The 57,671-nt window shown below is 35.1% G+C and carries 49 protein-coding genes, 1 tRNA gene and 1 pseudogene (2 of these 51 running past the window's edge); 26 read left to right on the forward strand and 25 right to left on the reverse strand.

The genetic code is table 11. The features are described from left to right. A protein-coding gene (locus tag H5V42_RS11290) for a DUF2723 domain-containing protein (protein ID WP_185783273.1) crosses the window boundary here: on the forward strand, positions 1 to 1,443 show its end. 1,890 nt of this gene lie to the left of the window's left edge; 1,443 of the gene's 3,333 nt are visible here — the last part of the coding sequence; the start codon falls outside the window, past its left edge; its stop codon occupies positions 1,441 to 1,443. Positions 1,444 to 1,448: 5 nt separating this feature from the next. On the opposite strand, the gene H5V42_RS11295 is transcribed toward H5V42_RS11290, so the two are convergent. From H5V42_RS11295 to H5V42_RS11305, 3 genes are all read right to left on the reverse strand, one after another. After that, entirely contained in the window at positions 1,449 to 1,745 is a 297-nt protein-coding gene (locus H5V42_RS11295; RefSeq protein WP_185783274.1) for a thioredoxin family protein, read from the reverse strand. Between the two features lie 332 nt (positions 1,746 to 2,077). After that, on the reverse strand, positions 2,078 to 3,310 hold the full coding sequence (locus H5V42_RS11300) for a metallophosphoesterase (RefSeq protein ID WP_185783275.1): 1,233 nt from the start codon (positions 3,308 to 3,310) through the stop codon (positions 2,078 to 2,080). A 55-nt stretch (positions 3,311 to 3,365) separates the two neighbouring features. Next, entirely contained in the window at positions 3,366 to 4,085 is a 720-nt protein-coding gene (locus H5V42_RS11305) for a copper homeostasis protein CutC (RefSeq protein WP_185783276.1), read from the reverse strand. Between the two features lie 97 nt (positions 4,086 to 4,182). On the opposite strand from H5V42_RS11305, the gene H5V42_RS11310 reads away from it, so the two are divergent. Both H5V42_RS11310 and polA read left to right on the forward strand, forming a co-directional pair. After that, the gene (locus H5V42_RS11310) at positions 4,183 to 5,172 is read left to right on the forward strand and encodes an isoaspartyl peptidase/L-asparaginase family protein (protein WP_185783277.1); all 990 of its coding nucleotides are present in this window, start codon (positions 4,183 to 4,185) and stop codon (positions 5,170 to 5,172) included. Positions 5,173 to 5,268: 96 nt separating this feature from the next. Then, a complete protein-coding gene (gene polA, locus H5V42_RS11315) occupies positions 5,269 to 8,103 on the forward strand; it encodes a DNA polymerase I (RefSeq protein WP_185783278.1) in 2,835 nt (944 codons plus the stop codon). Positions 8,104 to 8,153: 50 nt separating this feature from the next. Here polA and H5V42_RS11320 read toward each other — a convergent pair whose 3' ends face one another. The 3 genes from H5V42_RS11320 to H5V42_RS11330 all read right to left on the reverse strand — a co-directional run bounded on the left by H5V42_RS11320 (position 8,154) and on the right by H5V42_RS11330 (position 12,432). Beyond that, positions 8,154 to 8,708 (reverse strand): hypothetical protein, encoded by a 555-nt coding sequence (locus H5V42_RS11320; protein ID WP_185783279.1) that lies wholly within the window; start codon positions 8,706 to 8,708, stop codon positions 8,154 to 8,156. 161 nt (positions 8,709 to 8,869) lie between these two features. After that, positions 8,870 to 11,314, reverse strand: a complete 2,445-nt coding sequence (locus tag H5V42_RS11325; RefSeq protein ID WP_185783280.1) for a TonB-dependent receptor — start codon at positions 11,312 to 11,314, stop codon at positions 8,870 to 8,872. Beyond that, on the reverse strand, positions 11,299 to 12,432 hold the full coding sequence (locus H5V42_RS11330) for a DUF4249 domain-containing protein (RefSeq protein ID WP_185783281.1): 1,134 nt from the start codon (positions 12,430 to 12,432) through the stop codon (positions 11,299 to 11,301). The genes H5V42_RS11325 and H5V42_RS11330 overlap by 16 nt, the downstream gene beginning before the upstream one ends. A gap of 146 nt (positions 12,433 to 12,578) precedes the next feature. Here H5V42_RS11330 and H5V42_RS11335 point away from each other — a divergent pair, with 146 nt between their 5' ends. Further along, positions 12,579 to 13,562 (forward strand): alpha/beta hydrolase, encoded by a 984-nt coding sequence (locus H5V42_RS11335; protein ID WP_185783282.1) that lies wholly within the window; start codon positions 12,579 to 12,581, stop codon positions 13,560 to 13,562. Positions 13,563 to 13,565: 3 nt separating this feature from the next. Here H5V42_RS11335 and H5V42_RS11340 read toward each other — a convergent pair whose 3' ends face one another. After that, complete coding sequence (locus H5V42_RS11340; RefSeq protein ID WP_185783283.1) at positions 13,566 to 14,009, reverse strand: MarR family winged helix-turn-helix transcriptional regulator; 444 nt, start codon at positions 14,007 to 14,009, stop codon at positions 13,566 to 13,568. Between the two features lie 135 nt (positions 14,010 to 14,144). On the opposite strand from H5V42_RS11340, the gene hppD reads away from it, so the two are divergent. The 5 genes from hppD (at position 14,145) to hisC (ending at position 19,789) form a co-directional block, all read left to right on the forward strand. Then, positions 14,145 to 15,275, forward strand: a complete 1,131-nt coding sequence (hppD, locus tag H5V42_RS11345; protein WP_185783284.1) for a 4-hydroxyphenylpyruvate dioxygenase — start codon at positions 14,145 to 14,147, stop codon at positions 15,273 to 15,275. A gap of 80 nt (positions 15,276 to 15,355) precedes the next feature. Next, entirely contained in the window at positions 15,356 to 16,513 is a 1,158-nt protein-coding gene (locus H5V42_RS11350; RefSeq protein ID WP_185783285.1) for a homogentisate 1,2-dioxygenase, read from the forward strand. Between the two features lie 95 nt (positions 16,514 to 16,608). Further along, positions 16,609 to 17,814: a fumarylacetoacetase gene (gene fahA / locus H5V42_RS11355; RefSeq protein ID WP_185783286.1), complete on the forward strand. Its 1,206-nt coding sequence runs from the start codon at positions 16,609 to 16,611 to the stop codon at positions 17,812 to 17,814. Between the two features lie 8 nt (positions 17,815 to 17,822). Then, positions 17,823 to 18,698 carry a flavin reductase gene (locus tag H5V42_RS11360; RefSeq protein ID WP_185783287.1) on the forward strand — a complete coding sequence of 292 codons (876 nt, stop codon included), beginning with the start codon at positions 17,823 to 17,825 and terminating at the stop codon, positions 18,696 to 18,698. Further along, positions 18,698 to 19,789, forward strand: coding sequence for a histidinol-phosphate transaminase (gene hisC / locus H5V42_RS11365; protein ID WP_185783288.1), 1,092 nt, complete (start codon positions 18,698 to 18,700; stop codon positions 19,787 to 19,789). The genes H5V42_RS11360 and hisC overlap by 1 nt, the downstream gene beginning before the upstream one ends. A gap of 2 nt (positions 19,790 to 19,791) precedes the next feature. Here the strand turns inward: hisC and H5V42_RS11370 are convergent, their stop codons facing one another. Beyond that, complete coding sequence (locus tag H5V42_RS11370) at positions 19,792 to 20,268, reverse strand: DUF5004 domain-containing protein (protein ID WP_185783289.1); 477 nt, start codon at positions 20,266 to 20,268, stop codon at positions 19,792 to 19,794. A gap of 63 nt (positions 20,269 to 20,331) precedes the next feature. Beyond that, positions 20,332 to 23,019: a DUF5916 domain-containing protein gene (locus H5V42_RS11375; RefSeq protein ID WP_185783290.1), complete on the reverse strand. Its 2,688-nt coding sequence runs from the start codon at positions 23,017 to 23,019 to the stop codon at positions 20,332 to 20,334. A gap of 248 nt (positions 23,020 to 23,267) precedes the next feature. On the opposite strand from H5V42_RS11375, the gene rplM reads away from it, so the two are divergent. The 10 genes from rplM to H5V42_RS11425 all read left to right on the forward strand — a co-directional run bounded on the left by rplM (position 23,268) and on the right by H5V42_RS11425 (position 33,788). Further along, positions 23,268 to 23,723, forward strand: coding sequence for a 50S ribosomal protein L13 (gene rplM / locus H5V42_RS11380; protein ID WP_185783291.1), 456 nt, complete (start codon positions 23,268 to 23,270; stop codon positions 23,721 to 23,723). Further along, positions 23,723 to 24,109 carry a 30S ribosomal protein S9 gene (gene rpsI / locus H5V42_RS11385; RefSeq protein WP_185783292.1) on the forward strand — a complete coding sequence of 129 codons (387 nt, stop codon included), beginning with the start codon at positions 23,723 to 23,725 and terminating at the stop codon, positions 24,107 to 24,109. Before rplM ends, rpsI begins: the two co-directional genes overlap by 1 nt. A gap of 220 nt (positions 24,110 to 24,329) precedes the next feature. Beyond that, positions 24,330 to 25,382, forward strand: a complete 1,053-nt coding sequence (rpsB, locus tag H5V42_RS11390) for a 30S ribosomal protein S2 (protein ID WP_185783293.1) — start codon at positions 24,330 to 24,332, stop codon at positions 25,380 to 25,382. Positions 25,383 to 25,452: 70 nt separating this feature from the next. After that, positions 25,453 to 26,277 (forward strand): translation elongation factor Ts, encoded by an 825-nt coding sequence (tsf, locus tag H5V42_RS11395; protein WP_185783294.1) that lies wholly within the window; start codon positions 25,453 to 25,455, stop codon positions 26,275 to 26,277. Positions 26,278 to 26,420: 143 nt separating this feature from the next. Continuing rightward, complete coding sequence (gene pyrH, locus H5V42_RS11400) at positions 26,421 to 27,128, forward strand: UMP kinase (RefSeq protein ID WP_185783295.1); 708 nt, start codon at positions 26,421 to 26,423, stop codon at positions 27,126 to 27,128. A 40-nt stretch (positions 27,129 to 27,168) separates the two neighbouring features. Further along, a complete protein-coding gene (frr, locus tag H5V42_RS11405) occupies positions 27,169 to 27,723 on the forward strand; it encodes a ribosome recycling factor (RefSeq protein ID WP_185783296.1) in 555 nt (184 codons plus the stop codon). A gap of 70 nt (positions 27,724 to 27,793) precedes the next feature. Next, positions 27,794 to 30,187, forward strand: a complete 2,394-nt coding sequence (locus tag H5V42_RS11410; RefSeq protein WP_185783297.1) for an efflux RND transporter permease subunit — start codon at positions 27,794 to 27,796, stop codon at positions 30,185 to 30,187. Positions 30,188 to 30,256: 69 nt separating this feature from the next. After that, positions 30,257 to 31,690: an asparagine--tRNA ligase gene (gene asnS, locus H5V42_RS11415; RefSeq protein WP_185783298.1), complete on the forward strand. Its 1,434-nt coding sequence runs from the start codon at positions 30,257 to 30,259 to the stop codon at positions 31,688 to 31,690. A gap of 35 nt (positions 31,691 to 31,725) precedes the next feature. Then, complete coding sequence (gene rpoN, locus H5V42_RS11420) at positions 31,726 to 33,183, forward strand: RNA polymerase factor sigma-54 (protein WP_185783299.1); 1,458 nt, start codon at positions 31,726 to 31,728, stop codon at positions 33,181 to 33,183. Then, positions 33,183 to 33,788, forward strand: coding sequence for a hypothetical protein (locus H5V42_RS11425; RefSeq protein WP_185783300.1), 606 nt, complete (start codon positions 33,183 to 33,185; stop codon positions 33,786 to 33,788). Before rpoN ends, H5V42_RS11425 begins: the two co-directional genes overlap by 1 nt. Here the strand turns inward: H5V42_RS11425 and H5V42_RS11430 are convergent. The 10 genes from H5V42_RS11430 to H5V42_RS11475 form a co-directional block, all read right to left on the reverse strand. Beyond that, positions 33,783 to 34,463, reverse strand: a complete 681-nt coding sequence (locus H5V42_RS11430; protein WP_185783301.1) for a porin family protein — start codon at positions 34,461 to 34,463, stop codon at positions 33,783 to 33,785. The genes H5V42_RS11425 and H5V42_RS11430 overlap by 6 nt on opposite strands. 64 nt (positions 34,464 to 34,527) lie before the next feature. Beyond that, complete coding sequence (locus H5V42_RS11435; protein WP_185783302.1) at positions 34,528 to 34,986, reverse strand: ExbD/TolR family protein; 459 nt, start codon at positions 34,984 to 34,986, stop codon at positions 34,528 to 34,530. A gap of 6 nt (positions 34,987 to 34,992) precedes the next feature. After that, complete coding sequence (locus H5V42_RS11440; RefSeq protein WP_185783303.1) at positions 34,993 to 35,604, reverse strand: ExbD/TolR family protein; 612 nt, start codon at positions 35,602 to 35,604, stop codon at positions 34,993 to 34,995. 97 nt (positions 35,605 to 35,701) lie between these two features. Then, positions 35,702 to 36,184 carry an ExbD/TolR family protein gene (locus H5V42_RS11445; RefSeq protein WP_185783304.1) on the reverse strand — a complete coding sequence of 161 codons (483 nt, stop codon included), beginning with the start codon at positions 36,182 to 36,184 and terminating at the stop codon, positions 35,702 to 35,704. Between the two features lie 10 nt (positions 36,185 to 36,194). Next, positions 36,195 to 36,812 (reverse strand): ExbD/TolR family protein, encoded by a 618-nt coding sequence (locus tag H5V42_RS11450; protein WP_185783305.1) that lies wholly within the window; start codon positions 36,810 to 36,812, stop codon positions 36,195 to 36,197. 12 nt (positions 36,813 to 36,824) lie between these two features. Continuing rightward, on the reverse strand, positions 36,825 to 37,271 hold the full coding sequence (locus tag H5V42_RS11455) for a hypothetical protein (RefSeq protein ID WP_185783306.1): 447 nt from the start codon (positions 37,269 to 37,271) through the stop codon (positions 36,825 to 36,827). A gap of 27 nt (positions 37,272 to 37,298) precedes the next feature. Further along, the gene (locus tag H5V42_RS11460) at positions 37,299 to 38,027 is read right to left on the reverse strand and encodes a MotA/TolQ/ExbB proton channel family protein (RefSeq protein WP_185783307.1); all 729 of its coding nucleotides are present in this window, start codon (positions 38,025 to 38,027) and stop codon (positions 37,299 to 37,301) included. 77 nt (positions 38,028 to 38,104) lie between these two features. Continuing rightward, positions 38,105 to 38,192: transfer RNA gene (locus H5V42_RS11465), tRNA-Ser, on the reverse strand. A gap of 70 nt (positions 38,193 to 38,262) precedes the next feature. Further along, a complete protein-coding gene (locus tag H5V42_RS11470) occupies positions 38,263 to 39,294 on the reverse strand; it encodes an asparaginase (RefSeq protein WP_185783308.1) in 1,032 nt (343 codons plus the stop codon). After that, entirely contained in the window at positions 39,295 to 40,062 is a 768-nt protein-coding gene (locus H5V42_RS11475; protein ID WP_185783309.1) for a TatD family hydrolase, read from the reverse strand. It lies immediately after the preceding gene. A 37-nt stretch (positions 40,063 to 40,099) separates the two neighbouring features. On the opposite strand from H5V42_RS11475, the gene H5V42_RS11480 reads away from it, so the two are divergent. Further along, entirely contained in the window at positions 40,100 to 40,537 is a 438-nt protein-coding gene (locus H5V42_RS11480) for a retropepsin-like aspartic protease family protein (RefSeq protein ID WP_185783310.1), read from the forward strand. A 48-nt stretch (positions 40,538 to 40,585) separates the two neighbouring features. Here the strand turns inward: H5V42_RS11480 and odhB are convergent, their stop codons facing one another. The 6 genes from odhB to H5V42_RS11510 all read right to left on the reverse strand — a co-directional run bounded on the left by odhB (position 40,586) and on the right by H5V42_RS11510 (position 49,256). Further along, positions 40,586 to 41,806 (reverse strand): 2-oxoglutarate dehydrogenase complex dihydrolipoyllysine-residue succinyltransferase, encoded by a 1,221-nt coding sequence (gene odhB / locus H5V42_RS11485; RefSeq protein ID WP_185783311.1) that lies wholly within the window; start codon positions 41,804 to 41,806, stop codon positions 40,586 to 40,588. A 24-nt stretch (positions 41,807 to 41,830) separates the two neighbouring features. Then, the gene (locus H5V42_RS11490) at positions 41,831 to 42,793 is read right to left on the reverse strand and encodes a M23 family metallopeptidase (RefSeq protein ID WP_185783312.1); all 963 of its coding nucleotides are present in this window, start codon (positions 42,791 to 42,793) and stop codon (positions 41,831 to 41,833) included. Positions 42,794 to 42,796: 3 nt separating this feature from the next. Continuing rightward, a complete protein-coding gene (locus H5V42_RS11495) occupies positions 42,797 to 45,613 on the reverse strand; it encodes a 2-oxoglutarate dehydrogenase E1 component (protein ID WP_185783313.1) in 2,817 nt (938 codons plus the stop codon). Between the two features lie 95 nt (positions 45,614 to 45,708). Beyond that, entirely contained in the window at positions 45,709 to 46,986 is a 1,278-nt protein-coding gene (locus tag H5V42_RS11500; RefSeq protein ID WP_185783314.1) for a metal-dependent hydrolase family protein, read from the reverse strand. Positions 46,987 to 47,074: 88 nt separating this feature from the next. Next, a complete protein-coding gene (gene galE, locus H5V42_RS11505; protein WP_185783315.1) occupies positions 47,075 to 48,100 on the reverse strand; it encodes a UDP-glucose 4-epimerase GalE in 1,026 nt (341 codons plus the stop codon). A 4-nt stretch (positions 48,101 to 48,104) separates the two neighbouring features. Next, complete coding sequence (locus tag H5V42_RS11510) at positions 48,105 to 49,256, reverse strand: DegT/DnrJ/EryC1/StrS family aminotransferase (RefSeq protein WP_185783316.1); 1,152 nt, start codon at positions 49,254 to 49,256, stop codon at positions 48,105 to 48,107. Between the two features lie 90 nt (positions 49,257 to 49,346). Between H5V42_RS11510 and H5V42_RS11515 the strand changes: the two genes are divergently transcribed. The 6 genes and pseudogenes from H5V42_RS11515 to H5V42_RS11540 form a co-directional block, all read left to right on the forward strand. Further along, a complete protein-coding gene (locus tag H5V42_RS11515; RefSeq protein ID WP_185783317.1) occupies positions 49,347 to 50,579 on the forward strand; it encodes a 3-deoxy-D-manno-octulosonic acid transferase in 1,233 nt (410 codons plus the stop codon). A 39-nt stretch (positions 50,580 to 50,618) separates the two neighbouring features. Next, positions 50,619 to 51,998: pseudogene (locus tag H5V42_RS11520) on the forward strand (sugar porter family MFS transporter). Between the two features lie 101 nt (positions 51,999 to 52,099). Beyond that, entirely contained in the window at positions 52,100 to 52,249 is a 150-nt protein-coding gene (locus H5V42_RS11525) for a hypothetical protein (RefSeq protein ID WP_185783318.1), read from the forward strand. Positions 52,250 to 52,488: 239 nt separating this feature from the next. Next, the gene (locus tag H5V42_RS11530) at positions 52,489 to 56,706 is read left to right on the forward strand and encodes a choice-of-anchor L domain-containing protein (RefSeq protein ID WP_185783319.1); all 4,218 of its coding nucleotides are present in this window, start codon (positions 52,489 to 52,491) and stop codon (positions 56,704 to 56,706) included. 14 nt (positions 56,707 to 56,720) lie between these two features. After that, positions 56,721 to 57,650 carry a PorP/SprF family type IX secretion system membrane protein gene (locus H5V42_RS11535; RefSeq protein ID WP_185783320.1) on the forward strand — a complete coding sequence of 310 codons (930 nt, stop codon included), beginning with the start codon at positions 56,721 to 56,723 and terminating at the stop codon, positions 57,648 to 57,650. A gap of 1 nt (position 57,651) precedes the next feature. Then, on the forward strand, positions 57,652 to 57,671 hold the start of the coding sequence (locus H5V42_RS11540; RefSeq protein ID WP_185783321.1) for an OmpA family protein. It continues 1,912 nt past the right edge of the window; 20 of the gene's 1,932 nt are visible here — the first part of the coding sequence; it begins with the start codon at positions 57,652 to 57,654; its stop codon lies beyond the right edge, outside the window.

The raw sequence follows: 57,671 nt of genomic DNA on the forward strand, positions 1-57,671 counted from the left end.
GCACCAATTACTACAGCAATCTGCCTATTAGCAGTACCCTTTTTAATGGCTTTTCAAAACTGGGATGACCATGATAGGTCTGGCAGATATACGGCTAATAGTACAGCAAAGTCATATTTAGATTCTTGTCAAGAAGACGCAGGCGCAATTTTGTTCACTATAGGAGACAACGATACTTTTCCACTATGGTATGTTCAAGAAATTGAAAAGTATAGAACAGACGTACGCATAATTAATACCAGTTTATTTGCTACAGATTGGTACATAGACCAAATGAAAAGACGAGCCTATGAAAGTGCGCCGATACCATCACAATTGTCACATGATAAATACAGGTATGGCACTAGAGATGCAGTTTATTATCAAGGTTTGACAGAAAACCGCTGGACTATTAAAGATTTTATGAATTGGATTGGTAGTGATAAACCGCAAACAAAATTTAAGAGCCTACTAGAGCGGCAAGGAGCAGATTTATCAGCCTATTCTGAAAGTAATTTAGACATTGTTTATTACCCTACAAATAAAATTAGAATTCCAGTAAACAAGAAGAATGTTTTAGAAAGCGGATTGGTAAAAGAAAAAGACTCTGCATTAATCTTAGACTATATTGATATTGATTTACCACAAAGTGCGTTACCAAAAAACAGAATACTTATGTTAGATATTATTGCTAACAATGATTGGAAACGACCAATATACTTTTCTGGAGGTAGTTTTGACAATGCTGAATATATCTGGATGAAAAAGTATCTGCAAATGGATGGTTTAGTTTACAAATTAGTACCAATTAAAACTGAAAACAGAAGTTCCTATGAAATGGGTAGAATTGATACTGAACTTTGCTATGACATTGTAAAAAAATGGCAGTGGGGTAATTCTGGTAGCAATGATATTTATCATGACCCACAAACCCGTTCACAAGGTTTAAGTTTTCGAGGAAATCTAGCGCGATTAATGGAGGAACTTATTAAAGAAGAAAAACTAGATAAAGCCAAAGATGTTATCGAAATTGCGATGACCAACTTACCAGTGGAACATTACGGTTTTTATGCCTTTGTAGAGCCCTTTATGGATGGTTATTATAAAGTCGGCGAAACCGAAAAGGCAAGAGTGATATTTGAGAAGTTAAAGAAAGTATATCAAGAACGTTTAGAATATTACAGCGGTGTTCCACGAGATGAACAATACCAAAATCTTGAAGATATTATTGGTGATTTAGAAGCTTACCAACGCTTAGTGTTTTTACTTTCAGAAAATGGAGATAATGAATACGCTGAAAAAGAGACGTTAATACTTAGAGAATATATTAATCTGTTTCAAGATTTTGTAGAGGCAGAAGACGATTACTTAGAAGATTACCCTTCTTATGAAGACGATTCTCTAGAAGCCAGTTTTGATACCATACAACCAGTAGAAGATACTGTTTTACTAGAAGAACAATAATTTAGTTAAAGGTATTCGTTTAAAATTCCAATTAAGGTATTGGCGTCTTGCTCACCGCTTTGGCGCCATACCATTTCACCTCTTTTATAAATCATTAATGTTGGCAAGCCTTTAATTCTAAGCGCCTGTGATAGTTCTTTATTTTTATCGACATCTATTTTTATGACTTTACCTTTGTCACCTAAAGCGGCTGCAACATCTCTTAGAACGGGATGCATAGAAGTAGATTGTTCATTCCATTCGGCGTAGAAATCCAATAAAACTGGTATTTCTAAATCAATTAATTCACCAAATTTTGACATAGATTAGGCTTATATTACTACTCAAATGTAACAAAATTTGTTAAACTCATTTTACTCAAATCTGTTGGTAAAGAGACAATGAGCATTGATTGACTAAAGCAATAGTCAAAATTTTTGAATTTACTAGAACTTTTGAATTCTCAATACAGCACACAAGACTTTGAAAATCAAATAATTTCAAATTGATTCTAAGTAGATAACTTACAACAAGTTAAATTCTAGTTAAACCTGAAAATAGCGAATTTTGGGGCTTCACTAAAAATAAAAAAATATGGTATTCCTATTTTTTAAACTGCTATCCAAGTATGCGTACTACTAAATTAAATAGGTTTTTAGGCTTCACTTTTACGTAAAGTAATAACAGTAATTTCGGGTAAAATTCCTACTCTACCAGGATACCCAATAAAACCAAAACCACGGTTTACGTTTATAAATTGCCCCATTTCCTTATAAATTCCGGCCCAATATTTATAACGCCATTTTACAGGACTCCATTTTATAAATCCAGGAATTTCCACACCAAATTGCATTCCGTGGGTGTGGCCACTTAAAGTTAAATGAAAATGGTAATCATCACTAACTACGACATCCTCCCAATGAGAAGGGTCATGGCTCATTAAAATTTTAAAGTCATCTTTGGCAACCCCTTTTTTTGCTTTTTGCAAATCTCCAGCTTTCTTAAAACGACCTCTACCCCAATTTTCAACACCAAGTAGGGCTATTCTTTGTCCATTTTTTTCTAAAAATCTGTTTTCATCTAAAAGCAAATCAAAGCCCATTTTACGTTGCAAACTTTTTAATTCTTTAAGGTTTTGAGCTTTAGCTTCTTTGGTGGGCCATTCTGCATAATCTCCATAATCATGGTTACCTAAAATAGAAAACACGCCATCTTTGGCTCTAAGCTTTGAAAATGTATCTGCCCATGGTCGTAGCTCTTCAGTTCTATCATTTACAATGTCACCAGTAAACAAAATAACATCACTATTTTGTTTGTTTACCAAATCTACACCGTAAGCTACTTTTTCTTTATCATCAAAACTTCCACTGTGAATGTCAGAAATCTGAGTAATTTGATAACCATCAAAAGCATCTGGCAAATCATCAAAGGTTAAATCATATTTAAACACCTGGTAATTATACTTACCCTTATACATTCCGTAAAGAAGTGCCCCAAAAGGTAAAGAAGCTACACCTAGTGCAATGGTGCTTATAAATTTTCTTCTAGAGGGAAAAAATTTAGTGCTCTCTTCTGAAACCCCTGCTACTTTATTGTACCCAAAAACAGATAATCTAAAAACATCTTCGGGAAGTAAAAAAACACTTAAAAAAAGTGCAAATAGTAAAAATGCAAAAAACACACCCCCCGCAAAGGTAATTTGCCCGCGCATAGCTGTGTCTGGGTTTGCAGTAATCACTTTTACAAACAAAAAAGCCCAAGCACCAAAAAATGCAAGTGCGTATGCCCAATGCACCAAAACACTTTTAAACAAGGTTTTAAATGCTTGAAACCCATAAAAGGCAAATGCAAAATAAAATATAGAAAAAATTAGTATTAACCGGGTCATTCAAAAAATTTTTACAAAATTATTGTAAATACTTCTCTAGCAGCCTGTTTTAGATTTATTTAACTGCCTCTACTATTTGACGAATAGTTTCCAAATTGGTTACAGCCACTTTGTTTTCCACTAAATGTTTACTAGAATTCATAGTTATTTTATTCTCCAGCTTTACGGGATAGCCAAAGGAAGTTCCTGACAAATGAATAGCTTTAAATCCTGCTTTTTTAAACTTATTAATATTAGAATAGTTAACTCCGCCACCTGGCATAAGTGTAACCTGTGTTTGTTGCTGCCAATTGGATAAATTCAACAAACCATTTTCAGCACTATTTTTTCCTCCTGAAGACAAAACCGTTTTAACCCCAATTGCTTTCAACTTTTTCAACGCATCAGTGGGCTGAATAACCCAATCAAATGCGCGGTGAAACGTAAAATGCATTTGTCCAGATTTCTCTACTAATTTTTGAGTTGTAGCTAAATCAATCTCATCTGAATTTATTAAGGCTCCAGAAACAATACCATCAACTCCAATTTCATTACAAAAAGAAATATTTCGAAGCATAACCTCTAATTCTAAAGATGAATAGGTAAAATGACCACTTCTGGGTCGAATTAAAACATGAACAGGAATTGATAATTTTTCTCTAACTAATGCTATAGTTCCGAGAGAAGGTGTAATACCGCCAACGCCCAATTCTGAACATAACTCAATACGGTCTGCCCCGGCCTTTTCAGCATTTAATGCAGATTCTAAACTATTTGCGCAGACCTCAACAATCATTTTAATAGCGTTCTATGAATGCAATGTAAGAATTCACATTTTTAAAAAAATTATTTTCATCCTAAAAGTGTAACTTGAAAAATATAAAACCAGCAGCATGAAACGTCGAAAATTTATAAAGAATTCTAGTTTAACAACAGCAGGGATTGCAGCCACTCCGTTTATAGCCTCTTGTAAAAATGATGTAAAACCAATAGAGGCCACTGCGACTGCAACCCAAGTAAAACCAATTGTTGTATGTACATGGGATTTTAAAAATGCATCGGCTAAGGCATGGGAAGTTTTAAGCATTGGAGGCAGTGCTCTTGATGCAGTTGAACAAGGTGTGCGCGTAGAAGAAGCCGATATAACTAATGAAACGGTTGGTAAAGGCGGACGACCAGATAGAGATGGTAATGTTACATTAGACGCCTGTATAATGGATGCAGCTGGCAATTGTGGGTCTGTAGTTTATTTAAAAAATATAGCGCATCCGGTTTCTGTTGCCAGAAAAGTTATGGAAGAAACTCCCCACATAATTCTCGCTGGAGAAGGCGCAGAAAAATTTGCGTACGAACAAGGATTTAAAAAAGAAAATTTACTTACAGAAAGCACAAGAAAACAGTATCAAGAATGGCTAAAAACCTCTGAATACGAAACAATTATTAACATAGAAAACCACGACACCATTGGTATGCTAGCCATAGATGAGAATGGAGATTTATCTGGCGCTTGTACAACTAGTGGTATGGCCTATAAATTTGGTGGTCGTGTTGGAGACTCGCCTATCATTGGAGCCGGTTTATTTGTAGATAATGAAGTTGGTGCTGCAACGGCTACCGGTGTAGGTGAGGAAGTAATACGAACTGTTGGTAGTTTTTTAATTGTAGAATTAATGCGCCAAGGTAAAAGTCCGCAAGAGGCCTGTGAAGAAGGTGTAAAACGTATTATGAAGAAAAACGAAGGGCGAAAAGATTTTCAAATTGGCTTCTTAGCAATAAATAAGAATGGAGAAACCGGTTCATATTGTGTACATCCTGGTTTTACCTATCGTAAATATGATAACAGCGGACATGAGAACATACCTTCTAATAGCTTTTATTCTTAAGGCTATTGCTGTTGGTAACTAAGCTTTCTAAACACCTAAATTGTCTAAGCTTTTCTTTACATTTAGCTTTTAACTTACAACTTTTAATTATCTAAGATGTCTGATCAAAAAAGACTATTTCTTTTAGATGCATACGCATTAATATTTAGAGGATATTACGCCTTAATTAAGAATCCAAGAATTACTTCATCTGGTATGGATACTTCTGCCATTTATGGTTTTATGAATTCACTTTTTGATGTGATTAAGCGTGAACAACCAGATCATTTAGCAGTAGCTTTTGATAAAGGAGGAAGCGTAGAGCGTACAGAAATGTTTGGAGAATATAAAGCTAACAGAGATGAAACACCAGAAGCTATACGAATAGCTGTACCTTATATTCAAGACATCTTAAAGGCTATGAAGATTCCTGTTGTGGAATTAGAAGGGTATGAAGCAGATGATTTAATAGGAACCCTAGCTAAACAGGCCGAAAAAGAAGGCTATAAAACTTTTATGGTTACCCCAGACAAAGATTTTGGGCAATTGGTTTCCGAAAACATTTTTATGTATAGACCTGCCAGAATGGGTAATGGTATTGAGATATGGGGAATTCCTGAAATTCAAAAGCGCTTTGGTGTAAAAAGACCTGAGCAGGTTATAGATTACTTAGGCATGATGGGTGATGCCAGCGACAACATTCCTGGTTTACCTGGGGTTGGTGACAAAACCGCTAAAAAATTCTTAGAACAGTTTGATTCTTTAGAAGGTTTATTAGCCAATACAGACCAGTTAAAAGGTAAAATGAAAGAGAAAGTTGAAGCTAATGCTGAGCTAGGACGATTATCGCGAAAACTGGCCGAAATAAAAACTGACTGCGAGGTAACTTTTGACCCAGAAGACTTTGAAATGTGTGAACCAGATGCTGAAAAGGTTCAAGAAATTTTTGAAAGTTTAGAGTTTAGAAGATTAAAAGAGCAGTTCATTAAAATTTTCTCTGGCGAGGCAGCTACTACAGCTCAAGTTACCAGTACAAAAACGGCTAAAGAAGAAGCTAAGGTTGCTGGCAGTGGGCAGTTCACTTTATTTGGCGGAAATCCGGCAGATGCTGCTGCCACTATAAAAGATGTAAACAGTAGAAAAACCATTGCCGATGTTAGTCACTTGTATCAATTAGTTAAAGAAGGAATGGCAACAGAGTTGTTTATTAAAAACTTAATGAGTCAACCTTCTGTTTGTTTTGATACTGAAACCACAAGTATTAATCCGTTAGAAGCAGAACTAGTTGGTATAGCATTTTCATGGTCTGCTGGCAAAGGTTATTACATGGCATTCCCTGAAGATAAAAGTGAAGCCATGCAACTAATCGAAAAACTTCGCCCGTTTTTTGAAGCTGAGGAAATCGAAAAAATAGGTCAAAATTTGAAGTATGATATTAAGGTGCTTCAAAACTATAACATCAATGTCAAGGGTGAATTATTTGATACCATGTTGGCACATTACCTCATCAATCCAGATATGAGACATAATATGGATGTTCTGGCAGAAACCTATTTAAATTACACTCCAGTTTCCATAACAGAATTGATAGGCAAAAAAGGAAAGAATCAGCTTAGCATGCGCCAAGTTCCTATAGAAAAACAAACAGAATATGCGGTCGAAGATGCCGATATTACCTACCAGTTAGCGCAACATTTTAGACCAGAACTCAAAGAAGCAAACACTACAAAACTTTTTGAAGAAATTGAAGTTCCATTACTAAGAGTTTTGGCAGCCATGGAACAAGAAGGCATTAATCTTGATCAAGAATTTCTCAACAAACTTTCCGTTGAATTAGATACTGATATTAAATCATTGGAAACTAATATTTACGAACAAGCAGGAGAAGAATTTAATATTGGTTCCCCAAAACAATTGGGAGAAATCTTATTTGGAAAAATGAAGTTGGTAGACAAGCCTAAGAAAACCAAAACTGGTCAATTTTCAACTTCTGAAGATGTACTTTCCTATTTAGCTAAAGACCATGAGATAATAAAGAATGTTTTAGATTATCGTGGATTAGCTAAACTCAAAAGCACTTATGTTGATGCGTTGCCAAATGAGGTTCAAAAAGAAACAGGTAGGGTGCATACAGATTATATGCAAACCGTGGCCGCAACTGGTAGATTAAGTAGCAACAACCCCAATCTACAAAACATTCCTATACGTACAGAACGTGGTAGGCAGGTAAGAAAAGCATTTATTCCTAGAGATGAAAACTATGTGCTATTAGCTGCGGATTATTCACAAATTGAATTGCGAATTATTGCTGCTTTAAGTGAAGAAAACACCATGATTTCAGCATTTAAAAATGGAGAAGATATTCATGCATCTACAGCTTCAAAAGTCTTTAATGTACCTATTAATGAAGTTACCCGTGAACAACGTAGTAATGCCAAAACTGTAAACTTTGGAATTATCTATGGGGTTTCTGCTTTTGGTTTAAGCAATCAAACAGATTTATCTAGAACCGAAGCTAAAGAGCTTATAGAGACCTACTACAAAACCTACCCAAAGCTTAGAAACTATATGAGCGACCAAGTAGAATTTGCTCGTGAAAATGGTTATGTACAAACAGTTTTAAGAAGACGTAGATATCTTAAAGACATAAATTCAGGCAACCAAGTAGTGCGCGGAGCTGCAGAACGTAATGCGGTTAATGCACCTATACAAGGTAGTGCTGCTGACATCATAAAAATTGCTATGATTAACATTCACAATAAGTTAACTAAAGGGAATTATAAAACCAAAATGTTATTACAAGTACATGATGAATTGGTTTTTGATTGCCATAAAGACGAGTTGGATGAAATGAAAACATTAATTAAGCACGAAATGGAAAATGCCTATAAAATGGATGTCCCCTTAGATGTAGAAGTTGGTGTAGGACAAAATTGGCTAGAAGCGCATTAAAAAAGAAAAGCACCTTAAAAAGGTGCTTTTTTAGTTCTATTAATTTGCTATTAAAAACTACTAACTAGACGCGGCGTTCTTTTCTGATTTCGCTTGAAAAGATTGGTAAATGGATTGAAAAAGCTTGTCCATTTAAATGAGGGCAAATCAAACCAAATTTTAAATTTCTGAGCTACTTCTTTTTGAACTACCAAGTCATTTTTAATTTTAAAATCTACGCTTGAAAGCTCAGATATTTTTTCAATATCACCGTTAATATACACTGCGTTATTGTTGTCGTTTTCAACATAAAACCGTAGTGTTTGATACACCCCAACAGGTAAGTTAATTTCTTCTAATGTTTTTATAAAAAACCCATTAGACATACCTTTTACTACTAAGATTTCTGGGCTTTCAAATGTTTGAATAGTATGTTCTTTGCCATGTTCATCAATTGCCACAAAGTGCTTTAAATTAAGTTGCAATTGTGCCACATTATTGTTTAAGAGTTTACTATTGGTTAAGGTAATTTCTTTACTATTTTTATCATAGCCATAGTAAACATCTAAGCTAAAAGTTGAAGCTGGCCACGACCAAATTATTGGATATACTTTTCTATTTTTCATAATTACTTAATTCAATAATCCAATGCAAAATTGAAAAAGAATACTATGAAGGATAACTATTGAATTGTCTAATTTATGTGCTAAATTACCTTTATAAGTATCAATTTTACTTTTATTAAGACAATTTAAGATATTGTTGTGTATTCAACAGAAGACATCAATCACTCAAATACAAAATTATAAGTTAATGAGAACAATGGACTATTCATTAAAGCTAATTCATAAGTACCTAGCGGACTCCCCAAAAAGACATCAGAATCCACATTGGCTTGCCTTTGTGCATAATACAGATTAAAAGGGTTTTTTCTTCCGTAGAGATTGTACACGGTAAAAGTCCAATCCCCCACCCATCTTTTCTTTAATTTTTTGCTGTATTTAATTTTCCATGATAAATCTAAACGATGATATGGCCTTAATCTAGCATTATTTCTTTCAATGAAAATAGGCACATCAATATCATCAATACTAAAAATACTATTTGGTGCAGTATAGGGTCTACCTGTCTGATATGTAAAATTAAAGCTCCAAGTATGAAATTTCTCTCCTTCATAATTCATAGTAGCATTTAACACATGTGGTCGGTCAAAATCAGATGGATACCATTGATTATTATTTATTCTATTTACTAGGCTTTCATTTTCTGAACGCATAAAACTTCTAGACCAAGTATAATTAAACCATCCATTAAACCTACCTAGTGGTTTATTTAAGCTAAATTCAATACCGTAAGCTTTACCGTCACCTTGAACTACATCTTGTTCTAAAAATTCTTGTAAAAAGAAATCTGCACCAGGCTTATAGGTTAGATTATTTCTAATTGCCCTATAATAACCTTCAATACCTATTTCAATATTACCATCATCATAACTCTTATAAATTCCTAGTCCATAATTATCACTCTCTTGTGGTCTAACGTATGGGTCTGTTGTTTTCCATCTAGAAGTTGGTAAAGGTGTGGTCGTATTATACACATTCTGTAAATATTGAAAGATTCGTGCATAACTTGCTTTAATTGATGATGTTTCATTAAAGGTATAACTTAAGCCTAACCTCGGCTCAAACCCTCCATAAGAGTTAACTTTTTCACCACTTTCAAAGCTTATTGTGCTCACCTGATTTTCACCTGTTTCATTATAAATAGCTTGTTCAAACGGACCATTAAGTTGAAAATGAGTGTAACGCGCTCCTACAGAAAGTGACAAATTTGAAAACGGTTTAAACTCAGTATTTACAAAACCAGAAATTTCAAAACTATTCTCTGGAGTTAAACTCACAGGATTTATTGAATTACCTAAACCAGGATTTAAAGTTCCTGGAAATATTTTGTAATTATTAATTTGTAATCCTCCATAATAACTAAAATTATCATTTACTTGGTTAGCATATTCTGAAAGTAAGCTTGAATATTTAATATTAGATTCAAATTGCACTTTGTTATCATTACCAACTTCGGGGAATATAGTTTTTGGTTTATAATCGGAGTGAACCAAAACTGTTTTTAAATTAGCCTCATCCGAAAAAGAATGAATCCAACCCAATGTTCCATTAAGAGTTAAAAAATCATATTGATTATTCTCAGCATTGATATTTTCAACTTTAGACACCAAATCAATTTGATAAAAATCTTTACTTAGAAAACCTGTCAAATACAATTGGTCATTTTCTGTTGGTAAGTATAAAAGTTTTAAGGTACTATCATAGAATCTCGCCTTAGTATCCTTTAATCGTTCTGAAAAAATAGGTAGCAAAAAATCTGTAAAACCTACCCTACCACCCACAGAAAGCAGCAATTTTTCTTTTATTAAAGGAGTTTCGACCATGAGTCTACTAGAAACTAATCCTATACCACCAGTAATTCTTGTTTTATCTACATAAGGACTTTTAACCTTTACATCTAAAACTGATGCTACACGACCTCCATATCTAGCCGGAATATTTGCCCTATACAAATCAACGGAAGAAACCATGTCTGGAGTAAATACCGAAAAAAGACCAAATAAATGAGTGGGATTAAAAACAGGTGCATAATCATATAAAATTAAATTTTGGTCTAAAGAACCTCCTCGAATTGAAAGTCCGTTACTAATTTCTCCAGCATTATTAACTCCCGCAAGTAAAGTCATTCCTCTTAAAACATCCAACTCTCCTAGTGCTGCAGGAATTTTTTTAAGTTCCTTGGAACTTAATTGTACTACCCCCATTTGAGGTCTCTCTATACGTTCGGTTACATTACGAGCCGTTAAAACTACTTCCGATAATTCTTCTTCTTGTTCTTTAAGTGAAATCCGAAAGAATTTATTATCATTTAAATCAACTTGAAGTGTTTCTTCTTTGTACCCCAAATAAGAAATAACAATTACATAATTATCAGCATCTAATACCTTTGAGAACTGTCCATTTTTTTTAGTTACACCTCCACAATTACATGGGGTAATGGCCACTTGCGCATCTTGCAGTGGTATTCTTCTAGCTTCATCAAAAACACTAATAATCAAAGTAAATTTTTTACTTTCTTGTGACCAAGAAGTGCCAGATATCACTAGCAATAGTAAAACTACTATTTTATAAAATGTAGGTTTTATACTAAGTACTAATTGTCTTGCCATTCTGGTGGTGCTATTGCGGTTCTATATTTAGATTCTGAGCATAGAGCGCTTATTGTAGGCGGCGGAGGTAAAGGTGACATTAGTGTTGGTTCTATACTTAATGGATAGGTGGTTTCTAATTGATTTTCTTCTATTTCTGTCCTATCCACAAATAAATACCGTTGTGAGGTGGCAACCGCAGTAAATCTACCAAAAACAAAATCTTCATCGTCATTTGGATTGAACATATTACCCAAAAGAGGTGCTGCCGGTGGTGCATTTACCCCTCTATTATTTTCAACCAAGTCTTTAAGTGTTTTATAATACCTATAGGCAGAAGAATTAATGGTATATAAATTAACCTCAACAACCATATCTTGTTTGGTGTATAACAAGGCATTACCAACAATAAAATTTTGAATTTCATTTCCATTCACAAATTCATCTTGTAAAATAGAAACGTTTTCAGGGTATCTAATTCGCCAGCATTGAGATTCACAGGGATAGTCATAATAAGGAGCTAAACCAGCTAAGTTTTGAGGAAGTCGTTGGCATTCTTCATCTCTGTAATACCCTTCAAAACAACGTTCACAAATCTCTAAATTTTCAAATGTTCTAAATGTTAGATAGTAATTATTACCCTCAGAAGGCGGGTCTGTAAAAGTAGCCTGGATACGATGACCAGGCACAAAACTTGGTCCAAAAATAGTTTCTCTAAACTCTAATTCCGGATTGTAATTAACAGAAATTTCGCTAATGGGTACCACTTCTCTAACAGTCTCTACTTTTGATTCATAGGTTTTACCATTTGGCATTAAAATTCTAATTCTATATTGTTCGCCCACGTTTACTGCAAAATCTCTTGGCAACAGATAAGATTCTTTAATTTCATTTAATTCTTGTGTGGCACCAGTGGATACATTTTCCACAGTAACTCTAGCCCCTTGAACAAAGTTTACTCTATATACCCCAAATTCAATAGCAGATTCATTAATTGAAACAAAAGAGGCACCAGGTTCCGTTGAAATAATACCTTCCACAAAAACAAGACCCGGCACTAACTCAAATTCAGGCGGTACGGGTTCTACGCATTGCCAAAATAGAATAGGCAATAAAAATATTAGGAAAGTATTTTTCATTTTTTGATTGGTCAGTAACAAGATAATCAATTAGTTGGTATAGTTTTTTAACAACTCATAAATAAATAGCGCTAAAGCCAAGTCCTAAGCACTAAACTTAACTGAGAATTGTATTTACACTAATAGAAAAATAGTACCTTACCAACATGAAAATTAATGTAACCTTTTTGTGGTTATTTCTTGCACTATCTGGTTTAATGAACTGTTCCAGCGATAATGAAATTGCTGCTGAAGAAGCAACTCCAAATTCTTCTGAAAATACAGAAGAAATCGCAAATCCCAACGGAGAACGTTACATTTCTGAAGTTTTTGATGATTATACGGTGACCACAGATATTGAATTTGCCACGGTAGTTAATGCAGATAATGAAGAAGAAACGTTACGTCTAGATTTTTATGAACCAGAAGGCGACATAGAAACTGCTAGACCATTAATAGTATTTGCACATGGAGGGGGTCTTATAAGAGGTGATAAAGAGGAGGGCGTTTTTTTAGCGCCTTTATTTTGCAAATCGGGGTATACTGTAGCTTCAATAAATTATAGATTAGCCAATTCACAAGCCAATAGCGCTGTAATGCTTACAGGACTAATAGATGCTGTGAATGATATGAAAGCGGCAGTTCGTTTTTTAAAAGAAAGAAAAGATGAATTCAGAATTGATTCAAACCAAATAACTATTGGTGGTACATCTGCTGGTGCCTTTCTAGCATTGCATTACGGCTATGTAGAAAGTGGTCAAGAGCTGGCTGAAATTGCAGGCATGCCAATTTTAACCTACTTCAATGAAAATGGAGGATTAGAAGGTAATTCAGGAAATTCAGGTTCCGCTTTTCCCGTAAAAGCAGTTTTTAATTTTGCTGGAGCTTTAGCAAATTCTTCTTTGTTAGATGAAAATGAAGCGCCTATATTTAGTGCTCACGGCACAGCTGATGATACGGTGCCATATGAAAGAGGTGAAGCTGATGAAAGTGGCATTCAAACTGAAGGTTCCAAACTCATACACGACAGAGCCAATGAAGTGGGTGTAACTAATAAATTAATTACTATACCTAACGGTTCTCATAATGTTGTAGGTGAGTGTAGCAACTGCTTAGAAGAATTACGTGCTTTTTTGTTTGAGCAACAGTAATTACTATTCCAAATAATTATCACCTACTTGGTCTAAAACTTTTAAAAAGGTATCAAAGTCTTCTTTTTGAATATTCTTAACGGCAAGTTTTCTAAGTTCTTTTCCATGAGGTAACACTAAATCAATTACTTCTTGTCCAGATTGGGTTAACTCTAGTTTAAATCGTTTTAAGTCACCTTCAAACCTAGATTTAGTTAACCAGCCTTTTTTCTCTAGCTTTCCTATAACGCGTGAAATAGTAGCTCTATTTCTAAAATTAGATTGTACAATTTCACGTTGAGAAGCTTCATCGCCCAACACATAAACCTGATGTAAAATCACCCATTGTTCTATAGTCATATCTACATCTAAACTTAAAAACAGGCGCAAATAAGCATCTTGTATTTTACGTAGTACTAAGTCTAAATGTAACCCTATCCCCTGTATTTCATCAATTTTATTGAGCATACCAATAACCTAAAATCAACAATGGCTTAATATATCATAATTAACTTAAAATTCGCTTTCGAAAACGTTATCGAAAACAAATATTTATTATTTTTGTTGCATTAGCAACAATTTTAACTAAACTAAGATAATAGCATGAATACTTCCACATTAACTGAGACAAAAGAAGCTCAAGATTTTATGCCCATAAATGGCACTGATTATATTGAGCTTTATGTAGGCAATTCTAAACAAGCAGCTCATTATTACAAGACCGCGTTTGGTTTTCAATCGTATGCTTACGCAGGTTTACGAACCGGCTTAAAAGACCGTGAAAGTTATGTTGTTATTCAAGACAAAATTAGACTTGTTTTAACCACTCCTTTAAAAAGCGGTACTGAAATTGGTAAACATATAGACAAGCATGGAGATGGCGTAAAGGTAGTCGCACTATGGGTAGAAGATGCAACAACGGCTTATAATACCGCAATGGAAAGAGGAGCTAAATCGTATATGGAACCTACCCTAGAAAAAGACAATGATGGAGAAGTGGTACGTGCTGGCATCTACACTTACGGTGAAACGGTGCATATCTTCGTAGAACGCAGAAATTATAATGGTACTTTCTTACCAGGTTTTATAAAATGGGAAACTCCAGATTACAATCCTGCGCCAACAGGATTAAAATTTGTAGACCACATGGTAGGTAATGTAGGTTGGAATAAAATGAACCACTGGGTTGAGTTTTATGAAAACGTAATGGGTTTTAAGAACATTCTTTCATTTGATGACAATGATATTTCCACAGAATACACTGCATTAATGAGTAAAGTAATGAGTAATGGCAACGGTAGAATTAAATTCCCAATTAACGAACCAGCAGAAGGCAAGAAAAAATCACAAGTAGAAGAATACTTAGATTTTTATGAAGGCGAAGGTGTTCAGCACATTGCGGTAGCTACAGATGATATAATAAAAACAGTTCGTGATTTACGCAGTAGAGGTGTAGAGTTTTTACAAGTTCCAAGTACTTATTACGATGTGGTTTCTGACCGTGTTGGAGAGATTGATGAAGATATTGCACCATTACAAGAACTAGGTATTTTAGTTGATAGAGATGATGAAGGGTATTTACTTCAAATATTTACTAAGCCAGTTGAGCCAAGGCCAACTATGTTTTTTGAAATTATTCAGCGTAAAGGAGCTCAGTCTTTTGGAAAAGGAAACTTTAAAGCACTTTTTGAAGCCATTGAGCGTGAGCAAGAACTAAGAGGCACCTTACATTAATAGTACGAGTAAAATAGAGCTAACGATTGAATGAACATAATTCAATTGTTAGCCTTACCTTAATCATTAAAATTTAGCATATGCCTATCTATCATAAATTAGGTACACTACCTCAAAAGCGGCACACACAATTTGAGAAACCAGATGGCGGTTTGTATTATGAGCAGTTATTTGGTACTATTGGTTTTGATGGCATGTCATCTTTATTGTACCATGTACATAGACCCACACAGGTCAAAGAAATTGGCAATCCCATAGACCTAAATCCAAAAATCGCAGTAGCTAAAAATATAGCTTCTCGTAAATTAATAGGTTTTGATATTGCACCAAAAAACGATTTTTTAGAATCTAGAGAACCCTTATTAGTAAATAGTGATGTTCATATTGGCTTAGCAGCACCAAAAAAATCGCTGACCGAATATTTTTATAAGAATTCTGATGCTGATGAAATGCTTTTTATTCACAAAGGCAGTGGAACATTAAAAACTTTTTTAGGGGATATTCCTTTTGAATATGGTGATTACTTAATCATTCCACGTGGAATGATTTATCAAATAGCATTTGATAGCCAAGACAATAGAATTTTGTATGCCGAATCTTTTCAACCAATTTACACGCCAAAACGCTATCGAAATTGGTTTGGACAACTTTTAGAACATTCTCCATTCTGTGAACGTGATTATAAATTACCTCAAAATCTAAAAGCCCATGATGAAAAAGGTGATTTTTTAATCAAAATAAAAAAGCAAGGTATGCTACATAGTTTAACCTATGCTACGCATCCTTTTGATGTTGTAGGTTGGGATGGTTATAATTACCCATATGGATTTTCAATACATAATTTTGAACCCATTACAGGTCGGGTACACCAACCACCACCAGTACATCAAACTTTTGAAACTAGTGCTTTCGTTATTTGTTCGTTTTGTCCAAGATTGTACGATTACCATCCAAAAGCAATACCGGCACCTTACAATCATTCTAATATTGATTCAGACGAGGTATTGTATTACGTAGACGGAGATTTTATGAGCAGAACGGGTATTGGTCCTGGTTATATTTCTTTACACCCAGCTGGTATTCCTCATGGTCCACATCCTGGAACCTACGAGGCCAGCATTGGTAAAAAAGGTACCGAAGAATTAGCCGTTATGATTGACACTTTTAAACCTTTAATGGTAACAGAAAATGCACTGAAAATTGATGACGGTAAATATTATAAATCTTGGGTAGAATAGAAAGTAACTAAATCATTTCCCCTTATCAATAAGTACTGAAATCAAATTAAAAATTTAAAGATTCTTGCCTACGCAGGAATAGTAAAATCTTATAAATGATAATAAACGTACCAGAAAATTCAGATTTCTCAATACATAATATTCCTTTTGGAATTTTTTCAACAAAAAACAGAAGCAAACGTGCAGGTGTTGCCATTGGAGAACACATTTTAGACCTCGCCGAAGTGCATAAATTAGGTGTTTTTAATTTTGAAGCTGAAGTTTTAAATAGGGCTGATTTAAATGATTTTATTGCACTAGGTAAAAGTGTAACCTCAGAGGTTAGAACCAACATTCAACATTGGCTACAAGATGATAATTCACCCTTAGCAAACAAATCTGAGCTTTTTGTAAAACAAGCAGAAGCACAAATGCATTTGCCTGTATGCATTGGCGATTATACCGACTTTTATTCTAGCATTGAACACGCCACTAATGTTGGTAAAATGTTTAGAGATCCAGAAAACGCTTTATTACCCAACTGGAAACACATTCCTGTGGGTTATCATGGCAGGGCTAGTTCAATTGTAGTAAGCGGCAAAGCCATACATAGACCTAAAGGCCAAACGCTACCTAAAAACAGCTCAGAACCTGTTTTTGGACCTTCTCAACGGCTAGATTTTGAATTAGAGATGGGGTTCGTAGTGGGTAAAAATACCAACATGGGCGATACTATTTCAACTAATCAAGCTAATGACTATATTTTTGGTTTGGTACTTTTTAATGACTGGTCTGCAAGAGATATTCAAAAATGGGAGTATGTACCCTTAGGCCCATTTTTAGCCAAAAACTTTGCCTCTTCAATTTCACCTTGGATTGTAACCTTAGATGCTTTAGAACCTTTTAAAGTAGCTGGGCCAAAACAAGAACCCAAAGTACTACCCTATTTAGCATACGAAGGAGAAAAAAACTACGATATAAATCTAGAGGTTGCTATCAACGACACTAAAGTTTGCCAATCAAATTTTAAATACATGTATTGGAATATGGCCCAACAACTTGCGCACCATACGGTAAATGGTTGTAATGTACATATTGGAGATATGATGGCCTCTGGCACTATTTCTGGTAAGAATGAAAATAGCTACGGCTCTATGTTAGAATTGGCTTGGATGGGCACCAAACCCGTACAACTTAATGATGGCACCGAACGCAAATTTATTAATGACGGAGATACCGTTACCATGACAGGTTACGCTGAAAAAGACGGAAAACGAGTTGGGTTCGGAGAAGTATCAACGAAAGTACTACCCGCAAAATAAAATTTGTAATGACAAAAAGTATTGACCCTTCTGCAATATCTCAACCAGAACTACATAGTATTTTATTAACAGCGGTTGCACCAAGACCTATTTGTTTTGCAAGTACTGTAGATAAAAATGGTAACGTTAATTTGAGCCCGTATAGCTTTTTCAATGTTTTTAGCTCCGCACCTCCGGTAATGATATTTTCACCTTCGCGCAGCGGTAGAGATGGTTCTTTTAAGCACACCTATCTTAACATCAAAGAAGTTCCAGAGGTAGTAATCAACGTGGTTAATTATGCTATGGTAGAACAAATGTCATTATCTAGCACTGCTTATGATAAAGGTATAAACGAATTTGAGAAAGCTGGATTTACAGAAGTTCCATCAGAATTGATAAAACCACCAAGGGTAAAAGAATCACCTGTTTCTTTTGAATGCTCAGTCTCTCAAGTTATAGAATTGGCTGACACGCCAGGCGCGGGTAATCTTATTATTACCAAAGTAGAGCGAATTCATATTAACGAGACTTATTTTACAGATGGCGTATTAGACACCAAAAAACTCGATTTGGTGGGCAGAATGGGTGGTAGTTGGTATGTAAAAGCCAATAATGAAGCACTTTTTGAAATTCCTAAACCCCTACGCACCAAAGGTATTGGCGTTGACGCGCTACCCAAAGGCATAAGAGAAAGTGAAATCTTAACTGGTAATAATTTAGGTAGGCTGGGTAATATTGAAGCCTTGCCTTCTACAGAAACCATTGCTGAAATAGCAGCACTTTTGCCATATAAAGACATAACATCAAAACAAGAGCTTCACAAAATTGCTCAAGAAATCTTGCTAAAAGGTGATACTAAAACAGCTTTAGCTTTATTAATACATGCTGAAACAAAAAACTAATGAACCAAGATATTACATCTAGCTTCAAATCTTTTTTACAACCCAAAGAGGTTTACAAAGGCGGTAAGAATATTCCAGCAAGCACTCAAAAAATATATAAGTTATCTTCCAATGAAAATCCGTTAGGAGCTTCACCCAAAGCCATTGAAGCAGCAAAAGCTGTTATTGATACTATTAATTTGTATCCTGACCAAACTGACATAAGACTAAGAGAGGCATTGGTTAAAGATTTCAATAATGAATTAGCAGCAGACCAATTTATCACAGGAAATAGCGGCTCGGAGGTTATAGACATGCTTCTTAGAGCTTTTATAAACGAAGGCGATGAAGTTATTTTCTCGAACCCTTGTTTTTTACCTTATGCTGTTTTCTCTAGATGGTATGGCGCTAAGCAAATAGATATTCCTTTATTAGCCCCAAATTATGATTTAGACGTTGAAGGAATTTTAAATGCAATCACCAAAAAAACAAAAGTAATATTCTTAACTACTCCAAATAACCCTACGGGTACGTACATTCCTAAACCTGTTTTAGATGACTTTTTTAATCGCGTTCCAAAAAGAATTTTAGTCGTAATTGATGAAGTATACCGTCATTTTGCAGATGCTAAAGATTACGTAAGTGCACTACATTACGTTAAACAAGATTACAGTGTATTAGGTTTGAATAGCTTTTCAAAAACATATGGTTTAGCTGGCTTACGCATTGGTTACGGTTATACCACTGCCACTATAGCCAATTACTTACGCTTAATTCACAAGCCTTTTTTAATGCCTATAACTTCTATCGAAGCCGCAATAGGTGCATTAAATGACACTATTTTTATTGAAAATACCGTAAAAACTGTTTTGGAAGGAAGAGCCTATTTAGCAGCATCTTTTAATGAATTGGGTATAACGTATTGGCCTACACAAGCTAACTTTTTTATTATTAATCCTCCATTACCAGAAATGGAATTTACAAATAAGCTTATGGAAAAGGGTATTATGGTTAGACCCGTTTCTCAATTTGGGGCTCCAGGAAAGGTTAGAATTACTATTGGTACTAAAGAAGCTAATCGAGCTCTGGTTAAAGCGCTAAAAGAAATTTAAGCTTATCTTTTTTCCAATACTAAAGTTACAGGACCAAAATCAGGGTCCACTTGAGAAACCGTAAGCATATCACCTTCTAAAACTACGTCTGCCGTAGATGGTTCATCCTCTTCAGAATCTAGTGTCAATGAATTATTTACAAAAACGTAGGTACCATTTTCTGTTAACATACCATCACAGTCTGCCACAATATCACTTAAACTGGAACCCGTAAAAACAATATCAGAAGATGTTGCTGTATAACTTCCGTCTGCTTCAAAAGTAATTGAAGATGTAAAGCAAGGTAGTTCTTCAAATACATCTGAAGAACTATTTCCATCTCCATTTAAATCAAATGCTGTTGTAGTTTGTAATGATGTTGCGTCCCATGTTCCTACTAAATTAGGCTCATTATCTATTTCTTCGCCTTCATCATCTGAGCTTGATGAACAAGCACCAACTAATAGCATTAAGAGAGGTAGTATCCAAAAGTTTTTCATTTCCGCTAATTTTTGATTAAAGAAACAAAAAAAGAGAATTAAAATACCAGTATGAGGTTGTTTCTAGAAAACAAATCGATAAGTTGCTTTTACAAGAAAGATGTTTTGAGGCTTTTGGCCAAAAATATTATCGTTTAAACTGGTAAACAAACCGGCTGTTGGGTCGGCAGATTGCGACACATCTTGTGACCAAACCAAGAATATTTCAGAGCCCGGAATATATTCCCAGCGAACCACAAGATTTGACCTAAACTGCACAAAATTAAAATCTGGATTCCCAAAAGTAAAATCCACATTACCATCTAAATTTTCGTCTACTGAATACGTACCATCTGTTAAATTGATTTGATTGCCCTCATAGGATTCAAAACGATTTTCAAATTGTTTAGCAACAGGATCAGTGATACTTTTAAAATTAGCGTATCGTCCTCTAGAAATAAATGGTTGTCCCCAATACTGTACAGTAAGATTAGGATTTATGGTATAGTTTAAACGAAAAGACATGCTTAATGTGCGTTGTTCAATTTCACCATTTAAATACACTGGATTACCGTCGACCAGTAAATTATCAACGAATTGAAGCTTATCATTATTAGTATTATAAGAAGGATAAGCAGAAATACGAAGCTCGTTAAATGGCTGATACGTAAAACCAGCTTCAATGTAATAGGTTCTTATAGAATTATCTATAGCCTTTCTACCATTATGAAAAACATTAAAGCGAATCTTTTTTCTATTATCTGTATTAATACCATTCCAGAAACTAATCCATGGAGAACTTCGTAATCTTGGTCCACCTCTTAAAGCAAAATTTGAGTATTGTATTGGGGCATAATTAAACCCAAAGTTGGTAAACCAGTTATTTTTCCAATTCTGCCAACTGTTTGTATTCAATTGTAAGTAATTATGATTTCCACCAAAATCCCATGCAGACCAATGGTTATAATTTATACCAATTCTTCTAAAAGTACTATCGGGCTTTAAAGTTCTATACCCAGCCCAGGTATAATGTCTTATATCATCTGACTGTCTTTGAAAACCAATATCATTTAACTCCAATTCTGGCGAACGCCATGTACCACCAGATTCAAACATAAAGTGACCATCACCTACTTTTCCAATTTGAAGGTTACCACCTGTACCTGTCATGGAAGTTCTATTTGGGTCAACCTCTAAATAATCTGCACCTTCTCTTTGAAACAAATGGGTTATAGATTCTTGTGTACGCTGTATGGCCTCTTCTGAGCCTTTTACATGGCTCCAATTAATATTACCACCAACGTACCAATCTCTATTATTCCATTGGTGTTTAAAATCGAACCCACCAGAGTATGCTGAACGATGTAAAAAACTTAATTGCTCAGTTAAAGCGTCACGATTCACCGCAGTAACCATACCCCCAATATAGGAATTACGGTCATTAAAATCTTTTTGCAAACGACCAACAAAATAATTGGTAAGCGGCTCTACTTGTTCACTACGTTCATTACCCTGATTATCCCTAATATCAGCAAATCTTCTTGCGGTAACACTTTCTAATACACCAATAGCCCAACCATTTTTGGTTTTACCACTAAACTTGGCAGCACCTATAATTGGGGTGTTTTCTGGTTGATTAACAAATTCGTTATCAGCAACAGAAGGAAAACCGCTAGGATTTCGCCCTATTCTACGCGAGTAAAAAATATTATCAGACCCAAAGGTATTTCCTGCTTCAGATTGGGACAAAGTAAAATCAAAAATGTTTTTATTTTCAACAAAAAACGGTCGCTGCTCTCTAAAAAATATTTGAAATCCATCTAGGGCAATGGCTGACGGGTCAGCCTCAACTTGGCCAAAATCAGGATTAACCGTTAAATCTAGAGTTAAATCATTTGTAATTCCAATTTTTGCATCTAAGCCTACTGTAATATCAGTATCATTTCCATCCCTAAACGGATTACCATCTTCGGCCTCGTAGGTAACACCTTTAGCCACCGTATAGGGTTGAATTTCTAACTGTTTTTGAGGTTCAATATTTTTTAAACCATGAAGTTCACCAAACTCACTTACCCAACCAGGTTGATCTACCGGTTTACGTTGCCATAAAGAACGTTCTTCTTCTCTAAAAAATCTTCGTGTAGATTGTAAACCCCACACTTGTTCTTCGGCATCTCCAAATTTTAATTGTGAAAGGGGTATTCTAAGTTCAGCTGTCCAACCTTTATCATCAAGATTGGTTTTGGTATACCAAATGGGATTCCAACTAGAATCCCAATTATTACCATTATCAGAAACAAATTCATCACCCTTTACCCCAGCTGCTGTTACCGTAAAAGAGAAAGCTGTTCGTTTATCAAAATAGCTATCAATATTAAATTCAACCCAATCACCATCAAAACCATCTCTACGAGATAATCTACGAACAATTTTATCTGGTTCCGTATCAAAACATCGTACACCTATATATAAGTTCTTATCATCATACACAATTTTAAATCTGGTTTGATGCGTAGGTGGTGTATTTTCGTCTGGTTGATTTTCAATATAATCACCAGCCCATTCTACAAGATTCCAAGCTGGGTCATCTAACTTACCGTCTATAATGGGTATAATATCATCAATAGGGTTAGTCACATAAATTTTTTTAGTGACTTCTTCCTCAATATTTTCTTCTGTTGTTGTAATATGTTTTGGTTCCACACTATCTTGTGCAAAACTTAAATAAGAAAAGAGAAGTATAAATAGAAAGTTTGGCAGTGTTTTAAACATTACTGTTCGTTTTTTGATTGATTGTTAATTGATGAGTTGTTTGAAAGACGATAGTTAATTTTAATAGTTACAGTTTAGTAGATCAAAGCCATCTTTTTAACAATACATTAACAGTAATACCTAGTTGCAGAAAATCAATTTAAATCGAATTAAAAATAAAATAAACAACCATTTGTAATTCAATTGAATAATTGTACATTTGCACCCCGTTTGTCGAAAGCGGACAATTTTCTATAATCATTTAGGACGTGGATACATTAAGTTATAAAACAATTTCTGCCAGCAAAGCAACCGTTAATAAAGAATGGTTATTGGTAGATGCAGAAGGACAGACCTTAGGAAGATTGGCATCTAAAGTTGCCAAGTTGTTGAGAGGAAAACACAAAACCAACTATACACCGCATGTTGATTGTGGTGATAATGTTGTTGTAATTAATGCCGAAAAGGTTACGTTGACAGGTAACAAATGGAATTCAAAAGAATACCAACGTTATACTGGTTACCCAGGTGGTCAAAGAATTGTTTCTGCAACAGATATGCTAGCAAAGCATCCTGAGCGTCTTGTAGAAAAGTCAGTAAAAGGTATGTTACCTAAAAACAAATTAGGTGCTGACCTCTTTAGAAATTTAAAAGTATATGCTGGATCAGAGCACGGTCAGGAAGCTCAACAGCCAAAAGCCATTAATTTAAACGATTACAAATAATGGAAGTAATTCACAAAATAGGAAGAAGAAAGACCGCAGTTGCTAGGGTTTATGTTTCTCAAGGAAATGGTGAGATTACAGTAAACAAAAGAAAACTAGAAGAGTACTTTACTACTGGTCCATTACAATACAAAGTTAAGCAGCCTTTTACCTTAACTGGTACTGAAAACAACTACGATGTTAGTGTAAATGTTTACGGTGGTGGTATCACAGGACAAGCTGAAGCAGTGCGTTTAGCATTGTCTAGAGTAATGTGTGAGATTGACGAGGAAAATCGTTTAGTTTTAAAACCAGAAGGTCTTTTAACTCGTGACCCAAGAATGGTTGAACGTAAGAAGTTTGGTCAGAAGAAAGCTAGAAAGAAATTTCAGTTCTCTAAACGTTAAAAATTTACAAGATACGCTTCGGCGTATCTTTTTTACTATAAGTTCATTGAAAGTCCACTTAAAATTGAGTGGCATTTATTAAATCAAGTTGTCGTTGTTTCAAAAAAGAACATAACAACTTTTTTGAAATTAGTTTAGCATCTAAATAGAAAGGGCGAAATATTTACATATTGACCACCTTTTTATTGCTATCTCAACGGAACGTAAACTAAAACAAAAAATGGCAAACAAAGCAGAAGTAAAAGATTTACTAGACGCAGGTGTACACTTTGGTCACCTAACAAGAAAGTGGAATCCGAACATGGCTCCTTACATCTACATGGAGCGTAACGGTATACACGTAATTAACCTTTACAAAACTGTAGCAAAATTAGACGAGGCTAATGAAGCACTTAAAAAAATAGCAGCTTCAGGGCGTAAAATTTTATTCGTAGCTACTAAGAAACAAGCAAAAGATATTGTTGCTGACAAAGTTTCAAAAGTAAACATGCCTTACATCACAGAAAGATGGCCTGGCGGAATGTTAACCAACTTTGTTACTATCAGAAAAGCCGTTAAAAAAATGACTTCTATAGATAGAATGAAGAAAGACGGTACTTTTGACACGTTATCAAAGAAAGAAAAGTTACAAGTCAACCGCTTACGCGCCAAATTAGAAAAGAACTTAGGTTCTATTTCTGATATGACCCGTTTACCTGGAGCAATTTTTATCGTTGATACTATGCGTGAGCATATTGCGGTAAAAGAAGCTCAGAAATTGAATATTCCAATTTTTGCAATGGTTGACACCAATTCTGACCCAAGACCAATAGACTATATTATACCCGCTAATGATGATGCTGGTAAGTCTATTGAAGCAATTTTAGGCCATGTTACTGATGCAGTTGCTGAAGGTTTAGCTGAGCGTAAGGCTGATAAACAAGGTGGCAAAGAAGAAGGCGAAAAAGCTAAGGCAGCTCCAAAAAAGGAAGCTAAAAAAGAGGCTCCTAAAAAAGCTGCTAAAACAGAAACTGATGACTTAACAAAAGTTGAAGGTATTGGACCTAAAGCAGCTGAAGCATTAGTAGCAGCAGGTGTAACAACTTATGAGGCATTATCAAAAGAAGATGCTGAAAAAGTAAAAACTATTTTAACAGATGCAAGTCCAAGATTAGCGCATTTAGACCCAACATCATGGGCTAAACAAGCTAAAATGGCTGCTGAAGGAAAATGGGATGAACTAAAGGCTTGGCAAGATTCTGTTAGTGGAGGAGTTGAAGACTCTGAAGAGTAATTTAACGTTGACCTAAACCGAAACACATTTGTTGTGTTTTACTTTACATAAATTTTAATTCTGAAAGAAAATGGCAAAAATAACAGCCGCTGAAGTAAATAAATTAAGAAAGACCACCGGTGCAGGAATGATGGACTGTAAAAAAGCATTAGTTGAAGCCGATGGTGATTTTGAAAAAGCAATAGAAATCCTTAGAAAAAAAGGTCAAAAAGTTGCTGCGAAAAGAGCCGATAGAGATTCTTCTGAAGGTGCAGCTATCGCAAAAGTAAATGCAGATAACTCTCAAGGAGTTGTAATCTCATTAAACTGTGAAACTGATTTCGTTGCTAAAAACGATACATTCGTAACCTTAGCTAACGATTTGGCAGACCTAGCATTAAATTATGATGGTAAAGATGCATTCTTAGCTGCAGACTTTAACGGTATGTCAGTTGCAGAGAAGTTAACTGAACAAACCGGAGTTATAGGTGAGAAAATAGAAATAGGAAGTTTTGAAAGCTTAAGCGCTCCTTTCGTAGGATCATACATTCATGCAGGTAATAAAATTGCAACCTTAGTTGGATTGTCTGCAAATGTTGATGGTGCTGATGTTGCAGCAAAAGATGTAGCTATGCAAGCAGCAGCTATGAATCCTGTAGCTTTAAATGAAGAGGGTGTTGACCAATCTACAATTGATAAAGAAATTGAGATTGCAAAAGACCAATTACGTCAAGAAGGTAAGCCAGAAGAAATGTTAGAAAACATTGCAAAAGGTAAATTAAAACGTTTCTTTAAAGACAACACTTTAGTTAACCAGGCTTTTATTAAAGACAATAAACAAAGTGTAGCTCAATACGTTAAATCAGTAGATTCTTCTTTAGAAGTAACTGGTTTTAAAAGAGTTGCGTTAGGCTAAGTAAAAACCAATTAATTTAAAAGCCTCAACAGAAATGTTGGGGCTTTTTTATGCGCAACAAATAGATTTTAAAAAAGCTGAGCAATTGAAAAATCTGCATTCATAAAATTGTTTAATTTTACGCACGATTTCAAAAATCGAAAATGAAATACAAAAGAATTCTACTAAAGTTAAGTGGTGAAGCCCTTATGGGTGAACAACAATATGGTATAGACCCCAAACGTATTAAAGAATACGCAGAAGAAATTAAAACTGTAGTTGACAAGGGTGTTGAACTTGCCATAGTCATTGGCGGTGGAAACATTTTTAGAGGATTACAAGGTGTTGGCCAAGGTATGGATCGTGTTCAAGGTGACCATATGGGTATGTTAGCCACGGTTATAAATGCACTAGCCTTACAAAGCGCATTAGAAGCTGAAAATATTCAAACTAGAGTACAATCAGCAATTAAAATAAACGAGGTAGCCGAACCCTTTATTAGAAGAAGAGCAATGAGACACCTAGAAAAAGGAAGAGTTGTTATTTTTGGTGGCGGTACAGGAAACCCATATTTTACTACCGATTCTGCTGCGGTTTTACGTGCTATTGAAATTGATGCAGATGTAATTTTAAAGGGTACACGTGTAGACGGAATTTATACTTCTGATCCAGAAAAAGACAAAACTGCAACCAAGTACGAAAACATTACATTTAACGATGTACTTTCAAAAGGATTAAAAGTAATGGATACCACTGCCTTTACCCTTAGTCAAGAAAATGAATTACCAATTGTAGTATTTGACATGAACACAAGAGGAAATTTAATGAAAATTGTTACTGGCGAAAATATTGGAACTACTGTAAATAATTAATTGGAACACTAATTGTGTAGCACTATAAAAATCTGTTACCATGAATGAAGAAATAGAATTTGTATTAGATAGCACCAAAGAAAGTATGGTTGGAGCTATGAGCCATTTAGAAAAAGCATTTGTAAAAATTAGAGCAGGTAAAGCAAGTCCTGCAATGCTTTCAACGGTTATGGTAGATTACTATGGCTCTCAAACTCCTTTATCTCAAGTAGCCAATATAAATACGCCAGACGCCAGAACTATTTCTGTTCAACCTTGGGAAAAAGCCATGATTCAAGAAATTGAAACTGCTATTATGAATGCTAATTTAGGTTTCAATCCAATGAACAACGGTGAGAGCGTAATCATTAACGTACCTCCACTTACTGAAGAAAGAAGAAGAGACTTAGTAAAACAAGCTAAAGCTGAGGCAGAAGACGCTAAAGTAAGTATCAGAAATGCAAGACAAGATGCTAATAAAGAACTTAAGAAACTTGACATATCTGAAGATTTACGATCAAATGCCGAAGTTGATGTTCAAGAGCTTACAAATGAGTTTGTTAAGAAAGTGGACGCAGTGCTAGAGGTAAAAGAAGCAGAAATTATGAAAGTTTAGCTTTTATAAGCTAAAATCTTATAGGTTAAGCCTTAATCGTTTTTTACCTTTGCAGCCAATTTAGCAAAGCATGCTCAAAGAGTTTCTACGAGGTTTTTGGACCGTTACCGCAAGGATAATTCTCAGAAATCGCATTTTAATTTTATTAATCATTGCAGGCATTACCGTATTAATGGGCTTGCAATGGAAGAATATGCGCTTTTCTAATACAGAAATGAGCGTTCTACCAAACGACCATCCTTCAATTATTGACTACAATTCTTTTGTAAACATATTTGGGCAAGAAGACAATGCTATAGTTATCGCGGTTAGCGATTCACTTCTATATTCTGAAGCCAACTTTAATTTATGGAATAGGCTCAGCAAGCAATTTCAAGCTGTACCAGAGGTTGATTATGTGGTTTCAACAGATAATTTAGAAGAACTCGTAAAAAATGAGCAGTCAAACTCTTTTACACTGCAAAAATTAATACCAGAAGGTCAACTAAATCAACAACAGATAGATGATATGAAAAAACATCTATTTGAAGAGTTGCCATTTTACGAAAACCTACTATTTAATCCAGAAACAAGCTCATTGCGAACCATTCTTTATATGGACCGTGACCTTTTAAATGAGCAGGTCAGAAATGAATTCATTCTTTATGATCTTGCCAACCTAGTTGAAACTTTTGAAGATGAAACAGGATTAGATGTAAGGGTCTCAGGAATGCCATATATAAGAACCTGGAATTCCAAAGTCATTATAGATGAAATTGGTAGTTTTATTCTCGCTGCTTTACTGGTAACTTCTATAATTTTCTTTTTCTTTTTTAGGAGTTTTAGAGCCACATTTATTTCTATGTGCGTGGTGATAATCGGCGTAATGTGGGCTTTTGGTATTCTTGGATTATTTCAATTTGAAATAACAATTCTTACAGCTTTAATTCCACCCCTAATTATTGTTATAGGTATTCCAAACTGTATTTTTTTAATTAATAAATATCAGCAAGAAGTAAAAAAACATGGTAACCAAGCCTTATCACTACAACGTGTAATTTCAAAAGTTGGCAACGCCACTTTAATGACCAACGTTACCACTGCTTCTGGTTTTGCCACATTTATAATTTTAGATAGTGATTTACTTAAAGAATTTGGTATAGTAGCCTCTATCAATATTCTCTGCATTTTTATTTTATCACTTTTAATCATTCCAATTATATACAGTTTTATGCCTTTGCCACAAACAAAGCATTTAAAGCATTTGAACAAAAAATGGATTGATGTTTTTGTAAGCTGGATGGAACGTATGGTTCGTGATCACCGTATTGCGGTTTACATTACCTCTGTCATCGTTTTAGTATTAAGCATTATTGGCATTTATCAAATAAAAATTACGGGAAGCAGAATTGAAGATTTACCAAAAGACACAGAATTCTTTCAAGACATTCGCTTTTTTGAACAAGAATTTGGGGGAATTATGCCAGTAGAAATTGTTGTTGATACAAAAAGAAAAAATGGGGTTGCCAAGCCAGCAACGTTAAAACGAATGGAACGTTTATCTAGTGAAATTGATGAAATTCCTGAACTATCTAAACCCGTTTCTATAGTTAATTTAGTAAAATACTCCAAGCAGGCATTTTACAACGGAATACCAAAATACTATCAATTACCTACCTCGCAAGAGAACACCTTTATTATGGATTATATTAAAAACTCTGAGGGTGATGGTAATTTACTACAAAGTTTTGTTGATTCAACTGGGCAAACAGCGAGAATCACCACTTTCATGAAAGATGTAAAAACAACTCGAATGGAAGAAATTGAAAAAGACATGTTATCTGCCATGAACAAAATCTTTCCTTCAGAAAGGTATAATGTTTACATGACAGGTAAAGCCATGCTTTTTCTAAAAGGAACCAAATATTTAGTGAAAAATCTTTTATTATCGCTTGCACTTGCAATTGGTTTAATTTCCATTTTCATGGCCTATCTCTTTAGGTCGTTTAGAATGATAGTAATTTCACTTGTTCCCAACTTGCTGCCTTTGGTAATCACCGCAGGATTAATGGGATTTTTAGGTGTACCAATTAAACCATCCACAATTTTGGTTTTTAGCATTGCGTTTGGTATTTCTGTAGACGATACCATCCACTTTTTAGCAAAATACAGGCAAGAGCTAGTGGCCAACCGTTGGCAAATAAAGAAATCTGTCTATAATGCGCTTCGAGAAACTGGAGTAAGCATGTTTTATACATCAATAGTACTTTTCTTTGGATTCTCTGTATTTGTTATATCTAGTTTTGGAGGAACTCAAGCACTTGGAGGTTTAGTTTCAGCAACTTTACTTTTTGCTATGTTATCTAACTTAGTACTTCTACCCTCTTTATTACTTTCTCTAGAAAGAAACATTGCCAATAAAAAGACACTTAAAAAACCGCAAATAGACGTATTACCTGTTAACGACGAGAATAATACAGTGTAGTTTTTAGTTGATTTTGCCTTTCTCTATCTAAGCAAAAACCTATCTTTGAGGTTTAAATTTTAAGATAGAATGTCCCAATTTTCAGTTAAAGAATTATTAGGCACAGAACCAGCGTCACAACAAGTAGTAATAAATGGCTGGGTAAAAGCATTTAGAAGCAACCGTTTTATCGCTTTAAACGATGGCTCAACAATAAACAATCTTCAGTGTGTAGTTGACTATGAAAATTTTGATGAGGAAATTATCAAAGAAATCTCTGTTGGAGCAGCATTAAAAGTTACGGGTAGTTTAGTGGAGAGCCAAGGTAAAGGACAAAAAGTTGAAATTTTGGTTGGCGCTGTTGAAATTCATGGTGCAGCAGACCCAGAAACATATCCTATTCAACCAAAAAAGCATTCACTAGAATTTTTAAGAGAAAAAGCACATTTACGAGTAAGAACCAACACTTTTTCGGCGGTTATGCGTTTACGCTCAGCATTAGCTTTTGCAATTCACGACTATTTTAATAAAAATGGTTTCTATTACATGCATGCACCTATTGTTACGGGATCTGATGCTGAAGGAGCAGGTGAAATGTTTAGAGTAACCACTTTGGATGCTAAAAACCCTCCATTAACAGAAGAAGGCGATGTAAATTATAAAAAAGACTTTTTTGGTAAAGAAACCAATCTTACTGTATCTGGTCAGTTAGAGGCAGAAGCTTACGCAATGGGTCTTGGTAAGGTTTACACCTTTGGCCCAACTTTTAGAGCTGAAAACTCTAACACTTCTAGACATTTAGCTGAATTCTGGATGATTGAACCTGAAATGGCTTTCTATGATTTAGATATGAATATGGATTTGGCTGAAGATTTTATAAAATCTGTAATACAGTATGTCTTAGAAAACTGTGATGATGATTTAGAGTTTTTAGAGAAACGACTATTAGACGAGGAAAAAACAAAACCCCAGGCTGAACGAAGCGAATTGTCTCTAAAAGATAAATTGCGTTTTGTTGTAGACAATAACTTTAAAAGAGTAAGCTATACAGAAGCTATAGACATCTTAAGAAATAGCAAACCAAATAAAAAGAAAAAATTTGAATACCCTATAGATGAGTGGGGTGCAGATTTACAAAGTGAACATGAACGTTTTTTAGTAGAAAAACACTTTAAGTGCCCAGTAATATTGTTTGACTATCCTGCTAAAATTAAAGCATTTTACATGCGACTTAATGAAGATGGCAAAACCGTTAGAGCCATGGACGTTCTGTTTCCAGGAATAGGAGAAATTGTTGGAGGATCTCAAAGAGAAGAGCGTTTAGAAGTGCTTAAAGAAAAAATGGAACAGTTACACATTGAAGAAGAAGAACTTTGGTGGTATTTAGATTTAAGAAAATTTGGTACCGCTGTTCATAGTGGTTTTGGATTAGGCTTTGAGCGCTTGGTATTGTTCGTAACAGGCATGGGTAATATTAGAGACGTAATACCGTTTCCAAGAACTCCACAAAATGCTGAATTTTAATTCGAATTTGTAACTTTAGTAGAAACCATTTTTTAATGCTTAAGCAACATCTTCAATTTAAACTTTCTCAGAAATTATCTCCTCAGCAAATTCAGCTGATGAAGTTAATTCAATTGCCTACACAAGCATTTGAACAACGTTTAAAACAAGAGTTAGAAGAAAACCCAGCTTTAGAAAGTGGTAAAGCAGAAAGCGAAGAGTTCTCAGATGAATACAGCGATTCTTACGATGAAAGTCTGGACAACGAATCTATTTCTACAGAAGAAATAAATATTGATGATTACTTAAGCGATGACGAAATACCAGACTATCGCACGCAATCTAACAATTATAGTGCAGATGAGGATGAAAAAACGGTACCCTATGCTGCAGGAATTTCATTTAATCAAAATCTTCTTAACCAATTAAGCACCGTATACCTAGACGATACTGAGTGGAGTATTGCTGAATTTTTAGTAGGTAGCGTAGATGAAAGTGGTTATATAAGAAGACCCCTTTCTGATATTACAGACGATTTAGCTTTTACCCAGAATATATATACAGATGAAAAAACTGTAGAAAAAGTATTAAAAGTGGTTCAAGAATTAGACCCACCTGGTGTAGCAGCACGTTCATTAGAAGAGTGCTTACTTATTCAATTAAAAAGAAAAAATCCTACACCTTCAATAGAGTTAGCAATTAACATTTTAGAAAAGTCTTTTGATCAATTCAGTAAAAAACATTACAAAAAGCTTATTCAAAAATTTGATGTTAATGAAGAAGAATTAAAAGATGCCATTACTGAAATAGAAAAATTAAACCCCAAACCTGGGGGTTCTTATGCTGGCAATAACCGAATTGTAGAACATGTTGTACCAGACTTTTCAATTAGAATAGTTGATGGTGAGTTAGAGTTAACTCTTAACGGAAGAAATGCTCCTGAACTTCATGTATCTAAAGAATACAATGAGATGCTTAAAGGCTTTAAAGATGCTAAGCAAAAATCAAAAGAACAAAAAGACACTGTATTATTTATTAAGCAAAAATTAGATGCTGCAAAATGGTTCATAGACGCCATAAAACAAAGACAACAAACGTTGTTCATTACTATGAGTACTATAATGAAGCATCAAGAAGAGTATTTTTTAACTGGCGATGAACGCAAGTTAAAACCTATGATTTTAAAAGATATTGCTGATAAAATTAATATGGATGTATCAACAGTCTCTAGAGTTGCAAACAGCAAATATGTTGATACCCCTTACGGCACTAAATTGATAAAAGAATTCTTTTCTGAATCTATGAAAAATGAAGAAGGCGAGGATGTATCCACTAGAGAGATAAAAAAAATACTGGAAAACTTAATTAAAGAAGAAGAAAAGAAAAAACCTTTAACTGACGATAAATTGGCAAAGCTTTTAAAAGAAAAAGGATATCCAATAGCTAGAAGAACAGTAGCCAAATACCGAGAACAATTAGGCATACCCGTTGCTAGACTTAGAAAACAACTTTAATGCGGGGGCTATTACTTCTAATATCCTATATTTTTCATCCGCTATTTATACCACTAGGTGGTTCAGTAGCTTTTTTTCTGATTAATCCACTTTCGTTAGATAATGAACAGAAATTAAGGTATCTATTTCCAATTTTTGTTTTAACCATAATTATTCCAATTATTTTCTTTTTTATTCTCAAAAGTTTAAAACTTATAAGCAGCGCATTTGCACCAGAAATTGAAGAAAGAAAATATCCTTTAGCACTTAATATTATAATTATTCTGTTGTTAGTATTTAAAGTACTTCCTGAGTACCAAATAACTGAACTGTATTATTTCTTTTTAGGTCTACTACTACTATCTCTAACCCTTTTGGTATTGTTATTCGCAAAAATTAAAGCAAGTATTCACATGGCAGGTATGGGTGGTCTGTTGCTTTTTCTAATCGGTCTCAGTATTCATTTTGAAATAAACATCACCATAGCGTTAAGCATTTTCACCCTCGCCTCTGGTCTTGTAGCAACCTCAAGATTATACACACATGCCCACAGTAAACCAGAACTGTTAATAGGATTTACTTTGGGTGTTTGCTCTCAACTGTTTTTATTTAAATTTTGGTTATAAAATGTAGAAAATCAATCCAATACGCAATGGATGCATTTTTATAGCCTCACCATTAATTGTGGCATTTTCTAGAATAGGATTTAAAGCGTAATACGCATGTAAATTAAACGTATTGTAACCAAAACTAAGAGTCATACCATAATTAAATTCGCTAATGTCCGCATTGGTAAAAACATCCTTTATTCCCTCCGCCCTGAATTTTGACTTTCTTGAAAAATTATAGTTTAACCTTCCGCCAACATAAACCCTCCAAAACCTATAATCAATAGCATTAGAAGTACGCCATCGAATTTCAAAAGGAATCTCTACAGCATGGGTTTCTAATTTTGTTCTGTCAAAATCTTCTTCAGGAATCTCATAGCTTATTTCTCCATTTATAGAACTAGCTCTTAAATTAGAGTAATAGGAGTTTGTTGCATACCCAACACCTAAACCCAAACCAAAGTTTCTCTTTTGATTTAAGGGTATATCTTTTATAAATCCAAATTGTAAATTATAAGAAAAGTTTCGTTGAATTATTCCCTCTGGTCTATTTGCTAAATAGTTGTATGCCAAACCAGCATAAAATTGATCTTCTAAATATTTAGTATCAATTTTCAATTCATCATTAATCTCTTGAGAATTAACATTAAACAAAAAACCTAAGGATAACAAAAAGAAAAGTAAAACTCTCATGCTTCCAAGATACTAAATTGAGGTATTCCTTCTCATGTTTGGGTTATCATATAATTAAAGAACCCTATTTTTTTAGAGCAATGTAATTAACCTTTAGCATGTTTATTTTAGAAAGCGTTTTTTTTACATCGTTAACAATTCCAAGTTTAACATTCTCGTCTATTTTAAGATTTACCGTGGCTTTGGCTCTAAGGTGTTCTGGCATAAGTGATAGTTCTTCTAAAACAAAAGCAGAAACATCGTGAACCCCACCTATTTTATTTCCTAACTGTAATACCGGTTCTGTGCCATAATTTGCCTGATAGTTATCTAGTGGTTTTCCAATTATTATTTCGATTACTCCAACTTTTGCGAATTTTTCAGCTTGATTAGCCATAGGGATTGTATTTTCAACCAAAAGATTTTGGTCTTTAAAAACGGTAACCGTCATAAAGAAAAAAAGTAGAATAAAAACAATATCAGGTAAGGATGCTGTAGAAACTGGCGGTAAACTTGAGTTAGATTTTTTAGTTTTAAATTTCATGACTTTCTATATTTTAAGTTCTGCTTCTGATATTTTTATAGGATATAGACTTCTTATTTCTTCTATCATAGACTTTAACTTTACCTTTTCAGATGAATAATTCTCTGCTTTATGATATTCCAATAATAAATCTGAGTAAGAAATAGTAAAGCGTTTTATGGCTTCTCTAGTTCTTAGCGAATTATAAGCATCTATTAATTGATTTTGAACATCTAAATAGACATCGTATGATGCATTTCTACTACTTGTTAAAGATATTATAGCTTTTGCTGGACTATCTGATGAATACGAGCTTCTATCACCTTCACAGTATTCACAATAAAATGGAGAATCTATTTGTGCACCACCATTATCCACAAAGTCAAGAACAATATTCTTTAAGTCTTTTGAATTTATAAGATTATCTGCTACAAGAACTTTATTCTGAGCGTTGATGTTAATTCTAAGGATATTTCTTTCATAGATATCAGCAGTTTCTGCATTTGGTCTCGGGAGCATTCTTTGTAAGCCATCGTTAGACTCTAAACTAGTAGTTACTAAAAAAAAGATGAGTAAAAGAAACGCAATATCTGCCATAGAACCTGCATTTACTTCGGGTGGATTTCTTTGATGCTTCATAAGAATAGATTTTGTTATCTAAATCTCTAAAACAACAACGCATAAAAAAAGCCCAAACTAGTGTTTGGGCTTTTTGATTGAGTAAAGTGTTTTGTTACTACTGTAAATTATTAAAGGCATTACCTTCATAAGTAGTATAATTTACTTTTAGTGCATTTACCTTTCTTAATTCCTGCTTAATATCAGAGATTAATCCCATGTTAGCATCCTTATCTACTTTTAAAGATGTAGTTAACACGTTCTGAATTTCTGGTGGTCTATTAGCTCTTTCAGCTAGAATATAAGAACCTACTTCACTAACATCAGCAAACTTATCATTTAACTGTATTTTAGGTTCTGAACCGTATACGCCTTGATACTCCTTTGTTGGTTTACCAACGTAAACGTAGATAATTCTATCCTTTTTGTCTAACTTCTTAACCTCAGAAGCATTGGGTAATGTATTTTGCACTAACAATGAACTGTCTTTCATAGTTGTTACCGTCATAAAGAAAAACAGCAACATAAACACAATATCCGGCAATGAAGCGGTACTTACCGCAGGTAAATCACCTTCTTTCTTTTTTGCAAACTTTGCCATGAACTATGTATTAATTGTTAGATGTTTCTGCTTCAGATAATTTTTGAGGAAACATATCTTGAATTCTTTTTACGTCTTCTTTCAACTTTTCGTATTCAGTAGGCGTCATTCTCTCTTTAGTTTCCGAGGCAAGGTATTCCGACTCCATAGCCGTATAATCCTTACCAAAAATTCGCTGAGCTTCTCTATTTCGTAACTCATTATACGCACCAACCAATTCATTTTGAACTGTAATGTAGGTTGCATATTTAGTCTCTCTATCATTCTTTAAAGAAATAATAGCTTTACTTGGGTTATCAGAAGAATTTTGGTCTTTCTTACCTTTACAATAAGCACAAGAACCATCACCGTTATTATCTAAGAACTCCATAGCTTTAGTACGCAAGTTCTCAATATCTGTTAACTCTTCTTCTACAAGCAACTGACCATTTTTATTAATGTTCACCGTAAAAATGTTCTTTTGCTTAATAACCACGTTATCCTCTGGCGGCTCATTTGGTGGCAACATTCTATCTAAACCAGCATCTGTTTCAATAGTTGTAGTAACTAAGAAAAAGATTAATAGCAAGAAAGCAATGTCTGCCATAGAACCAGCATTTACCTCAGGGGCTCCTTTTCTTCTAGGCATAACTTTTACTTTTTATTTTCCAAAGACCCTTTTAACACCGGGTAACACCATCAACAAAACAGCAACAACTACCATTCCGAAGAAAACGTTCAATAACATACCGATTGTTTTAACGGTACTTTCAGTAGGTTGAATTTCTTTACCTGCAAAGGTATCTACTACTGCTTTAGCTTCATCACCACTTGAAAGTGCGTAACCTATTATAAATAGAATTGCTAATCCACCAAGAGAGAACAAAGCTTTTTTCAATCCACCTGGAGTAGTTATCATTTTGCGTAAACCGAAAAACAAAGCTGTTACGGCTGCAAAAATTAACAACACCCACATGATTAAGAACATTACATTGATGCCCGTACTATCTATAGCACTAGGGTCCTCTGGACTCGGCATCATAAAGAAGCACATTATCGCAGCAATTACGCTGATTACGATAAGTACTATTTTTAAAATTTTATGCATAACTCGATAGTTTATTTAAAGTTAAAATTACTTTTTGTGAGCGGCCAACATATCAATCAAAGCGATTGAAGAATCTTCCATGTCGTTCACAATACTATCAATTTTTGCAATAATGTAGTTGTAGAAAATCTGTAAGATAATTGCAGTAATAAGACCAAATACCGTTGTTAAAAGTGCTACCTGAATATCACCTGCAATTAACGACGCACTTAAGTTACCTACAGCAGCAATCTTTTGGAATGCAGCAATCATACCAATTACCGTACCCATGAACCCAAGCATGGGAGCAATTGCGATAAATAAAGATAACCAAGAAACGTTTTTCTCTAATTGACCCATTTGAACACCACCATAAGCTACAACAGCTTTTTCAGCAGATTCTAAACCTTCTGTAGAACGGTCTAAACCTTGGTAAAAGATAGAGGCAACAGGCCCTTTTGTGTTTCTGCAAACTTCTTTTGCAGCTTCAATACCGCCAGACGCTAATGCATCTTCAACTTGTTGCTTCAATTTTGCAGAATTGGTAGTCGCCATGTTTAAGTAAATGATACGCTCAATGGCAACAGCCAAACCTAATATCAAACATAACAATACGATACCCATGAAAACTGGCCCACCTTGAATGAACTGTTCTTTCAACACTTGAGTGAAACCTTTTGAAGCTTCACCGCCTTCTTGTAAGATAGCAGCAGATGCGCTGGTAGTACCTAAAATGAACATTCCGGCAGTAGCCAGAGTAAAGGATATTTTTTTCATTGTGTTCAAACTTAAAATTAGTTAGTTAATAATGTTTAAAGATATAAAAATTTAATAATTACAAATATTCAAATCAGCAGAGAGGAAGGGATTCGAACCCTCGATGCACTTTTGGTGCATACACACTTTCCAGGCGTGCGCCTTCGACCACTCGGCCACCTCTCTATTATTTTGAATAGTTAGGCCGACCAATAAACAAAAAATTTTACAGTTGAAGAAATTTGTGTCGTTAATTTTAACTCATTTCTCCCCGCAAAGAGGTCTCATAAATGGTTTTAAAAGACATACTTGAAACCTCACTTCCAAGTAGATACATAGCTTTTGTTACGGCAGATTCTGTAGTAATATCTTTTCCATTAATAATTCCTATTTTTTTTAATAACGAGCTTGTTTCGTAGTGACCGAGTACAACACTACCCGCAGAACATTGTGTTACGTTGATTATATGCAAGCCGTTTTCTATTGCATTTTTTAACATTTTTATAAACCAATCCTCTGTCGATGCATTACCAGCCCCATAGGTTTCTAACACCAGTGCCTTTAAATTTCTAGTATTTAAAACAGCCGCTATTAAATCTTTACTAATTCCTGGAAAGAGTTTTAAAATAGCAACATTTCTATCCATTTGTTTATGCACCAACAACTTTTCTTTTTTATTTTTTCTTTTAAAAAGTTGCTGAGAATTAATTGCTAAGTGTACCCCAGAGTTTACCAGCTCAGGGTAATTAGGAGAATTAAATGCTTCAAAATGCTCAGCATTTATTTTTGTTGTGCGGTTTCCACGGTATAGTTTGTATTCAAAATACAACCCAACCTCTTGTAAAACCGGTTCATTATTTTCTTGTAGAGCCGCCAACTGAGTTGCAGTAATTAAATTCTCTTTGGCATCTGTTCTTAAATCTCCTATTGGCAATTGAGAACCTGTTAAAATTACCGGCTTACCAAGATTTTCAAGCATAAAACTTAATGCAGAGGCTGTATAACTCATAGTATCACTACCATGCAATACCACAAAACCATTGTATTTGGAATAGTTGTCTTCAAATATGCTGACCAATTCTACCCAATGCTCAATGTTCATATTAGAAGAATCAATTGGGTTCTCAAAAGAAATATGATCTATTTTACAGTCTAATTGATTCAACTCTGGAATATTCTTAAGTAAGCTATCAAAATTGAATGCAGTCAATGAACCCGATTCATAATTCTTAACCATACCTATGGTACCACCTGTATATATCAACAATATTTTTAGTGCACTACTCATTTAAACTCCGAATACTTTTTTTGAATTTTCAGTTGTGATTTTTGCTATTTCTTCTTCTGACAAATTATAAATCGAAGCTAATTTTTCAACGACTTTTATTAGGTAGGCACTTTCATTACGTTTACCTCGATAAGGTGTTGGCGATAAATAAGGAGCGTCTGTTTCTAATACAATATTATTCAAATCTATCTTATTAAGAAATTGGTCTATTTTTCCATTCTTAAATGTTACTACGCCACCTATACCTAATTTCATATTATATTCAATTGCTTGTAAGGCTTGCTTGTGTGTACCAGTAAAACAATGAAAAATACCGTAAAGATCAGAACCTTTTTCTTGATCTAATATTTCAAAGATTTCATCAAAGGCTTCTCTACAATGAATTACGATTGGTAAACCATGATTTTTAGCCAATTGAATTTGTCTAACAAAAGCGTCTTGCTGCTGTTTTAAAAATGTTTTATCCCAATACAAATCAATACCTATCTCCCCTACCCCGAAAAACGCTCTTTCTGAAAATTGTTTTTCTACAAAACGCAATTCTTCCTCATAGTTTTCCTTTACATGAGTTGGGTGAAGACCCATCATTAAGTATATGTTTTGGGGGTAGTTTTTTTCCAAATCATACATTCTATTGGCATAAGTAGAATCTATAGCTGGTATAAAAAATCGTTGAACACCTAAATCTAATGCACGATTAATCATTGCATCTCTATCTTCATCGAAAGCCTCACTATATAAATGGCTGTGTGTATCTGTTAAAATCATAGCGCAAAAATAGAATTATCTTTGGCAAATTTTCTGCATGAAATCATTGAAAAACTTTTTAAAATCTAAGGCATACAAAACTATTCCTTTACGTTTTACAAAGACCAACCATTTTGAAGTTACAGCTTTCATCAATGGTGTTGAAGGTAGATTCATTCTAGACACTGGAGCCTCAAACACTTGTATTGGAGTTGATAAAATTGATGTTTTTAAGTTAACTCAAGAGTCATCTGAAATTAAAGCAGCAGGTGCAGGTGCAATTGAAATGGAAACATTCATTGCGAAAAATAATACCATTGAACTTGGAAAATGGTCAAAAAAGAGACAAGAGATTGTTCTTTTTGATTTGATTCATGTAAATCAAGCGCTTCTAAATCATGAAGCAGAACCTGTAGACGGTATTATTGGTGCTGATATTCTAAAAAAAGGAAAAGCTATAGTAGATTACAGCAAAAAACGTTTATACCTTAAATAAAGAGGGCGCCTATTTGGGCGCCCTCTTTAGTTTAATAAATTGAAGTTATTAGAGCTCTAATGCTTTTTTAACATCATTATTCATTAATATTTCTACCGGATTTTCTAGCGCCTCTTTAACAGCCACTAGGAATCCAACTGATTCTTTACCATCAATTATTCTATGATCGTAAGAAAGTGCAACATACATAATTGGCGCTATTGCTATAGCTCCATCACGAGCTATTGGTCTTTCTACAATATTATGCATACCAAGAATAGCACTTTGAGGAGGGTTAATTATTGGTGTAGACAACATGGAACCAAATACTCCACCATTTGTTATGGTGAAAGTACCCCCAGTCATTTCATCTACTGTAATCTCTCCTTCTCTAGCTCTAATGGCGAGTCTTTTTACTTCTGACTCAACACCTCTAAAACTTAGATTTTCTGCATTCCTAATTACAGGCACCATTAAACCTTTTGGTCCAGAAACTGCAATGCTGATGTCACAGAAATCATAAGAAATCATTTCTTTTCCATCAATCATAGAGTTAACCGCCGGATACATTTCTAAAGCTCTAACACAAGCTAAGGTAAAGAATGACATAAAACCAAGACCAACCCCGTGCTTTTCTTTAAATTCTTCTTTATACTGTTTTCTAAGATCAAAGATTGGAGACATGTCGACTTCATTAAATGTTGTCAACATGGCCGTTTCGTTTTTAACAGCAACTAATCGTTCAGCAACCTTTCTACGCAGCATAGAAAGTTTAGAACGACTTTCACCTCTATTGCCTCCAGTAGGAGTTCCCATAGAAGGTTTTGCATTTACAGCATCCTCTTTGGTTATTCTACCGTCTTTACCAGTTCCTTTAACCTCACTTGCTGAGATTCCTTTTTCATCGAGAATCTTTTTAGCAGCAGGTGAAGGTGTACCCGTAGCGTAACTTTCTTTTGTTGGTTCTTCTTTTTTTGGTTCTACTTTTTTAGTAGGCTCTTCTTTCTTAGGTTCTTTAACTTCTTCTTTAGCTGAACCACCTGCTGGTTTTTCTGCACTTGTATCAATTAAACAAACCACTTCCCCAACTGTTACCGCATCACCAACCTCAGCTTTTAAAGTAATGATACCACTCTCTTCAGCAGGTAACTCAAGAGTTGCTTTATCAGAGTCAACTTCTGCAATGGCTTGGTCTTTTTCCACATAATCTCCGTCTTCTACCAACCATTCTGCGATTTCAACCTCGGTTATTGATTCTCCCGGTGAAGGGACTTTCATTTCTAAAACCATCTATTTGCTATTTATGCTATACTATTAATTGCTATTACTAATATACTCTCCTTTTTTTGGAAGGTAATCTCGTTCAATCTCACCATTGACTAAAATAGCATCGAAAAACAACTTACCTCCTATTGTTAAAGGAAAATCTTCTGTATTCTGTAAACTCAAATGAAGATGAGGCTCAGTAGAATTGCCTGAATTACCACACAAGCCTATTACATCACCCTCATAAATATCTTGACCTGTTTCTACCAATATTGACCCATTTTTTAAATGCGCAAAAAGTAAAAACTCATCATTATCTGTTTTTAAAATTACGGTATTACCGGTAACATCTACACTATTTAAAACTCCTGGAACATTATCTTCTACACCATCTATTACTTTAACTACTCTGGCGTTACAAGGAGCTTTTATTTCTTTACCAAAAGCAAAATAATTTTCATTCTGTTTTGGGCTTTCATTAAAACTAACACCATCATTTAAAATGAGAAAATCATAGGCGTATTTCTGATTTTCGTAAGCCACATGATAATTATCTTCTTCAGTTATTCCTCCCCAAAACACATACCATTTGTCATCAAATGGTAATTTCATTGGCGTACTATTACGTTCAATAACAGGAGCGTCTAAGGGTTGCGGAGGGTAAATATAGAGTCCATTAATACTCAAAGACGCGTCTAAAGAAATTAAAATATCTGTAACTGCCTTATCAAAATTTGTTCTGTAAACATGACCACCGTTGCGTAATTCTAAAAAACGCATTTGTTGAATATTACCCATTTGCTGTTTTACATTATTCGTAAAAAACTCACGAGTTTTATTAAGCGGCAAGGCTTGTTTCATGTTAATATCAAACATGTTAAATATGGCAACATAATTACTTGTATTGTAGGCTTGTTGAAAAGCCAAGGCTTTACCTGCATAATTGGGGTCTTCTTGTTGCCCAAAAAATAGATAAGGTAAACTCAAAAACACAAGTAAAAATAGTCTCATGCCCTACTTACGGATAAAATTATCTTTCTCCTTATCAAAAACATAATCGATTACCTCGGCATGTCTACGTTGCGAACGTACTGCACTACCCGCGGCTGGTGCTCCATAAAATCTTCTAGAGGCTACTCTAAATGTTTTTGCTTCATCTAAATGCACAAGTAGATGACCCCAAGCCCCCATATTTCTAGGTTCTTCTTGAGCCCAAATTACCTCATCTGCATTTTTATAACGTTTAATTATCGCTCGTATCTGCTCTGCTGGTAATGGGAAGAGCTGTTCTAACCTTACCAATGCAACATCTTCTCTACCCAACTCTTCTTGCTTTGCCAACAAATCGTAGTAGAATTTACCAGTACAGAAAACTAAACTTTTGACTTTGGTAACTTTGGCATTAGCATCATCTATAACTTCTTGGAAACTCCCGTTGGCCATTTCTTCTTTTGTTGAAACAACTTTTGGGTGACGCAGTAAACTCTTTGGCGTGAATACAACCAACGGTTTTCTAAAACCAGCTTTCATTTGTCTTCTTACCAAGTGAAATAAGTTGGCTGGAGTAGTTACATCAGCCACATACATATTATCTTTAGCACATAACTGAAGGTATCTTTCCATACGTGCAGAAGAGTGTTCAGCACCTTGACCTTCATACCCATGAGGTAAGAATAAAACCAAACCGTTTTGTAGCTTCCATTTATCTTCGGCTGCAGATAAATACTGGTCTATTACAATTTGTGCACCATTACTAAAATCACCAAACTGAGCTTCCCAAATTGTTAACGTATTGGGGTTAGCCATGGCATAACCATAGTCAAAGCCCATTACCGCATATTCTGAAAGTAATGAGTTAAATATATGGAAATCTCCATTTTGTTGGTTACCTAAATTATTGTGTAGCACAATCTCTTCCTCATGCATTTCAGTTTTAATAACAGCATGTCTATGAGAAAAAGTACCACGCTCTACATCTTGGCCTGTCATTCTTACGTTATACCCTTCAGACAATAAGGAAGCATAGGCTAACAATTCGCCCATTGCCCAATCTAATTTGTTGTCTTCAAAATACATTTTGTTTCGACCTTCAATCAATCGAACAATTTTTCGTAGAAACTTTTTATCTTCAGGTAAGGTGGTAATTTTTTTAGCCAATTCGTCCAGTTTTTTAATATCAAACTTGGTATCAATTGGCTTAAGCATTTCTTTTTCGGTTACCTGACTAAACCCTTCCCATTCATCTTGCATAAATGGGGTAATTCTTGTCTTCTCAACCTTTCTAGAGTCTAGTAAATCTTCCTCTAAATCTTTTTTATAGGTACTTTCTAATTCTGAGATATAGTTCTCATCAATAATACCTTGGGCAAGTAATTTTTCTGCATAAATATCTCTTGGATTCTTATGCTTAGAAATTGCTTTATATAATAAAGGTTGGGTAAACTTAGGTTCATCACCCTCATTATGACCATATTTTCTGTAGCCTAATAAATCTAAAAATACATCTCTTTTATATCGCATACGATATTCAAGAGCAAAAGTTGCAGCGTGTACCACAGCTTCTGCATCATCTGCATTTACGTGCAATACAGGAGATAACGTAACTTTACCAACATCTGTACAATAGGTTGACGACCTAGCATCTAAGTAGTTCGTAGTAAAACCAATTTGGTTGTTTACTACGATATGTATGGTACCTGCTGTTTTATAACCATCTAGTCTAGCCATTTGAATGGTTTCATAAACCACGCCTTGACCTGCAAATGCGGCGTCTCCATGAACTAATATTGGTAATACTTCAGAGGTGTTTTCTTTGTGAGAACTGTCTTGTTTAGCACGAGTAATACCTTCTACAATAGAATTTACAGTTTCTAGATGTGAAGGATTGGGGGCAATGTTCATATTCACCATTTTACCCGAATCTGTTTCTCGCATTGAGGTCCAACCTAAATGGTATTTTACATCACCATCGAAAATGGCTTCTTCATAATCTTTACCATCAAATTCGCTAAAAATATCTTTAGGTGATTTTCCAAAAATATTGGTAAGCACATTTAGTCTTCCACGGTGCGCCATACCCATGACAAATTGCTTAACCCCAGCATCTGCAGCCTTTTCAATAATTACGTCTAATGCGGGAATTAAGGATTCTCCACCTTCTAAAGAAAAACGCTTTTGACCAACATATTTGGTATGCAAGAAACTTTCAAAAGATACTGCCTCATTTAATTTTCTTAGGATATTTTTCTTTTCATCCGGAGAAAATTTTGGGTGATTGTCATTTACATTTAGCCAATCTTGGATCCATTGAATTCGTTCTGGAGTTCTAATGTACATGTATTCTACACCTATAGAATCACAATAGATACTTTGTAAATGAACAACAATGTTTTTTAACGAACTGGGACCAATACCAATAATACTACCAGCATCAAACACGGTTTCTAAATCCTTATTAGAAAGACCAAAATTCTCCAACTCTAAAGTTGGCTCATATTTTCTACGGTCTCTAACCGGATTTGTTTTGGTGAATAAATGCCCACGCGATCGATAACCATCTATAAGTCTAATTACCTGAAACTCTTTTTGAAGAGATTGAGGTACTTCAACTTGTCTGCCATTTACCGTTGCTGTGTAGGCTTCACCAACTCCATTAGAATTTGCGGATGGTTGAATGTCTAAATCATCCAACTGACTTTCTAATCCAAAGTCAAATCCTTGAAAAAAAGCTCTCCAACTTGGTTCAACACTGTCAGGGCTTGTTAAATAGCGGTTATACATATTCGAAAAAAACGAAGTATGTGCCGCGTTTAGAAAAGAATATTTATCCATATGGATATTACTTCTGAAACTTTAATCAAAATTATTTCAAAAGTACAATAAATCATTAACCCAACATGAAAGTTATACGTTCATTCAACAAAGAATTAAGGATTTTTATAAACCTTACCCTCTTTCATAACAAAAACTACTTTTTCTAACGTTTTTACATTTTTTAGTGGGTTTTCATTCACAGCAACAATATCTGCAATAAATCCTTCTTTCAATTGTCCTAATTCCGAGCCCATTCCCAGCAAATTGGCATTAGTAATAGTTGCTGAACGTATAGCATCTAAAACTGGCATACCGGCTTCATGCATATAGGTAAATTCTTTACCGTTATCGCCATGCGGTGACACTCCAGCATCTGTACCAAAAGCAATTGGAACACCTTTCTTATACGCTTTTTCAAAATTCTTTTCACTAACAGGGCCTATTTCTTTGGCTTTCTTAGCCACTACCGGAGGTAAGTACCCTGGAATATCTGCCATTTTAGCGGCTGCTTTACCTGCAGAAATGGTAGGCACTAAATACGTATTATGTTCTATCATTAAATCCATAGTTGGCTCTTTCATAAGAGTGCCGTGTTCTATAGTTTTTATACCAGCCAAAATAGCTCTACGCATACCTTCATCTCCGTGTGCATGAGCCGCGGTAAGCATTCCATAATCTTTTGCAGTTTCTACAATGGCTTTGATTTCTTCAAGGGTAAATTGTGGGTTTTGACCATTTTTGGCAACACTCATTACCCCACCAGTAGCTGTTATTTTAATACAATCTGCACCATTCTTGTAACGCTGACGAACCGCTTTCTTAGCATCTTCTGGTGAATTTACCACACCTTCTTTGGGCCCAGGATCACCCATATATTCTTTACGCATACCATTAGTTGGGTCAGCATGTCCGCCAGTTGTTCCAATAGCTTTACCTGCAGTAAAAATTCTAGGTCCAATAACCACTCCTTTATTAATGGCATTACGTAAAGCAATATTAACGCCAGAACCACCTAAATCTCTAACTGTTGTAAAGCCAGCCATTAAAGTTTTTTCTGCATAAACGGTTGATTGAAAAGCAACATCTACATCATTTGCAGTAAAACGTTCTAAATATCTACTTGGACTAGATTCCCCTTCAATATGCACATGCATATCTATAAAACCTGGCAAAATAGTTTTGTTTTTTAAATCAACCTCTGTATCATTAGCGCCACCAGTTTTATATCCGTTTTCTATAGACTTGATTTTGTTATTTTCAACTACAATGGTTTGTTCGTTAGAAATTTTACCAGTTTCCACATTCAAAATTGCGCCACAATGGAGATAGGTCTGTTGCGCAAATAATGAGGTTGTTACTAGGGTAATAAAGAAAAAAAAGAAAGCTTTCATTTTGGTATGGTTATTTGAATTAGCTGGAAGAAGATACAAAAAAAGAGGACCGAAGCCCTCTTTACATATTTATTTGAAAATAGTAATATCAAATATTTCTAATTTTCTTTTCCCATGTCCAAGCGGAAGCCATTGCTTCGTCTAGCGTAGATTGTGCTTTCCAGCCTAAAATGTTATTTGCTTTTTTAGTATCGGCATAAGCCTGAATAACATCTCCTTCTCTACGAGGAGCAATCTTATAATTTAATTTAGCTCCAGAAACTTTTTCAAAACTTTTAATCACTTCTAGTACAGAGCTACCCTTACCAGTTCCCAAGTTAAAAACCTCATAATTAGAATCATTTTTACCTTCAACCAATCTTTTCATAGCTGCTACATGTGCTTTTGCTAAATCGACCACATGTATGTAATCTCTTATACAAGTACCATCTGTTGTTGGATAATCATCTCCGAAAACCGAAAGTTGCTCCCGCAAACCCGCTCCAGTTTGTGTAATATATGGTACTAAGTTTTGCGGAACCCCAATAGGCAATTCACCAATCTCGGCAGATGGATGTGCTCCAATTGGATTAAAATATCTCAAAGCAATAGCCGCTAGTTGGGCATTTACTTTACAAGTATCTTTAATTACTTCTTCCCCTACTTGTTTGGTGTTACCATAAGGAGATTCTGCAGGTTTTACTGGTGCATTTTCTGTAATTGGCATTTCATCTGCTTGACCATAAACGGTACAAGAAGAGCTAAAAATAAAATTAGATTTATCCTTTTTAACCAATTCTTGCAGGATGTATGTTAAAACACCTAAATTATTTTCATAATACAAAAGTGGTTCTTCAACACTTTCATTCACTGCTTTAGAAGCTGCAAAATGTATTACGCCTGCAACATCTTTATGTTTTTCAAAAAAATTCTGGACCTTCTGTTTATCGCGTAAGTCGAACTTTTCAAAAATTGGCCTTTTACCTGTTATGGCAAAAATTCCGTCTAAAACTTTTTCTGAAGAATTGGAGAGATTATCAACTATGACAGCCTCAAAACCTTCATTTTGTAATTCAACAACTGTATGAGAACCTATAAAACCTAAACCCCCTGTTACTAGTATTTTTTTACTCATGTAATTAGTTTACAAATTCGATGATTAGTTTGGTAATAAAATTTATTTGTTCATCATCCAACTCAGTATGCATAGGAAGTGATATTACTTCCTCCACCAACATATTTGTCACAGGAAAATCAGTTTCTTTATACCGTTCATCAACATAAGCTTTTTGTTGGTGTAACGGAATTGGATAATACACACCACAAGGAACGTTATTTTCATTCAAATGTTTTACAAGCGCGTCTCTTTTTCCATTGGTAATTCTTAGGGTGTATTGATGAAAAACATGGCAATCACAAGTATCACAGATACCCTCACAATTGTTCACTGTTTTAGGCAAAATAATATATGGCTGATTTTTTAATCGTTCATTATATTTTCTAGCTGAATTTCGTCTAAGTGAATTATAGGTATCTAACTTAGGTAACTTGGCCCTTAGCACAACTGCTTGCAAAGAATCTAACCTAGAATTTACCCCAACCACATCATGATGATACCTTTTGTACATTCCATGATTTACCATTCCTCTAATGGTATGTGCCAACTCATCATCATTGGTGAATATAGCGCCACCATCTCCGTAACACCCTAAATTTTTAGAAGGAAAGAAAGAGGTTGCCGCTACATGACCTAAACTACCTGCCTTGGATTTTTTACCCGTTTTAGAAGTATAGGTAGCTCCAATTGCTTGCGCATTATCTTCAATTAAAAACAACTTATGTTCATTGGCAATTTTTAGCAGTGCATCCATATCTGCACACTGTCCAAATAAGTGCACTGGAACTATTGCTTTTGTTTTTGGCGTAATAGCTTTTTTTACTGCGTTTATATCAATATTAAATGTCTCTTTATCAACATCAACCAATATCGGAGTAAGACCCAGTAAGGCAATAACTTCAACAGTGGCAGCAAAGGTAAAATCAGCAGTAATTACCTCATCTCCTGGCTTTAACCCTAAACCCATCATGCATATTTGCAAAGCATCGGTACCATTAGCACAAGGTATTACATGTTTTACATCTAAATATTCCTCTAATTCTTTTTGAAAAGCATGCACTTCTGGGCCATTTATAAATGCCGCAGAATCCAAAACATTTTTAAAAGATGCATTTACTTGTTCTTTTATACCCTCATACTGACCTTGAAGGTCTACCATTTGAATTTTTTTCATGTACCAATTTTACACCCCAAAAGTAAGAAAATTAGTAGGTAGAATGCCCTTAAACGAAAGAAACGTATTTTCGCTAAAAACAAAATTTAGTTGAATACTATTTATACTTTTTTAGTATACCTAGCTAGTTTTATTTTAAAACTAATAGCGCCATTTAATTCTAAGCTGAAACTTTTTGTAAATGGGAGAAAACAAGTCTATGAAATTTTACAAAAATCAATACCCGCCAACAAACCACTGATTTGGATTCACGCAGCCTCTTTGGGCGAATTTGAACAAGGGCTTCCCATTTTAGAAAAACTAAAAGAAAACCATCCCCAATTTGCGTTTATGGTTACCTTTTTTTCACCTTCTGGTTACGAAGTAAAAAAGAACTCTAAAGTGGCCGATGCTATTTGTTATTTACCGCTAGACACCCCAAAAAATGTCAAAAAATTCATATCAACTTCAAAGCCTAAATTGGCCATATTTATTAAATATGATGTGTGGCCAAATTACTTGAGGCAGCTCAACAAAGCCTCTATTCCTGTGGTTTTGACTTCTGCCTTATTCTCAGAAAAACAGATTTATTTTAAACCATACGGACAATTTATGCGTAAAAGCCTGGCGCGGTTCAATAAGATATTTGTGCAGAACGAAGCTTCACAAGAACTTTTAAATTCTATCAGCATAACCAATAGCATAGTAAGTGGTGACACCCGATTTGATAGAGTCTCAAAAATTGTAAGCCAGGATAATTATCTTGACTTTATGCAAGCATTTACAACTAAAGAATGCTGTTTTGTGGCTGGCAGTACATGGCCAGAAGACGAGGCTATTATTATTCCATTTATTAATAAAGAAGAAAACTTAAAAACAGTTATTGCCCCGCATAATATTAAACCTACACATATAGCGGAACTACAAAAAGCTATTAATAAAAAAACAGTATTGTTTTCTGAATTGGACAAAATAGATTTACAAGCTGCTGAAGTTTTAATTTTAGACACTATTGGTTTATTGACCAAAGTATACAATTATGCCAATATTGCTTATGTAGGTGGTGGCTTTAAAACAGGACTTCATAATACCTTAGAGCCAGCAGTTTTTGGTATTCCTGTAATCATTGGACCTAATTATTCTGATTTTGCTGAGGCTGAAGAATTGGTTAAAAAAGGAGGTATTCTATCCATTTCATCTGCGAATAATTTTAAAACGGTTATGAGTAATTTTTTGAATTCAAAAGCTGAACGCAAGAGAATAGGAAAATTAAATCACGAGTATATCCACAACAAAAAGGGCGCTACATCTATCATAATAAAAGAAATAGAATCACTGGTTTAAATTTAGTAGTTTAGTGAAATCACTAAACTAAATAAACTAATGGATAAACGCATTTTTCGTATATCTCTAACTGCTGCACTGGCCGGGTTTTTATTTGGATTTGATACTGTAGTAATCAGTGGGGCCAACCAACCCATAAAAGAATTATGGGGAACCAACTGGTTTCTAGGAGACTCTCTTTTTACCTTTCACGGAATATTTATAATGTCTATGGCCTTATGGGGAACGGTTCTTGGTTCTTTATTTGGAGGAGTTCCAACAGATAAATTAGGTCGGAAAAAAACACTTTTTTGGATTGGAGTTTTATACTTTTTATCAGCAGTTGGTTCTGCGTTAGCTCCAGAGGCGTACAGTTTTTCCTTTTTTAGATTTATAGGCGGTGTAGGCGTAGGAGCGTCTTCTGTAGCTGCTCCTATTTATATTTCAGAAATATCGTCAGCTGATAATAGAGGTAGATTAACTGCCATGTATCAATTTAATATAGTATTTGGTATTCTAATTGCTTTTATATCCAACTATGCAATTGGCTCTCTATTCTCTTCAGAAGTATCTTGGCGATGGATGTTGGGTGTAGAAGGTATTCCTGCTCTAATTTATGCCATGTTTGTTTTAAACATTCCCAATAGTCCAAGATAGTTAATGATGAAAAAACAATCCAATGAAAAAGTGAAAAAGGCTATGATTGCTCTTGGAATAAAAGAAGAAACTGCAGAATTAGAAATTGTGAATCTGCAAAATTCTTTATCGCAAGAAGTAAGCACCCAGAAAGAAAAATTGTTTTCAGGAAAATATCAAAAACCTTTAGTACTAGCTTTTCTCTTGGCAGTTTTTAACCAACTCTCTGGTATAAACTTTGTACTCTATTATGCACCAGAGATTTTAGAACGCGCTGGTTTGGCTTCAGGTGAATCTTTATTCAGTTCTATAGCTATTGGCGTAATCAATCTTATTTTCACATTTATAGGTATTGCATTAATAGACCGTTTGGGAAGAAAACAATTAATGTACATAGGTTCTATAGGGTATATTATTAGTCTAGCTATGGTTGGATGGTGTTTTTATGCTAGTGCAAATTCTACATTGTTATTAATTTTTATTCTGGTTTTTATTGCATCGCATGCTGTTGGCCAAGGTGCAGTAATTTGGGTGTTCATTTCTGAAATATTTCCTACAAAAGTCCGTGCTTACGGCCAAGCTTGGGGTACTGGAACCCATTGGGTATTTGCAGCTTTAATAACCTTACTAACACCAACATTTTTAGATAGTGAAATTGGTATTTTCAAAGAAAACCCTTACCCAATATTTTATTTTTTCTCCGCAATGATGGTTTTACAATTATTGTTTGTTGCATTTATGATGCCAGAAACCAAAGGAGTGTCTTTGGAAGCATTAGCCAAAAAGTTGAGTAAGAAAGAATAATTGACTTCAACTATACTTTTTGTTATTTAGTCGAATACTTACAGTAAAACAAGGGAAGTTTTAACAATTATTCATTAAATTCAATAACTAATTGTAAAATTATGAATCAAAACGCTACTGTTGGAACTTCTTTTTTGGCTGGTTTTTTACGAATAATGGTTTTTGCCTTAGTAATTATTTTAATAGCCATACCGGTTTGCATTTTATTAGATGTATTAGGCATATTTGATACCCTCGGATGGGAGTTTTAAAACTTCCTACCATCTATATTTTGCATTTTTCACAATAACTTTCTCATGTTCAAGGCATAGTTTGTTATGAAAACTTAACGCTTGTAATCAAGCAATTTTTCGGTCAAAACAACGTTTTTCACCGTTGAAATGTTAACTTTTCTTTCACACCACAATTTATTTACGTAGTTTTTACCTCAGTTACTGAGTATTAAAAATGTAAGTTTTTCAAAATTAGTGTTGAAATCAACTAACTGCCTATGCCTAACATTACTGTTTTCGAACATTTTATAAAAAAATTAGGTTCCCAAAAACATGTCTTTCAATCAGTTTTTAGAATTGGCCTACTGGGAATTTTCTTTTGTGGTTCAATAAACATACATGCGCAAGCTACTTTTAGTTCAGGTTCTACCAATGCCGATATTTTAACAGAGCTACAAACTACCGGATTATCTTTATCTAATGCTACATTAGAAACTGGTGATAGAGGAAGTCAGGTAGGAGTTTTTTCCAATGGAAATGCAGGTGCAAATCTTGAAATAGACAACGGTGTAGTATTGTCTACAGGAGGTGTTAGCCAGGCATTTAGAACTAACTCAGCTTTACAAGCAACTATTAATGCCCCTGGACCTGCCACCTATGATGACCCTGATATCACTGCTATAGACCCTACAGCTAATAGAGATGTTGTTGTATTTTCTTTTGACGTTGTACTTGACCCAGGCTACGATGGTATAATAATTTCTTATCAATTTGGTTCAGATGAATATCCTGATTATGTGGGTTCTGTATTTAATGACATTTTTGGTTTTTTTGTTTCCGGACCTGGAATTACAGGAAGTCAAAATATAGCTATAGTACCAGGAACCACAAATCCTGTTGCCGTAAACACCATTAATGCAGGTTTTTTGGGTTGTAATGATGATGCAGCACCAGAAGATTTAACCCAATCAGCATTCTACATAAATAATGGTCATGATACTTCAGGGGCTTCTTGCAATACTAACTCAGGAACACCTACCATAATAACTGAATACAATGGAGTTACAAGAACACTAACAGGTTCTATAGAAGGATTAACCTCTGGTAGCACCTACCGTTTTAAAATGGCAATTGCAGATACTGGTGATGCTGCTTTAGACTCTGCTGTTTTTATCGACCAAATTTCAGGTATTATTTCATGTAATATTAATTCAATTACGGCTAGTAATATTTCAGATTGTAACGGCAATTTAACTTCTAATGACGGATCTGATGATTTTTACACTGCTGATATAACCGTTAATTTTCAAGACCCAATACCAACGGGCACTCTTGATTTATCTGGTGATGGTGCTGCAAGTGTTGCCGTAGGCAGTTTAGATTCTTCTACCTCTCATACTTTTATTGGAGTGCAATTACCTGCAGATGGAGGTCCGCTAGAATTAACGGCTTCTTTTTCAGACAACGGTGCATGTAGCTTAACAAACTCCAACATTGCCACAGCACCTGCTTCTTGTAGTACAGATACAGATGGTGACGGAGTTGAAGATAATGATGAAATTGCTGACGGTACTGACCCTAATGATTCTTGTGATTTTATTTTAACTAGTCAAACACTATCTCCTAGTTTTGCTTGGGGATTAGATGACTGTGATGGTGATGGTGTACCTAATCAAATAGAAACTAATCTTGATAATACTGACCCCTTAGATGATTGTGATTCTAATGGTGGAACTCCACTAGGCACTTCAGACTGTGATAATGATGGTTTAACAAATGCTGACGAAACTACAGCAGGTACAGACCCCGACAACCCAGATTCAGATGGCGACGGTATTTTAGACGGACAAGAAGTTAATACCGATAGTACAGACCCTTTAGATGATTGTGATTCTGTAGGCGGTACTCCACTAGGAACATCAGATTGTGATAGTGACGGTTTATCTAATGATGATGAAACTACCGCTGGTACAGACCCTAATAACCCGGATACAGATGGTGATGGCATTTTAGACGGGCAAGAAGTAACTACTGATACCACCGACCCGCTAGATGATTGTGATTCCGTTGGCGGCACTCCACTAGGAACATCAGATTGTGATGCAGACGGATTAACTACTGACGAAGAAACAGCTGCTGGTACAAACCCTGACAATGCAGATACCGATGGTGATGGCATTTTAGACGGGCAAGAAGTAAACACAGATAGTACAGACCCTTTAGACGATTGCGATTCTGTAGGTGGAACTCCGCTAGGAACTTCAGATTGTGATAGTGACGGTTTATCTAATGATGATGAAACCACCGCTGGTACAGACCCTGATAATCCGGATACCGATGGTGATGGCATTCAAGATGGGCAAGAAGTAAACACAGACGGTACTGACCCGTTGGATGTTTGTGACTCTATCGGAGGGTCGCCCAGAGGAACATCAGATTGTGACGCAGACGGTCTAACAACTGATGAAGAAACAGCAGCAGGTACAGACCCCGATAACCCAGATTCAGATGGCGACGGTATTTTAGACGGACAAGAAGTAAATACAGATAGTACAGACCCATTAGATGATTGTGATTCGGTAGGTGGAACTCCGCTAGGAACTTCAGATTGTGATAGTGATGGCTTATCTAATGATGATGAAACCACCGCTGGTACAGACCCTGATAATCCGGATACAGATGGTGATGGAATACTAGACGGACAAGAAGTAACTATTGATACCACAGACCCGCTAGATGATTGTGATTCTGTAGGTGGCACTCCGCTAGGCACCTCTGACTGTGATAACGATGGCTTATCTAATGATGATGAATTAACCGCTGGCACTGACCCTAATAATCCTGATACTGATGGTGATGGTATTTTAGACGGACAAGAAGTAAATACCGATAGTACAGACCCTTTAAATGATTGTGATTCGGTAGGTGGAACTCCGCTAGGCACCTCTGATTGTGATAACGATGGGTTATCCAATACAGATGAAGTTACAGCTGGTACAGACCCTGAAAATCCGGATACCGATGGTGATGGAATACTAGACGGACAAGAAGTAAATACTGATACCACCAACCCGCTAGACGATTGTGATTCTGTAGGCGGCACTCCGCTAGGCACCTCTGATTGTGATAACGATGGCTTATCTAATGATGATGAAGTAACCGCTGGCACTGACCCTAATAATCCTGATACCGATGGTGATGGTATTTTAGACGGACAAGAAGTGAATACCGATAGTACAGACCCCTTAAATGATTGTGATTCGGCAGGCGGAACCCCGCTCGGCACTTCGGATTGTGACAATGATGGACTTTTAAACTCTGAGGAATCTTCTTTAGGTACAGACCCGGAAAATCCAGACACAGACGGGGATGGTATACAAGATGGCCAAGAAGTAAATACAGATGCTACAAATCCGTTAGACGATTGTGACTCAGTAGGTGGAACTCCTTTAAATACTTCAGACTGTGATAATGATGGTTTAACAAACGCCGAAGAACTAACAGGAGTTGATGATGCTGCTACAGCCGCAAATCCTGATGGAAATAGTACTGACCCTTTTGATGCTGATACTGATGGTGATGGAAATATTGATAGTTTAGACCCCAACCCAAATTCACCAACAGCATTAGATGATACAGCTTCAGGAGCGGTTGGAGACACTTTTATAGTTTCCATTTTAGCTAATGACGATTATTTGTCAAATAACGATGCAAATAATTTAGGCACAACCGTTTTGACCAATACAGGAAATGGTTCAGCACAAGGCACTATTACTTTGAATGCCGAAAACGGCACGCTTACCTATATTCCAATTTTAAGTGAAGCTGGGCAAACGGTTACTGTAGAATACGAGGTCTGTAATGATGAATCTGGTGTGTTAATTTGCCGAACTGCTACTGTAAGTATTACGATAAGTTTTGATGATTCTGATGGCGATGGTATACAAGATGACCAAGAACTAATAGATGGTACTGACCCTAACGATTCTTGTGACTCTATTGGTGGTACACCATTAGGAAGTGATGATTGCGATGGCGACGGATTAACAAATGCTGAGGAAATTGCCATTAACACCAACCCTAATGATGTTGATACCGATAATGACAGAATTAATGATGCCCAAGAGGTACAAGATGGTACAGACCCATTAAATCCTTGTGATAATTTAGGAGGCACACCACCTCAAGGCGCTGATTGTGAAATTGAAGTGGAGAGTGAATACATATATCCTGGTACAATAGATGGAACATTTAAAATCCGAAATATTGAAAATTATCCAGATAATACCGTTCAAATCTTTAATCGTTGGGGAGTACTAGTTTTTGAAACTAGAGGATATGATAATGGTGGAAATGCTTTCTTCGGAGTATCACAAGCAAGAGCAACACTTTCTGCAAATGATGAATTACCTGTAGGGGTATATTATTACATTATCAATTATAATGATAATGGAACAATGAAGACTAGTAACGGATACCTCTATATAAATAGATAAAAGTGAACAATACCATGAAAAAGTTCTTGTTAGTACTTTTTATAGTTAGCAGCAGCGTTCTTAGCGCGCAACAGGATGCTCAGTATACCCAGTATATGTACAATACGGTATCTGTAAACCCTGCATATACCGGTTCACGTGGTATGCTAAGTGTAGCTGGTTTATACCGAGCGCAATGGATTGGTTTAGAGGGCGCACCAACAACCCAAACCATTAACATACATTCACCAGTCACAGAAAGAGTTGGATTAGGATTATCAATAGTCAATGATGAAATTGGTAATGGAACCAACCAAGAAACCTATTTTGACGCTCTTTTCTCATATACTATACCCTTAGAAAATACAGCTAAATTATCTTTTGGTTTAAAGGCAGGCGGGCATTTATTAAATATTGATTTTAATAAATTAGAACGTTTTAATCCTTCTTCTGGAGTACCACAAGAAAGTAATGTTGACAACAGATTTTCTCCAAATTTTGGTGCTGGTATTTATTACCACTCTGATGCATTTTATGTTGGTTTATCAGTACCCAACTTTCTAGAAACTGAACATTTTGATAATGCTGGCGGCAACACCTTTTTAGCTCAAGAACGTATGAACTGGTATGCCATTGCCGGCACCGTTACTGAGCTTAGTTACAATTGGAAATTTAAACCAGCTGTGTTGTTCAAAGCAGTTAATGGCGCACCTTTACAAGTAGATTTATCAGCTAACTTTTTATATAATGAAAAGTTCACTTTTGGAGGCGCTTATCGATGGAGTGCTGCTTGGAGTGCACTTTTTGGATTTCAATTGTCAGACCAATTAATGCTTGGTTTGGCTTATGATAAAGAAACAACAGCACTAGGTAGCCAATCTTTTAATAATGGCTCATTTGAAGTTCTACTTAGATATGAATTTTTAACCAAGTATAAAAAAGTGGTAACCCCAAGATTTTTCTAGTATGAAGACCACAAAACATAT

Source organism: Croceivirga lutea (assembly GCF_014235875.1).
Classification (GTDB): Bacteria; Bacteroidota; Bacteroidia; order Flavobacteriales; family Flavobacteriaceae; genus Croceivirga; species Croceivirga lutea.

Coding starts and splice junctions, on each gene's coding strand:
- pyrH (WP_185783295.1), top strand. CDS start 26,421: ATGAAATACAAAAGAATTCTACTAAAGTTAAGTGGTGAAGCCCTTATG.
- H5V42_RS11300 (WP_185783275.1), bottom strand. CDS start 3,310: ATGACCCGGTTAATACTAATTTTTTCTATATTTTATTTTGCATTTGCC.
- H5V42_RS11500 (WP_185783314.1), bottom strand. CDS start 46,986: ATGAAAGCTTTCTTTTTTTTCTTTATTACCCTAGTAACAACCTCATTA.
- hisC (WP_185783288.1), top strand. CDS start 18,698: ATGAACCAAGATATTACATCTAGCTTCAAATCTTTTTTACAACCCAAA.
- H5V42_RS11340 (WP_185783283.1), bottom strand. CDS start 14,009: ATGCTCAATAAAATTGATGAAATACAGGGGATAGGGTTACATTTAGAC.
- asnS (WP_185783298.1), top strand. CDS start 30,257: ATGTCCCAATTTTCAGTTAAAGAATTATTAGGCACAGAACCAGCGTCA.
- fahA (WP_185783286.1), top strand. CDS start 16,609: ATGATAATAAACGTACCAGAAAATTCAGATTTCTCAATACATAATATT.
- H5V42_RS11410 (WP_185783297.1), top strand. CDS start 27,794: ATGCTCAAAGAGTTTCTACGAGGTTTTTGGACCGTTACCGCAAGGATA.
- H5V42_RS11370 (WP_185783289.1), bottom strand. CDS start 20,268: ATGAAAAACTTTTGGATACTACCTCTCTTAATGCTATTAGTTGGTGCT.
- polA (WP_185783278.1), top strand. CDS start 5,269: ATGTCTGATCAAAAAAGACTATTTCTTTTAGATGCATACGCATTAATA.
- H5V42_RS11530 (WP_185783319.1), top strand. CDS start 52,489: ATGCCTAACATTACTGTTTTCGAACATTTTATAAAAAAATTAGGTTCC.
- H5V42_RS11535 (WP_185783320.1), top strand. CDS start 56,721: ATGAAAAAGTTCTTGTTAGTACTTTTTATAGTTAGCAGCAGCGTTCTT.
- frr (WP_185783296.1), top strand. CDS start 27,169: ATGAATGAAGAAATAGAATTTGTATTAGATAGCACCAAAGAAAGTATG.
- H5V42_RS11455 (WP_185783306.1), bottom strand. CDS start 37,271: ATGCATAAAATTTTAAAAATAGTACTTATCGTAATCAGCGTAATTGCT.
- tsf (WP_185783294.1), top strand. CDS start 25,453: ATGGCAAAAATAACAGCCGCTGAAGTAAATAAATTAAGAAAGACCACC.
- H5V42_RS11335 (WP_185783282.1), top strand. CDS start 12,579: ATGAAAATTAATGTAACCTTTTTGTGGTTATTTCTTGCACTATCTGGT.
- H5V42_RS11310 (WP_185783277.1), top strand. CDS start 4,183: ATGAAACGTCGAAAATTTATAAAGAATTCTAGTTTAACAACAGCAGGG.
- H5V42_RS11470 (WP_185783308.1), bottom strand. CDS start 39,294: ATGAGTAGTGCACTAAAAATATTGTTGATATATACAGGTGGTACCATA.
- H5V42_RS11430 (WP_185783301.1), bottom strand. CDS start 34,463: ATGAGAGTTTTACTTTTCTTTTTGTTATCCTTAGGTTTTTTGTTTAAT.
- H5V42_RS11425 (WP_185783300.1), top strand. CDS start 33,183: ATGCGGGGGCTATTACTTCTAATATCCTATATTTTTCATCCGCTATTT.
- H5V42_RS11480 (WP_185783310.1), top strand. CDS start 40,100: ATGAAATCATTGAAAAACTTTTTAAAATCTAAGGCATACAAAACTATT.
- H5V42_RS11510 (WP_185783316.1), bottom strand. CDS start 49,256: ATGAAAAAAATTCAAATGGTAGACCTTCAAGGTCAGTATGAGGGTATA.
- galE (WP_185783315.1), bottom strand. CDS start 48,100: ATGAGTAAAAAAATACTAGTAACAGGGGGTTTAGGTTTTATAGGTTCT.
- H5V42_RS11445 (WP_185783304.1), bottom strand. CDS start 36,184: ATGGCAAAGTTTGCAAAAAAGAAAGAAGGTGATTTACCTGCGGTAAGT.
- H5V42_RS11450 (WP_185783305.1), bottom strand. CDS start 36,812: ATGCCTAGAAGAAAAGGAGCCCCTGAGGTAAATGCTGGTTCTATGGCA.
- H5V42_RS11325 (WP_185783280.1), bottom strand. CDS start 11,314: ATGGCAAGACAATTAGTACTTAGTATAAAACCTACATTTTATAAAATA.
- H5V42_RS11475 (WP_185783309.1), bottom strand. CDS start 40,062: ATGATTTTAACAGATACACACAGCCATTTATATAGTGAGGCTTTCGAT.
- H5V42_RS11490 (WP_185783312.1), bottom strand. CDS start 42,793: ATGAGACTATTTTTACTTGTGTTTTTGAGTTTACCTTATCTATTTTTT.
- H5V42_RS11350 (WP_185783285.1), top strand. CDS start 15,356: ATGCCTATCTATCATAAATTAGGTACACTACCTCAAAAGCGGCACACA.
- H5V42_RS11460 (WP_185783307.1), bottom strand. CDS start 38,027: ATGAAAAAAATATCCTTTACTCTGGCTACTGCCGGAATGTTCATTTTA.
- H5V42_RS11440 (WP_185783303.1), bottom strand. CDS start 35,604: ATGAAGCATCAAAGAAATCCACCCGAAGTAAATGCAGGTTCTATGGCA.
- rpoN (WP_185783299.1), top strand. CDS start 31,726: ATGCTTAAGCAACATCTTCAATTTAAACTTTCTCAGAAATTATCTCCT.
- rpsI (WP_185783292.1), top strand. CDS start 23,723: ATGGAAGTAATTCACAAAATAGGAAGAAGAAAGACCGCAGTTGCTAGG.
- hppD (WP_185783284.1), top strand. CDS start 14,145: ATGAATACTTCCACATTAACTGAGACAAAAGAAGCTCAAGATTTTATG.
- H5V42_RS11495 (WP_185783313.1), bottom strand. CDS start 45,613: ATGGATAAATATTCTTTTCTAAACGCGGCACATACTTCGTTTTTTTCG.
- H5V42_RS11375 (WP_185783290.1), bottom strand. CDS start 23,019: ATGTTTAAAACACTGCCAAACTTTCTATTTATACTTCTCTTTTCTTAT.
- H5V42_RS11360 (WP_185783287.1), top strand. CDS start 17,823: ATGACAAAAAGTATTGACCCTTCTGCAATATCTCAACCAGAACTACAT.
- H5V42_RS11435 (WP_185783302.1), bottom strand. CDS start 34,986: ATGAAATTTAAAACTAAAAAATCTAACTCAAGTTTACCGCCAGTTTCT.
- H5V42_RS11305 (WP_185783276.1), bottom strand. CDS start 4,085: ATGATTGTTGAGGTCTGCGCAAATAGTTTAGAATCTGCATTAAATGCT.
- H5V42_RS11525 (WP_185783318.1), top strand. CDS start 52,100: ATGAATCAAAACGCTACTGTTGGAACTTCTTTTTTGGCTGGTTTTTTA.
- H5V42_RS11330 (WP_185783281.1), bottom strand. CDS start 12,432: ATGAAAAATACTTTCCTAATATTTTTATTGCCTATTCTATTTTGGCAA.
- H5V42_RS11295 (WP_185783274.1), bottom strand. CDS start 1,745: ATGTCAAAATTTGGTGAATTAATTGATTTAGAAATACCAGTTTTATTG.
- H5V42_RS11320 (WP_185783279.1), bottom strand. CDS start 8,708: ATGAAAAATAGAAAAGTATATCCAATAATTTGGTCGTGGCCAGCTTCA.
- odhB (WP_185783311.1), bottom strand. CDS start 41,806: ATGGTTTTAGAAATGAAAGTCCCTTCACCGGGAGAATCAATAACCGAG.
- rpsB (WP_185783293.1), top strand. CDS start 24,330: ATGGCAAACAAAGCAGAAGTAAAAGATTTACTAGACGCAGGTGTACAC.